The organism is Lachnobacterium bovis DSM 14045 (genome assembly GCF_900107245.1).
Lineage (GTDB): Bacteria > Bacillota > Clostridia > Lachnospirales > Lachnospiraceae > Roseburia > Roseburia bovis.
The window spans coordinates 1-57,158 of sequence record NZ_FNPG01000018.1 but is presented as its reverse complement, the minus strand read 5'-3'; the positions used below and the strand labels follow the sequence as shown (position 1 = coordinate 57,158).

General features: G+C 36.8%; 66 protein-coding genes and 1 pseudogene (1 of these 67 running past the window's edge). 65 read left to right on the top strand and 2 right to left on the bottom strand.

Annotated elements, in window-relative coordinates; all coding sequences use genetic code 11:
- The 55 genes and pseudogenes from BLV79_RS07980 to BLV79_RS07720 all read left to right on the top strand — a co-directional run.
- Positions 1-1,119, top strand: the 3' portion of a protein-coding gene (locus BLV79_RS07980; protein WP_074717900.1) for a cell wall hydrolase. 150 nt of this gene lie to the left of the window's left edge; the window shows 1,119 of its 1,269 coding nt (coding positions 151-1,269); its start codon lies off the left edge, out of view; it ends in the stop codon at positions 1,117-1,119.
- Positions 1,120-1,310: 191 nt separating this feature from the next.
- The gene (gene argF / locus BLV79_RS07975) at positions 1,311-2,300 is read left to right on the top strand and encodes an ornithine carbamoyltransferase (RefSeq protein WP_074717898.1); all 990 of its coding nucleotides are present in this window, start codon (positions 1,311-1,313) and stop codon (positions 2,298-2,300) included.
- A 5-nt stretch (positions 2,301-2,305) separates the two neighbouring features.
- Positions 2,306-3,286, top strand: a complete 981-nt coding sequence (locus tag BLV79_RS07970; RefSeq protein WP_074717896.1) for a biotin--[acetyl-CoA-carboxylase] ligase — start codon at positions 2,306-2,308, stop codon at positions 3,284-3,286.
- On the top strand, positions 3,273-3,641 hold the full coding sequence (locus BLV79_RS07965) for a DUF6145 family protein (protein ID WP_242871451.1): 369 nt from the start codon (positions 3,273-3,275) through the stop codon (positions 3,639-3,641). The genes BLV79_RS07970 and BLV79_RS07965 overlap by 14 nt, the downstream gene beginning before the upstream one ends.
- Positions 3,642-3,644: 3 nt before the next feature.
- Complete coding sequence (locus BLV79_RS07960) at positions 3,645-4,430, top strand: type III pantothenate kinase (RefSeq protein WP_074717894.1); 786 nt, start codon at positions 3,645-3,647, stop codon at positions 4,428-4,430.
- 88 nt (positions 4,431-4,518) lie between these two features.
- The gene (dusB, locus tag BLV79_RS07955) at positions 4,519-5,511 is read left to right on the top strand and encodes a tRNA dihydrouridine synthase DusB (protein WP_074717892.1); all 993 of its coding nucleotides are present in this window, start codon (positions 4,519-4,521) and stop codon (positions 5,509-5,511) included.
- Positions 5,512-5,627: 116 nt separating this feature from the next.
- Entirely contained in the window at positions 5,628-6,107 is a 480-nt protein-coding gene (greA, locus tag BLV79_RS07950) for a transcription elongation factor GreA (RefSeq protein WP_074717890.1), read from the top strand.
- A 40-nt stretch (positions 6,108-6,147) separates the two neighbouring features.
- The gene (gene lysS, locus BLV79_RS07945; protein WP_074717888.1) at positions 6,148-7,731 is read left to right on the top strand and encodes a lysine--tRNA ligase; all 1,584 of its coding nucleotides are present in this window, start codon (positions 6,148-6,150) and stop codon (positions 7,729-7,731) included.
- Between the two features lie 289 nt (positions 7,732-8,020).
- Positions 8,021-8,467 (top strand): DUF6462 family protein, encoded by a 447-nt coding sequence (locus tag BLV79_RS12445; protein ID WP_083354507.1) that lies wholly within the window; start codon positions 8,021-8,023, stop codon positions 8,465-8,467.
- Between the two features lie 4 nt (positions 8,468-8,471).
- Positions 8,472-8,687 (top strand): DUF6462 family protein, encoded by a 216-nt coding sequence (locus tag BLV79_RS07935; RefSeq protein WP_031558055.1) that lies wholly within the window; start codon positions 8,472-8,474, stop codon positions 8,685-8,687.
- 10 nt (positions 8,688-8,697) lie between these two features.
- Positions 8,698-8,916, top strand: coding sequence for a DUF6462 family protein (locus tag BLV79_RS07930; RefSeq protein ID WP_031558054.1), 219 nt, complete (start codon positions 8,698-8,700; stop codon positions 8,914-8,916).
- Between the two features lie 10 nt (positions 8,917-8,926).
- Positions 8,927-9,175, top strand: a complete 249-nt coding sequence (locus BLV79_RS07925; RefSeq protein ID WP_330389968.1) for a hypothetical protein — start codon at positions 8,927-8,929, stop codon at positions 9,173-9,175.
- 15 nt (positions 9,176-9,190) lie between these two features.
- Complete coding sequence (locus BLV79_RS07920) at positions 9,191-9,967, top strand: ParA family protein (protein WP_074717886.1); 777 nt, start codon at positions 9,191-9,193, stop codon at positions 9,965-9,967.
- The gene (locus BLV79_RS07915; protein ID WP_074717883.1) at positions 9,967-10,878 is read left to right on the top strand and encodes a ParB/RepB/Spo0J family partition protein; all 912 of its coding nucleotides are present in this window, start codon (positions 9,967-9,969) and stop codon (positions 10,876-10,878) included. The genes BLV79_RS07920 and BLV79_RS07915 overlap by 1 nt, the downstream gene beginning before the upstream one ends.
- Positions 10,878-11,933, top strand: coding sequence for a DUF6017 domain-containing protein (locus tag BLV79_RS07910; protein ID WP_074717880.1), 1,056 nt, complete (start codon positions 10,878-10,880; stop codon positions 11,931-11,933). Before BLV79_RS07915 ends, BLV79_RS07910 begins: the two co-directional genes overlap by 1 nt.
- A gap of 54 nt (positions 11,934-11,987) precedes the next feature.
- Entirely contained in the window at positions 11,988-12,338 is a 351-nt protein-coding gene (locus tag BLV79_RS07905; RefSeq protein ID WP_074717877.1) for a hypothetical protein, read from the top strand.
- 217 nt (positions 12,339-12,555) lie between these two features.
- Positions 12,556-12,984 carry a methionyl-tRNA formyltransferase gene (locus BLV79_RS07900; RefSeq protein WP_074717874.1) on the top strand — a complete coding sequence of 143 codons (429 nt, stop codon included), beginning with the start codon at positions 12,556-12,558 and terminating at the stop codon, positions 12,982-12,984.
- A gap of 156 nt (positions 12,985-13,140) precedes the next feature.
- Entirely contained in the window at positions 13,141-13,845 is a 705-nt protein-coding gene (locus tag BLV79_RS07895; protein ID WP_074717871.1) for an EAL domain-containing protein, read from the top strand.
- 543 nt (positions 13,846-14,388) lie between these two features.
- On the top strand, positions 14,389-15,663 hold the full coding sequence (locus BLV79_RS07890) for a hypothetical protein (RefSeq protein ID WP_074717868.1): 1,275 nt from the start codon (positions 14,389-14,391) through the stop codon (positions 15,661-15,663).
- The gene (locus BLV79_RS12770; protein WP_159429341.1) at positions 15,663-15,833 is read left to right on the top strand and encodes a hypothetical protein; all 171 of its coding nucleotides are present in this window, start codon (positions 15,663-15,665) and stop codon (positions 15,831-15,833) included. The genes BLV79_RS07890 and BLV79_RS12770 overlap by 1 nt, the downstream gene beginning before the upstream one ends.
- A 161-nt stretch (positions 15,834-15,994) precedes the next feature.
- Complete coding sequence (locus BLV79_RS07885) at positions 15,995-16,486, top strand: hypothetical protein (RefSeq protein WP_031558030.1); 492 nt, start codon at positions 15,995-15,997, stop codon at positions 16,484-16,486.
- 11 nt (positions 16,487-16,497) lie between these two features.
- A complete protein-coding gene (locus tag BLV79_RS07880; protein ID WP_051637233.1) occupies positions 16,498-16,689 on the top strand; it encodes a hypothetical protein in 192 nt (63 codons plus the stop codon).
- A gap of 57 nt (positions 16,690-16,746) precedes the next feature.
- Complete coding sequence (locus BLV79_RS07875) at positions 16,747-18,051, top strand: YodL domain-containing protein (RefSeq protein WP_159429340.1); 1,305 nt, start codon at positions 16,747-16,749, stop codon at positions 18,049-18,051.
- Positions 18,052-18,142: 91 nt separating this feature from the next.
- Positions 18,143-18,277, top strand: a complete 135-nt coding sequence (locus BLV79_RS13185; RefSeq protein WP_278244483.1) for a hypothetical protein — start codon at positions 18,143-18,145, stop codon at positions 18,275-18,277.
- The gene (locus tag BLV79_RS07870; RefSeq protein WP_031558029.1) at positions 18,270-19,286 is read left to right on the top strand and encodes a DUF5688 family protein; all 1,017 of its coding nucleotides are present in this window, start codon (positions 18,270-18,272) and stop codon (positions 19,284-19,286) included. The genes BLV79_RS13185 and BLV79_RS07870 overlap by 8 nt, the downstream gene beginning before the upstream one ends.
- Positions 19,287-19,300: 14 nt before the next feature.
- Positions 19,301-19,648 (top strand): SpoVG family protein, encoded by a 348-nt coding sequence (locus BLV79_RS07865; protein ID WP_051637231.1) that lies wholly within the window; start codon positions 19,301-19,303, stop codon positions 19,646-19,648.
- A gap of 49 nt (positions 19,649-19,697) precedes the next feature.
- Complete coding sequence (locus BLV79_RS07860) at positions 19,698-19,952, top strand: SpoVG family protein (RefSeq protein ID WP_074717863.1); 255 nt, start codon at positions 19,698-19,700, stop codon at positions 19,950-19,952.
- 87 nt (positions 19,953-20,039) lie between these two features.
- Positions 20,040-21,872 (top strand): relaxase/mobilization nuclease domain-containing protein, encoded by a 1,833-nt coding sequence (locus tag BLV79_RS07855; protein WP_074717860.1) that lies wholly within the window; start codon positions 20,040-20,042, stop codon positions 21,870-21,872.
- Positions 21,873-21,925: 53 nt separating this feature from the next.
- Positions 21,926-23,170: an ATPase, T2SS/T4P/T4SS family gene (locus BLV79_RS07850; protein ID WP_074717858.1), complete on the top strand. Its 1,245-nt coding sequence runs from the start codon at positions 21,926-21,928 to the stop codon at positions 23,168-23,170.
- Entirely contained in the window at positions 23,170-23,658 is a 489-nt protein-coding gene (locus tag BLV79_RS07845; RefSeq protein ID WP_074717855.1) for a hypothetical protein, read from the top strand. The genes BLV79_RS07850 and BLV79_RS07845 overlap by 1 nt, the downstream gene beginning before the upstream one ends.
- Complete coding sequence (locus tag BLV79_RS07840; protein ID WP_074717853.1) at positions 23,658-25,283, top strand: hypothetical protein; 1,626 nt, start codon at positions 23,658-23,660, stop codon at positions 25,281-25,283. The genes BLV79_RS07845 and BLV79_RS07840 overlap by 1 nt, the downstream gene beginning before the upstream one ends.
- Complete coding sequence (locus tag BLV79_RS07835) at positions 25,283-25,984, top strand: hypothetical protein (protein WP_074717850.1); 702 nt, start codon at positions 25,283-25,285, stop codon at positions 25,982-25,984. The genes BLV79_RS07840 and BLV79_RS07835 overlap by 1 nt, the downstream gene beginning before the upstream one ends.
- 1 nt (position 25,985) lies before the next feature.
- On the top strand, positions 25,986-26,819 hold the full coding sequence (locus BLV79_RS07830) for an InlB B-repeat-containing protein (protein ID WP_074717847.1): 834 nt from the start codon (positions 25,986-25,988) through the stop codon (positions 26,817-26,819).
- A 90-nt stretch (positions 26,820-26,909) separates the two neighbouring features.
- Entirely contained in the window at positions 26,910-27,674 is a 765-nt protein-coding gene (locus tag BLV79_RS07825; protein WP_074717845.1) for a hypothetical protein, read from the top strand.
- Positions 27,675-27,756: 82 nt separating this feature from the next.
- Positions 27,757-28,272 carry a hypothetical protein gene (locus tag BLV79_RS07820; RefSeq protein ID WP_143470234.1) on the top strand — a complete coding sequence of 172 codons (516 nt, stop codon included), beginning with the start codon at positions 27,757-27,759 and terminating at the stop codon, positions 28,270-28,272.
- Between the two features lie 112 nt (positions 28,273-28,384).
- Positions 28,385-28,696 (top strand): hypothetical protein, encoded by a 312-nt coding sequence (locus tag BLV79_RS07815; protein ID WP_074717840.1) that lies wholly within the window; start codon positions 28,385-28,387, stop codon positions 28,694-28,696.
- Between the two features lie 306 nt (positions 28,697-29,002).
- A complete protein-coding gene (locus tag BLV79_RS07810; protein WP_031558000.1) occupies positions 29,003-29,224 on the top strand; it encodes a hypothetical protein in 222 nt (73 codons plus the stop codon).
- A 15-nt stretch (positions 29,225-29,239) separates the two neighbouring features.
- Positions 29,240-30,226 carry a hypothetical protein gene (locus BLV79_RS07805; RefSeq protein WP_074717837.1) on the top strand — a complete coding sequence of 329 codons (987 nt, stop codon included), beginning with the start codon at positions 29,240-29,242 and terminating at the stop codon, positions 30,224-30,226.
- A 49-nt stretch (positions 30,227-30,275) separates the two neighbouring features.
- Positions 30,276-32,705: a VirB4-like conjugal transfer ATPase, CD1110 family gene (locus BLV79_RS07800; protein ID WP_159429339.1), complete on the top strand. Its 2,430-nt coding sequence runs from the start codon at positions 30,276-30,278 to the stop codon at positions 32,703-32,705.
- Complete coding sequence (locus BLV79_RS07795; protein WP_074717831.1) at positions 32,695-33,696, top strand: hypothetical protein; 1,002 nt, start codon at positions 32,695-32,697, stop codon at positions 33,694-33,696. The genes BLV79_RS07800 and BLV79_RS07795 overlap by 11 nt, the downstream gene beginning before the upstream one ends.
- Before the next feature lie 105 nt (positions 33,697-33,801).
- Positions 33,802-33,996 carry an NlpC/P60 family protein gene (locus tag BLV79_RS07790; RefSeq protein ID WP_031557992.1) on the top strand — a complete coding sequence of 65 codons (195 nt, stop codon included), beginning with the start codon at positions 33,802-33,804 and terminating at the stop codon, positions 33,994-33,996.
- A 12-nt stretch (positions 33,997-34,008) separates the two neighbouring features.
- Positions 34,009-35,457, top strand: a complete 1,449-nt coding sequence (locus BLV79_RS07785; RefSeq protein WP_074717828.1) for a hypothetical protein — start codon at positions 34,009-34,011, stop codon at positions 35,455-35,457.
- Positions 35,458-35,463: 6 nt separating this feature from the next.
- Positions 35,464-37,827, top strand: coding sequence for a VirD4-like conjugal transfer protein, CD1115 family (locus tag BLV79_RS07780; RefSeq protein ID WP_074717825.1), 2,364 nt, complete (start codon positions 35,464-35,466; stop codon positions 37,825-37,827).
- Positions 37,828-37,927: 100 nt separating this feature from the next.
- On the top strand, positions 37,928-38,164 hold the full coding sequence (locus BLV79_RS07775) for a hypothetical protein (protein ID WP_074717822.1): 237 nt from the start codon (positions 37,928-37,930) through the stop codon (positions 38,162-38,164).
- Positions 38,165-38,236: 72 nt separating this feature from the next.
- On the top strand, positions 38,237-39,112 hold the full coding sequence (locus BLV79_RS07770; protein ID WP_074717819.1) for a hypothetical protein: 876 nt from the start codon (positions 38,237-38,239) through the stop codon (positions 39,110-39,112).
- A 13-nt stretch (positions 39,113-39,125) separates the two neighbouring features.
- Positions 39,126-39,662: a hypothetical protein gene (locus tag BLV79_RS07765; protein WP_074717816.1), complete on the top strand. Its 537-nt coding sequence runs from the start codon at positions 39,126-39,128 to the stop codon at positions 39,660-39,662.
- Positions 39,663-39,665: 3 nt separating this feature from the next.
- The gene (locus tag BLV79_RS07760) at positions 39,666-40,934 is read left to right on the top strand and encodes an ATPase, T2SS/T4P/T4SS family (RefSeq protein ID WP_031557978.1); all 1,269 of its coding nucleotides are present in this window, start codon (positions 39,666-39,668) and stop codon (positions 40,932-40,934) included.
- Positions 40,924-41,979, top strand: a complete 1,056-nt coding sequence (locus BLV79_RS07755) for a hypothetical protein (protein ID WP_074717813.1) — start codon at positions 40,924-40,926, stop codon at positions 41,977-41,979. Before BLV79_RS07760 ends, BLV79_RS07755 begins: the two co-directional genes overlap by 11 nt.
- A 55-nt stretch (positions 41,980-42,034) precedes the next feature.
- On the top strand, positions 42,035-42,226 hold the full coding sequence (locus BLV79_RS07750) for a hypothetical protein (protein ID WP_143470233.1): 192 nt from the start codon (positions 42,035-42,037) through the stop codon (positions 42,224-42,226).
- Positions 42,227-42,268: 42 nt separating this feature from the next.
- Positions 42,269-42,919: a hypothetical protein gene (locus BLV79_RS07745; RefSeq protein WP_143470232.1), complete on the top strand. Its 651-nt coding sequence runs from the start codon at positions 42,269-42,271 to the stop codon at positions 42,917-42,919.
- A gap of 9 nt (positions 42,920-42,928) precedes the next feature.
- A complete protein-coding gene (locus BLV79_RS07740; RefSeq protein ID WP_074717806.1) occupies positions 42,929-43,771 on the top strand; it encodes a type II secretion system F family protein in 843 nt (280 codons plus the stop codon).
- A gap of 12 nt (positions 43,772-43,783) precedes the next feature.
- On the top strand, positions 43,784-44,194 hold the full coding sequence (locus BLV79_RS07735; protein WP_031557973.1) for a hypothetical protein: 411 nt from the start codon (positions 43,784-43,786) through the stop codon (positions 44,192-44,194).
- A gap of 9 nt (positions 44,195-44,203) precedes the next feature.
- Positions 44,204-44,773 (top strand): hypothetical protein, encoded by a 570-nt coding sequence (locus BLV79_RS07730; RefSeq protein ID WP_074717803.1) that lies wholly within the window; start codon positions 44,204-44,206, stop codon positions 44,771-44,773.
- Positions 44,774-44,787: 14 nt separating this feature from the next.
- Complete coding sequence (locus BLV79_RS07725; RefSeq protein ID WP_074717801.1) at positions 44,788-45,516, top strand: CpaB family protein; 729 nt, start codon at positions 44,788-44,790, stop codon at positions 45,514-45,516.
- 7 nt (positions 45,517-45,523) lie between these two features.
- Positions 45,524-45,931: pseudogene (locus BLV79_RS07720) on the top strand (single-stranded DNA-binding protein).
- Here BLV79_RS07720 and BLV79_RS12765 read toward each other — a convergent pair.
- Complete coding sequence (locus BLV79_RS12765) at positions 45,924-46,247, bottom strand: hypothetical protein (protein WP_074717798.1); 324 nt, start codon at positions 46,245-46,247, stop codon at positions 45,924-45,926. The pseudogene BLV79_RS07720 and the gene BLV79_RS12765 sit on opposite strands and share 8 nt — an antisense overlap.
- A gap of 307 nt (positions 46,248-46,554) precedes the next feature.
- Here BLV79_RS12765 and BLV79_RS07710 point away from each other — a divergent pair, with 307 nt between their 5' ends.
- From BLV79_RS07710 to BLV79_RS07690, 5 genes are read left to right on the top strand one after another with little or no spacing between them, the layout of a single operon-like run.
- Positions 46,555-46,734: an antitoxin gene (locus BLV79_RS07710; protein ID WP_074717795.1), complete on the top strand. Its 180-nt coding sequence runs from the start codon at positions 46,555-46,557 to the stop codon at positions 46,732-46,734.
- 5 nt (positions 46,735-46,739) lie between these two features.
- Complete coding sequence (locus BLV79_RS07705) at positions 46,740-47,984, top strand: DNA cytosine methyltransferase (RefSeq protein ID WP_074717792.1); 1,245 nt, start codon at positions 46,740-46,742, stop codon at positions 47,982-47,984.
- Positions 47,984-48,730: a hypothetical protein gene (locus tag BLV79_RS07700; RefSeq protein ID WP_074717790.1), complete on the top strand. Its 747-nt coding sequence runs from the start codon at positions 47,984-47,986 to the stop codon at positions 48,728-48,730. Before BLV79_RS07705 ends, BLV79_RS07700 begins: the two co-directional genes overlap by 1 nt.
- The gene (locus tag BLV79_RS07695) at positions 48,730-50,178 is read left to right on the top strand and encodes an McrB family protein (protein WP_074717787.1); all 1,449 of its coding nucleotides are present in this window, start codon (positions 48,730-48,732) and stop codon (positions 50,176-50,178) included. Before BLV79_RS07700 ends, BLV79_RS07695 begins: the two co-directional genes overlap by 1 nt.
- A gap of 12 nt (positions 50,179-50,190) precedes the next feature.
- Positions 50,191-51,486, top strand: coding sequence for an LlaJI family restriction endonuclease (locus BLV79_RS07690; protein WP_074717784.1), 1,296 nt, complete (start codon positions 50,191-50,193; stop codon positions 51,484-51,486).
- Positions 51,487-51,502: 16 nt separating this feature from the next.
- Here BLV79_RS07690 and BLV79_RS07685 read toward each other — a convergent pair whose 3' ends face one another.
- Positions 51,503-52,693, bottom strand: a complete 1,191-nt coding sequence (locus tag BLV79_RS07685; protein WP_074717781.1) for a CGNR zinc finger domain-containing protein — start codon at positions 52,691-52,693, stop codon at positions 51,503-51,505.
- A gap of 383 nt (positions 52,694-53,076) precedes the next feature.
- Between BLV79_RS07685 and BLV79_RS13180 the strand changes: the two genes are divergently transcribed.
- The 5 genes from BLV79_RS13180 (at position 53,077) to crcB (ending at position 57,146) form a co-directional block, all read left to right on the top strand.
- The gene (locus BLV79_RS13180) at positions 53,077-53,211 is read left to right on the top strand and encodes a hypothetical protein (protein ID WP_278286148.1); all 135 of its coding nucleotides are present in this window, start codon (positions 53,077-53,079) and stop codon (positions 53,209-53,211) included.
- A 505-nt stretch (positions 53,212-53,716) separates the two neighbouring features.
- Complete coding sequence (locus tag BLV79_RS07680; protein WP_074717779.1) at positions 53,717-54,808, top strand: hypothetical protein; 1,092 nt, start codon at positions 53,717-53,719, stop codon at positions 54,806-54,808.
- Positions 54,809-54,822: 14 nt separating this feature from the next.
- Positions 54,823-55,041 (top strand): DUF6462 family protein, encoded by a 219-nt coding sequence (locus BLV79_RS07675; protein ID WP_031557962.1) that lies wholly within the window; start codon positions 54,823-54,825, stop codon positions 55,039-55,041.
- Between the two features lie 127 nt (positions 55,042-55,168).
- Positions 55,169-56,401, top strand: a complete 1,233-nt coding sequence (locus BLV79_RS07670; RefSeq protein WP_074717776.1) for a tyrosine-type recombinase/integrase — start codon at positions 55,169-55,171, stop codon at positions 56,399-56,401.
- Positions 56,402-56,783: 382 nt separating this feature from the next.
- Positions 56,784-57,146, top strand: coding sequence for a fluoride efflux transporter CrcB (gene crcB / locus BLV79_RS07665; protein WP_074717773.1), 363 nt, complete (start codon positions 56,784-56,786; stop codon positions 57,144-57,146).
- The last annotated feature ends 12 nt before the right edge of the window (positions 57,147-57,158 follow it).

Here is a 57,158-nt window from a genome sequence, read left to right as displayed (position 1 = left end):
AACAGAGGACGTGCAGGTAAAGGCTTAAATGTGTCAAGAACATCATTAGAAAACAAGAAAGATACAAACGCAACAATAAAAGTGCAAGGATATGAAGCGGTTGGCGAGAAAATTAAAGGCGTATTACAAGAGCTTAAATTGTCAGACGAAGAAAAAGAATGGACTGACGCATTGATGCCAAAAGTTGAAGATTTTTTATTGGTTAGAGCAGATGCTAACCAGGATGCACAAGTAGTTGGAAAGTTATATAAAGGTAGCAAAGCAACTGTCGTAGAAAAAGGAGAGCAATGGACAAAGATTTCTTCTGGTAATGTACAAGGATACGTTAGAAACGATATGTGTTACTTTGGTTTAGATGCATTAAACTATGCTTCACAAAATTGCGAAACAGTAGCAATATCAAAAACAGAAGGACTTAGAGTTCGTTCTACACAAGATACTAACGCAGAAGTTACAAAAGTACTTGCAACAGGCGAAAGCATTCAAGTAGATAGAGGCACTCAAACAAATGATGAGTGGGTTGCTGTAAAAGTAAACGATGCTACAAATTTCGTAAGTAAACAATTTGTTGATGTAAAAATCAAAACAAATGTGGGTATAACTCTTGAAGAAGAAGCTGCAGCAGCAAGAGCAGCTGAAGAAGCAAAGAAAAAAGAGGAAGAAGCAGCAGCAAAAAAAGCAAAAGCTGATAATTCCGTAAGACAAGAGTCATCTAGCCCAAAAGCAACTAGCCAAAAGGCAGCTCCAGCAAGAACACAAGGATCATCACTTGCAGCAAGTTCTAACGATGTAACATTACTTGCAGCACTTATTCAGTGTGAAGCCGGTGGAGAATCATATGAGTGTCAATTAGCTGTAGGTGCAGTTGTAGTCAACAGAGTACAAAGTGGATATGCTGATGGTACACTTTATGGTGTAATTTATCAGAGAGGTCAGTTTGGACCAGCTATGACAGGTAAATTAGAAAGAACATTAGCAAAAGGACCTAGCGCTACATCAATTAGAGCAGCACAAGAAGCATTAAGTGGTGTAGATAACGTAGGTGGAGTGAAGAATTTCCGTGATGTTTCATCAAGTTCATACAGTGGACATGTAATTGGTGGAATGGTATTCTTCTAAAAAATAGGTATTTAGTTTTTTAACTTTAAGCATAATTTCTTAAAAGGCGCTGAGCACTTTAAATAGTGTGAGGTGCCTTTTTTATGCGATAATTCTTGAAGGGTTGCCAATATTTTGTACATGGGTTAAAATACTATTATTACAAAAAAGGGATTAAATAAATTTTATAAATATATTACGGAGGATTTGTTATGAATTTAAAAGGTAAAAATTTTTTGAAGATGATGGATTTAAGTGCCGAAGAGATATTATATTTGATAGATTTGGCAAAAGAGCTAAAGGATAAAAAGAAACAAGGTATTAGACATAATGATCTTGAAGGAAAGAATATAGCATTAATTTTTGAAAAAACATCAACAAGAACACGATGTTCGTTTGAAGTTGCAGCATATGATTTAGGTATGAATGTTACATACTTAGATCCATCAGGTTCTCAAATTGGAAAAAAAGAAAGTATAGCTGACACAGCTCAGGTTCTTGGCAGAATGTTTGATGGTATAGAATACAGAGGTTTTGAACAAGAAATAGTAGAGACTTTAGCAACTTATGCAGGTGTTCCAGTATGGAACGGTTTGACTAATGAATCTCATCCAACACAAATGATTGCAGATATGTTGACAATAAAAGAAAAATTTGGCAAATTAAAAGGAATTCGTTTTGTTTATATGGGAGATGCCAGATACAACATGGGAAATTCTTTGATGATTACATGTGCAAAATTAGGAATGGATTTTGTTGCATGTACTAATCCAAAATATTACCCAGAAGAAAAGCTAGTTGAGTACGCGAGAAAAGTAGCACAAACAACAGGTGCCGAGATAACATTGACAGATTCTGTAGAAGAGGCAACAAAAGATGCAGATGTAATCTATACAGACGTATGGGTTTCTATGGGTGAACCAGATGAAGTTTGGGAAGAAAGAATAAAAGATTTATTACCTTATCAAGTAAATAAAAAAGCATTTGAAAATGCAAAAGATACAGCAATATTTATGCACTGTTTACCAGCTTTCCATGATCTTAATACTAAAATTGGACAACAGGTTTATGAGAAGTTTGGCTTAAAAGAAATGGAAGTTACTGATGAGATTTTCACAGGAGAAAAATCAGTAGTCTTTGATGAAGCTGAGAACAGAATGCACACAATAAAAGCAATAATGAAAGCAACATTAGGAGATTAATAGAAGTGAAAACTGCAATATTACGAATGTTAAGAAACGCAAATGATGAATATATTTCTGGTCAGAAATTAAGTGAATTATTAAACGTGTCAAGAACAACCGTATGCAATGAAATAAATACGTTAAGAGAGTACGGATATAAGATTGATGCAGTAAGTAGAAGAGGGTATATGTTAAAGAGTACACCGGATATAGTTACAGATTTTGCGGTAGGAAGTCTTATAAAAAGTAAGACATTTGGAAAAACTATAGTATATAAGGACGAAATATCATCGACGAATATATTGGCAAAAGAATTAGCAGAAAAAGGCTATGAACATGGTACAGTCGTAATTGCAGATACACAATCATCAGGACGTGGAAGAAGAGGCAGAAATTTTGAGTCTCCAAAAGGTGTTGGGATTTTCATGACACTTATTTTGAAACCGGATTTTAGTCCATATTGTGCACCTATGTTGACACTTTTAGCAGCACTTGCAGTATCAGATGCAATTGAAGAAATAGTAGATGTACCAGCTAATATTAAATGGCCTAACGATATTGTTATAGGAGATAAAAAAATATGTGGAATACTAACAGAGATGAGTATTCAGGCAGATTATATCAACAATATAGTAGTAGGAATTGGAATTAACGTTAATAATGAGTCATTCCCAGATGAAATAAAAGATGTGGCAGGCTCTATTTTTACCCAAACGGATAGAAAAATAAATAGAGATGTTATCATTGAACGAGTTTTGTTTTATTTTGAAAAATACTATAATGCTTTTTTAGAGACAAATGATTTGAGCAATGTGCAAGACGTTTATAATAAAAAACTGATTAACTTAGATAAAGAAGTAAAAGTTTTAGATCCTAAGGAACCATACGAAGGTATTTCAAGAGGGATTACTAATACGGGCGAGCTCATTGTTGAAATAAATAATAAAATACGTCACGTAGCAAGTGGCGAAGTATCAGTGAGAGGAATGTATGGATATGTCTAAAAACAACATAGAAGATACTAAAGACGAAGTTGTACTTTGCGGTGCAAGTGCATACAACAAAAAATATTATTTAAATGAGAATTTTATGGGGCTACCAGATTCTATAAAAGAAGAACTAAGAATCATGTGTGTTTTATACACCGAAGAAATAGGTGGGATTTTACAATTAGTTTTTGATGAAAAAGGAAATCTGGAATTCAAAACATCATCAAAAGAGGGAGATTTATTATATGATGATATTGGAAGCATCCTTAAAATAAAACAATTACAAAAAACGAAAGTGGAATTGTTGGAGTCCGTTGAACTCTATCATAGAATTTTATTCTTAGGAGAGGGCTTCGACCAGGAGGAATAAGAAATGGTTTTAGCAATAGATGTCGGTAATACTAACATTACAGTAGGGGTTTTTGACTGTAGAAGAGACAAAATGGAGGCAAGCTTTAGAATAACAACTAAAATGCCACGAACATCCGACGAGTATGCAATGGTTTTAGCAACATTATTAGAAAAGAACAGAATATCAGTTAAGGAAATAAAAGACGCTATAATTTGTTCAGTAGTGCCTAAAGTTATGCATTCATTAGAGGGGGCATTTATAAAGTATTTTGATATTAAGCCGATAGTAGTGGAAGCAGGAATTAAAACAGGAATTAGAATTGTAACAGCTAATCCACAGCAAATAGGTGCAGATAGAATTGTAGATGCGGTTGCAGCGTATGAAATATACGGTGGTCCTGTTTTAGTGCTTGATTTTGGTACGGCAACAACATATGATCTTGTTGATGAAGACGGAGCATTTTTGTGTGCTGTAACAGCGCCTGGTATTAGAATATCGGCACAAGCTTTGTGGGAGGAAGCTGCAAAGTTACCTGAAATTGAGATAAAAAAACCAAACTCAATTATGGCAAAAGAGACAATTTCAAGTATGCAAGCTGGTCTTGTATTCGGACAAATAGGTCAGACAGAATACATCGTTAAAAAGATGAAAGAAGAAGCCAAAATGGATAATATAAAAGTTGTTGCAACAGGTGGACTTGGCAGAATAATAGCCGAAGAAACTGATAGCATAGATATATATAATCCAAATTTGACGCTTGAAGGAATCTATAGAGTTTATAAAAAACAAAATAGAAAAAACAAATAAAAAAGTATTTTTAGAATATACAAAAGAAAATATATGAACAAAAATCATATAAAAAGATATATAAAATATAAGAAAGATAGAAACACACATGAATAATAATCAAATTACAAAATTAAAAATAGGTGATGTTACATTACCTAACAATTTGATTTTAGCACCAATGGCAGGAGTAACAGACCTGCCATTTCGTTTGTTATGCAAAGAACAGGGCGCAGGTCTATTGTGCATGGAAATGATTAGTGCTAAAGCAATATTATATAAAAATAAAAATACACAATCATTGTTGGCGATTGATGAAAGAGAAAAGCCAGTTTCATTACAATTGTTTGGGTCAGATCCTGATATCATGGCTCAAATAGCAAAGGAAATTGAAGATAGACCTTATGATATTTTGGATATAAATATGGGTTGTCCGGTGCCTAAAATTGTAAATAATGGTGAGGGTTCAGCTTTGATGAAAAATCCAAAATTAGTTGGAGAGATAATTGAAAAAGTTGTAAAAGCAACTAAAAAACCAGTTACTGTCAAGTTTAGAAAAGGATTTGATAATGATCATATTAATGCAGTCGAAATTGCAAAAATCGCAGAATCATCAGGTGCAGCAGCAGTGGCAGTTCATGGAAGGACAAGAGAACAGTATTATTCTGGAAAAGCTGATTGGGATATAATACGTCAGGTTAAAGAAGCAGTATCTATTCCTGTAATAGGAAATGGAGATTTGTTGACAGCAGAAGATGTAATAGCAATGAAAGAGCAAACCAATTGTGATGGTTTTATGATTGCAAGAGGTGCTCAGGGAAATCCATGGATTTTCAAACAGATTTTACACTATTTTGAAACAGGTGAGCATTTAGCAAAGCCATCGCTTGAAGAAGTGGCCGATATGATTTTGCGACATGGAAAAATGATGATTGATTTCAAAGGTGAGTATACAGGTGTAAGAGAAATGCGTAAACATGCAGCATGGTATACTGCAGGATATCATAATTCATCAAAACTTAGAGTTAAATTTAATGAAGTAGAGTCATATGAAGATATGCAAGAATTATTAGACCACGAAATCTATAATAAAAATGTTTAAAATGTTGAAATTATTAGGAAAAACAAAGCCCTAGTTTGCTTGACATTGACATAATAATAATATACAATAATCTAGTTAAAATAGGTACATTATATAATAAAAGAAGGGTAAAACGTATGGATAAGAAAAATATTTTGACCTACCAGGGTCTCAAAAAACTTGAAGATGAACTCCAAGATTTAAAAGTTGTAAAACGTAAAGAAGTAGCACAGAAAATTAAGGAAGCTCGTGAACAAGGCGACTTATCCGAGAATGCTGAATATGATGCTGCTAAAGATGAGCAGCGTGATATCGAGGCTCGTATTGAGGAAATCGAGAAAATCCTTAAGAATGCAGAAGTAGTTGTTGAAGAAGAAGCTGATACAGATAAAGTAAATATCGGGTGTAAAGTTAGAATCTTAGATTGTGAATTTGATGAAGAACTTGAATATAAAATTGTTGGTTCAACAGAAACAAACAGCTTAAAAGGAAAAATCTCTAACGAGTCACCTGTAGGAAAAGCACTACTTGGACATAAAGTTGGCGATACAGTAACAGTAGAAACACAGGCTGGAGAGTTAAAGTACAAAGTACTAGAAATTCAGCGTTCAATGTAAATAACGCAGATTAAATTCTGCTAAGAAAGCGGAGGAAAATATGGCCCAGCAGAATAATGGACAAGGCGGACAGGATATTAATCAATTATTACAGGTTCGTCGCGATAAGTTAAAAGATTTACAGGAAAGAGGATTAAACCCTTTCGAAATAACAAAATACGATGTAACACATCATTCAGTAGATGTTAAAGAAAACTATGAAGAATTACATTTTGAAGCACCAGTAGATGAAAATGGTAAGAGCATTGTTGTACCTGTAGAAGATTTTCCAGAAGGAAAACTTGTATCAATCGCAGGACGTATGATGTTCAAACGTGTAATGGGTAAAGCATCTTTTGCAAATGTTCGTGATTTAAAAGGTGATATCCAGATTTACGTTACAAGAAACGACATCGGAGAAGATACATATAAAGATTTCAAGAAATATGATGTTGGTGATATCATCGGTGTTAGAGGTTTTGTATTCAAAACTAAAACAGGTGAAGTCTCAATTCATGCTAAAGAAGTTACTCTTTTATCAAAGAGTTTACAGATTTTACCAGAGAAATTCCATGGTTTAACAGATACAGATATCAGATATCGTCAGAGATATGTTGATTTAGTAATGAATCCAGAAGTAAAAGAGACTTTTATTAAGAGATCTAAAATCATCAAAGAGATTCGTAATTTCTTAGATGGTAGAGACTTCATGGAAGTAGAGACACCAATGCTTGTTCACAATGCAGGTGGTGCAGCTGCTAGACCTTTCGAAACACACTACAATTCATTAGATGAAGATGTTAAATTACGTATTTCATTAGAGTTGTACTTAAAGAGATTAATCGTTGGTGGTTTAGAAAGAGTTTATGAGATTGGTAGAGTATTCCGTAACGAAGGTGTTGATACACGTCATAACCCAGAGTTTACATTAATGGAATTATACCAAGCATATACAGATTACTACGGAATGATGGAACTTACAGAGTCTATGTTCCGCTACTTAGCAGAAAAAGTTTGTGGTTCTACTAAGATTTCATATAACGGAATCGAAATTGATTTTGGTAAACCATTTGAAAGAATTACAATGATTGATTGTATCAAAAAATATACAGGAGTTGATTTTGATGCAGTTGAAACAGATGAAGAAGCAAAAGAACTTGCAAAAGAACACAATGTAGAATTTGAAGAGCGTCATACTAAAGGTGATATTGTAAACTTATTCTTCGAAGAATTCTGTGAAAAACAATTAATTCAGCCTACATTTGTAATGGATCACCCACTTGCAATTTCGCCATTGACAAAGAAGAAACCAGAAGATCCTACAAAAGTAGAACGTTTCGAATTATTTATTAACACATGGGAAATGTGTAATGCATATTCAGAGTTAAATGATCCAATTGATCAAAGAGAACGTTTTGAGGCTCAAGAAGAAGCTTTTGCAGCAGGTGATGAAGAAGCTAATCATACAGATGAAGATTTCTTAAATGCATTATCAATTGGTATGCCTCCAACAGGCGGTATCGGATATGGTATTGATAGATTAGTTATGTTGTTAACAGATTCTCAGGCAATTAGAGATGTATTATTGTTCCCTACTTTAAAGAGTCAGAACACTAGTTCTACTCCGAACGGTTCCCAGAAGTAGTTCAATCGCGTCAGCTTGAGTACGAAGTATTACATATAGACCTTAAACAGTCCATATTAGTACGACACGCATCGTTACAAATATGCAAAACATAAGGGATGCATGTGAAGCAATATGCAAAACAATTTGTTGTCCTTTGTGTCAAATAATTTCAATTAAATAACTATCTCAAACAAGGAACAACTTGTATGAGAATCATTAAAGACATTTCAATTAGTAGAAATACTAATCGGGATGTCTTTTTTGTTTTCTCGAACCTTACAAAAATCAAAAGAAAGGAAGTGAGGATGTGGGAAGAAAAAAGGTTAAGCCACCACAGATTGATTATCTCAAAGAGTATGCAGTGCCGAGATTTGTTACTGAAGAATCGATTTGCGAGAAATACGATTTGTCTGGTGTACAGTGCCGAAAAATGGCAAGAGCTGCGAATGCGTTTTTTGAAATAAGAAAAGCTCAGCTAATTGATAGAACAATCTTTGAGAAGGTTTACAAGGTTCAGTTAAGAGAAAGAAAACGTCAGATGCAGACAGAACTTGTACTTGAGAAAGCTAAGAGTTATGAGCCAGTAAAGAAAGAGTACATGCGCTACCAGGAGGCGGCCGAGTATTTTTCAATGAGTATGACATGCTTTAAAGCACTTGCTAAGGAAGCAAATTCAATTAGAAGAATTGGAAACATCGTACTTATTAATATTGATGTGGTTATAGACTACATCGAAGAAAACTTTGGAGGTTGATGAAATGGAGGAAAGAACAAAACCGGATGCCTTATATGCTGAGCCGGTTAAGCGAAGAAAAATATATGTCAGGATTCCTGAAGGGGCAGAAATATATTCGATGTGTGAGCATTCATTCCGGGATTTGGCGGGTGAAGCGCATGCGGTAAGAAAAGTTCATGGGACATGCTTGGTTAACACAGTTGTGCTGAGCAAATATATTGAGCAGATTTACGGATAGGAGGGTCTATATGTCTTATAAGAGAACGAAGGTAGAGTCATTAGATATCAAAGTAAACTCCGGTCAGAAGAAGTATGTCCGCTATAAGGAAGGTGCTGACCTATACTCCATTGGGATTCATGGATTTCAGCAATTAGCGAAAGAAGCTGGGGCTGTAAGGAAGATTAATGGAGTATGTCTAGTGAACGTAGAAGTTTTGAATGAATACATAGAGACAATGTATGGATAAGGAGGAAAAAATGAGAAATACAGCGTTAGATGCAGCTCATATGGTTGCAAATACAGAAAATGAGGATAAAGGAGGAAGAATGATAAAGATTCGAGTACAGGGTACAAAAGAAGATATTAACTGGCTTGAAAAGCAGATTCGCACATTGAGAAAAGTGCAGGTCACAGAGTCATCAGAGATTTTTAAAAATCAGGGAACCAAGAAATATTTTAGAAAATACATGGAAGTAGAAAAAGAAGCAACTACAGAGAGCAATTAAAAGGAGAGCAATCGTATGAGTAAGATTTTAGTATGTGCCAATGAAAAAGGTGGCGTAGCAAAGACAACAACAACAGTTAACTTAGGAATAGGACTAGCAAAGAAGGGGAAGCGTGTTCTTGTAATAGACAACGATCCTCAGGGCAGTCTTACAGTAGCATTAGGATTTCATAATCCAGGGCAGATGGAATATACAATGACCACTGTTTATAACAATGTCATTGATGAAGTGGAGTTCGATCCACGAGAGGCTATTTTGCACCATAAAGAAGGTGTAGATCTTGTACCGGCAAATAATTCACTGAATAGCATTGAAACTGCTCTTATCACTGTTATGGGGCGAGAAACGATACTTAGTGAATATCTTGGAATGGTCAAGGATGATTACGACTACATTATTATCGACTGTTCACCAAATTTGGGAATGCTTACACTTAACGCTTTAGCAGCTGGTGATGAGATTATCATTCCAGTTCAGCCTACGTTTTTAGCAATCAAGGGTTTGGAAGAACTACTGAGAGTAATCAATCAGATTCATAAGAAGATTAATCAGTCTTTAGAGATTAAAGGAATTCTTCTTACAATGGTGGATTCAAGAACAAATTATGCCAAGGATATTGCTGAGATGCTTGATGAGGCATACGGTTCGAAGATTAATATCTTTAAGAATAAGATTCCACATTCAGTAAGAGCTGCAGAGTCTACAACTGTAGGAAAGAGCATCTATGAATATGATCCAAAAGGAACAGTAGCAACAGCGTATGAAGCATTAACAACGGAGGTGATTGCGTAATGAGTAGAAGAAATGCAGTAGCGGGAGCAAGTTTATCAGCATATGATTCAATCTTTGGAGGAACCGATGAAGAGGTTATGTCTTCAGAAGTTGCAAAGGAAAAGGTTGAAGGACAGATTGTGGAAGTGCCATTAAATGAACTGCATGAGTTTAAGAATCATCCATTTAGAGTTATAGATGATGAAAAAATGGCGGAGACTGTTGATAGTATAAAAGAATATGGAGTATTAGTGCCAGGTATCGCAAGACCAAGACCGGAAGGTGGTTATGAGATTCTGGCTGGACATAGAAGAAGACACGCATCAGAGCTTGCGGGCAAAGAGACAATGCCAATGATTATTAAGGATGTATCAGATGATGAAGCAGTCCTTATTATGGTTGATTCCAATATTCAGCGAGAGGAATTATTACCAAGTGAGAAAGCAAAGGCGTATTCGATGAAATACGAGGCTTTAAAGCATCAGGGAGTAAATGGTGGTAGAAGTCTCGATAAGATGGCTAAAGAGGCTGGAGAGGGCGCTAAAACGGTGCAGAGGTATATTTCCTTATCCAAGCTCGTTGAAGAGCTTATGAAGCTTGTGGATGATGGCAAGTTAGGGATTGTTCAGGGAGTGGACTTTTCACAGCTAACAGAAGAAGAACAGAAGATTCTGTATGTTGTGTTAAGAGATATGAAGTGTAGCGTATCTACCGAACAGTCAGGAAAGATTAAGGAGATTGCTAAAGCAGGGAAGTTTACAAGAGAATCGGTTTTGGGAGTCCTCGTTGTGGTTAAACCTAAGGTAAGAAAAGTAACTTTTAATGCAAAGAAGTTAGATTCTTATTTTGATCCTACAATGACGAATGAAGATATTGAGGAGTTAATAATCAGATTACTTGACGAATGGAAAGAGAGAGGAGGTGTAGACTAATGGGGAAACTGGATTTGGATTATTACTATGGTAAAGAGTCAGAACAGTTTACATTTTATCGTTTACCTAAAGCATTAATCACAGATTCGAGATTTAAGGATGTTACTAATAATGCAAAGCTATTATATGGTCTTATGCTTGATAGAATGTCTTTATCAAGAAAGAGAGGTTGGCTTGATGATGAGAACAGGGTGTATATTAAATATGCTATTACTAGTATTGCAGAAGATTTAAACATTGCGAAGAATACTGGGGCTTCTTTACTAAAGGAGCTCCAGGATGTTGGCTTGATTGAAATGATTCAGCAGAATGGAAAAGCTAATATCATTTATGTAAAGAATTTCATTTCGGAAAATAAGGCAGTCGATGAACCTATTATTCCGAATGATGGCCAGAGCAGTACCAAATTAGAACCGGATAAAATAGAGGACCAGTTCAATATTTGTACCGGCTCAAATCTTGAACCGGTTGAAAATACGAACCAGTCCATATTAAGTGCTGGTAATCCATATGAACCGGATAATTTTTCGCGCCGGATAAGACTTAGTAGGGGTACCATCTCAAATATTGAACCGGTACCAGCGCAGAAATTGAGCCCGAATAATATACTAGATAATAATAAACTTAGTGAGACTAATCCTATCTATCGATCAGGCGAAGAAAATGTCACTAGACAGATTGATGCGATGGATGAAGCATCAGCATACATGGAAATTATCAAAGACAACATTGATTATGATATTATGATGAGTGATAAGTCATGGTCAGATAGAAATCTGTATGACGAACTGTTTAATATCATCTGTGATGTTGTTTGTGTTCCAAGAAAGACAATACGTATTGGTGGTGAAGATTATCCATATCAGTTGGTTAAGAGTAAGTTCTTAAAGCTGACATCAAGCCATTTACAGTATGTTATTGGATGCATAAGCAATAACACAACTAAAGTAAATAACATCAAGGCATATCTGATTACATCGCTTTATAATGCGCCAAATACAATGGATCATTATTATACTGCAGAAGTAAATCATGATTTATATGGTGTTGGTTAAAGAATAATAGCTTGTGGTCACGATGACCACAAGTGAACTAATGGAGGTATCGACATGAAGAGTGCATGTGCAAGTGAAGCCAGTATGAAGATGGCTTTTATTAATCTAATTCCAGCAATTATCTATGCTGCAGTTATTACCGGACAGTTTATGAAAAATTTTTCAGGAGGTTTTAGAATTGGAGCTGGAATCGTATTTGTTATTGTTTACATGGCATTAACACTGATTCCGTATGTATCATTTGTAGTTGGAATCGCAAGTACAATTATGTATGTGGGACTGCTTTGGGCGCTTTGTGATAAGGTGGGAGCTACGGTTGTTCGAATTATTCTGAAAGTGATCACTGCAGGATTTATTGGTTTATTAGAACTTAGCATAGCAGTTAACATGACGATGAAAAACTAATATTAGAAGGGCTCAAATGCAATAAGAGACACTTCATTTATGAAGTGCCTTGATTACTAACTTACAGCTCCTTCTAGTGATGTCAAGGTAGAAGCAAAGCGAGCCTTTACATTACTAGAAGGGGCTGTTTCTATATGCGGAATTCATAGTAAAATCGAGGTTTCTTTGGTATAATACAATACGTATTTCAAAATAAGAAAAGGAGTGTGCTTATCCTATGGATAATTTAGAATTAAACGTAGAAGATCAGGTAACAGAAGAAGTAGTTGAAGAGACATCTCCTATTTCACTTTTACCTTTTGAAGAAGAAAACGTAGACTTTGATACTTTCTGTAAGTCAGATTTCAGAGTCGTGAAGGTTAAGGACTGTGTTGCAGTACCTAAGAGCAAAAAGTTGCTTCAGTTCACTTTAGATGACGGAACAGGAACAGATAGAACAATTCTTTCTGGTGTTCATGCATTCTATGAGCCTGAGGATCTTGTTGGAAAGACATTACTTGCTATCGTAAATCTTCCACCTAGAAGTATGATGGGAATTGATTCTTGTGGAATGCTTATGTCAGCAATTCATGAGGAGAATGGCGAGGAGAGATTAAACCTTGTTATGCTTAATGATGCAATTCCAGCTGGTGCAAAGCTTGAATAAAATTATATGAAACACTTTTTGAGGCGCGTTGGAGAAATTTGATGTGCCTTATTTTTGCCTTATTTATCTTATAGACTAAGAATAAAGTTTTGATATAATATAAGAGTAGAACTTTGCGTTATTTTCATACGCAATTTTATCTAGGAAGTTAGTAATATGATATATTTTGACAATTTGCCATTATCAGAAGACATTTTGGCAGCATTATCAGAATTGAAAATTGAATATGTATTCCAGCCAATATTTTATCCAGATGGAAAGACAATATATGCGCGAGAAGCATTGATGCGTCCACACGATAAGGATGTTATGGAGCTGATTACCGAGTATCAGGAACAGGATAAGCTTCATATACTTGAGGTGGCAACTTTATTTGGAGCAACTCAGGCATATTTTATGAGAGGCTATAAGGAAATTCTTTCGATAAATACATTTCCGTGTGAGATATTTACAGAGGAAGAAGTAAATGCATATATTGAATACTTTGGTGAAGATAAGAAAGCAATGATTTTGGAAACGTTAGAGTATCCATATTTGTCGATTGATATTGCTGAAGCAAAAAGAAAAATAGCGGATATTAATGATAACCAGATTGCTATTGATGATTTTGGAACTGGACTTAATACTATGGATGTAGTTAACGCTGCTAATCCAGATATTGTAAAGATTGATAGAACATTACTTACTGATATCGATAAGGATAAGTTCAGACAGATTCGTATTAAAGAAATGATTGATACATTCCATGCTAAGAAAATGAAAGTAGTAGCAGAAGGAATAGAAACTGAGGCTGAGTTTAACACTATGAAAGAGCTTGGTGCAGATTTTTTCCAGGGTTATTACTTAGGAATGCCAGAATAGGGAGTCTCTAGTAGTGCTAGAGGCTCTTTTTTGGTTAAAGTACATATTACGGGACATATAAGGGGATAGAATCATATGTAAAAGGAAGATCAGAATCAGAATATCACACAAGTTAATAAACGTTAGTGTTAATACAATGGGGTTATAGGGTTCTCCCTTATGCAGATGCCCTGGGCAGATGGTATGCCGATGCAAAGTCACTTGTGGTCACGATGACCACAGGTGGCTTTCTTTGTTTTCGAAGAAAATAAAGTGTGCATGAAGGCGAATCCTGCTAATACCAAAATCGTTGTAGTGTAAAAATATAAAAAATGGTACGAAGTGGTCATGTATATAGTGAAGAATGGCATAAACCCCAGTAAAATCAATGGTTTGGGGTGTGTACGATGCATTCGTACTTAATGTTTAAGTCAGGTGAAAGCCTGGCTTATTTTTTTGAATAAATTTCTGCAGATTTGAGACTAAGTTTCTCTATATGACTTTTGAAAGCAATCAATAAAGTTCTTGTGGTCACTGTGACCACAAGTCTAGAAAGGAGGAAAAATGGATAGCAAGTTACTAAAGCATATTGGTGATTATGAAGAAATCTATCGGTTTGTGGTGAAGGAAAGTCATACGCCAGAAGAGATAAGAAATCATCTAGCATCACTAGGCGTTAAAAAGCAAACGATTACATCACAGATTGGAGCTGTAACAAACACCAATCCGGGCATGTTTCGAATGAATGGAGAATTCTTAACTGTGGATTCTGCAAAGGCTAGAGAAATAGTATCAGAGATGAATGACCTTTTTTCACCGCTAACACATATCAAAGCTGAAGAATACACAGAGCTTGAAAAACTTAGAAGTGAAAACGAAGAGCTTAAAAAGGCGTTAGTGGATGCTAAGAAAAAGGCGGCAGCTAAAAACAAATCTAGTAAGAAAGTAAAGCCTCAGGTTTTATTAATAGACACTGTTCAGGCAGAAAAGGTAGAAGAAATCAGAGATGGTATTTTTATGAAATCTGTTCCTGCAAAGGTGGATCAGGATTCCTACCTGAATAAGTATGGTGTTTTAAGAGAAGCTTTTTATAAGGAACTCCCAGATGAAAAGGAGTTAAATCAAAGAAACTATCAGCGTAAGACTTTAAAAACAGTGTTTTCACCCAAATGGTTTGTTAGGCGGTTTCAGGAGCTGAAGAATCTGAAAAATGTAAATCCAAAGAAAGAGCTTTCCGTGAAAGACAAGATTAGTTCAAGTCTTCATGTTTCAGAGGAAGAAGCAAGTAAGCAGATAAGTTATTTAGAGGGCAGAGCAATTTCGGTACAGGAAATTTTGAATGATAATAGCTTAACTAATCAGGAAAAGCTTGCTTTATATGCATTCAATTCACCATATAGAAATACAGATTTGGAACGATTGCTTAATTATGTAGGCGATGAGTGTCCAGATGCTAATTGGCTGATTGCATTGTTAGAATCCCCAGACATTGGAAATAATTATGAGAATGTAAAGAACCTCATAAGACAGTGCGCAAAGGCAAGTGAATGGAAAATGAAACAGCGTTTAGCAGAGGAGTTGATATCTGGGGATTGGTATATCACAGCTGTATATAATGGGGAACCCACAAAGTTCCAGTTAGTTCCTATTGATGATATTCGTTTAATTCAGTCAGATCTCGGTATTGAGAGAAGTAATACGAGTTTCGTGATAACGGGTAAACAGAAAAAAGAGTGTGGCGCCAAAGCTGACAAGAAGGAATTGGAACCTCTTAAAAAAGGAAGTTTTGTACCTACATATGAAATGAACCTAGATGGTAATGAAGAAGAGGAGTCGTAATGGGAAATAGTAAAAGGTTAACGCTGTCATTATCCCCAGAAGACTACGAGGCTTTTGAATCTACAAGAGGAAAGTTAGGGCTGGAACGTGCGCAGTATATCAAGCATTTAATGGCAGTGAACAAAGAATTCAAACCACCGGCAATACGAGACAGAGAAATCATAAAGTGAATGGCTGATGTTGAAAGAGATATCAAAATCATTGCAATGAAGCCGAGTGTCACAGATGAAGAAAAGTTGATTTTGTTGGCAAAGCTAGATGATTTGAAAAAGAAAATAGTAAGTTAGGTCACTTGTGGTCATCGTGACCACAAGTTGAAAAGGAGAAGTAAATGAACGAATTAGTAGCAGTTTATAGTAACCAGATTACATGTAAGCAGTGTTTGAAGGAATTAATCGAATTTGCGATTGAAGACGAGGAAACAGCTTGTGATGAAAAAGGAAAGCTGGTTGCTTTTATAGAAAACAATAAGGTAAAGAGATTACCAATGGCTCAGTTAGTTAAGGAAATGATGCCGGCTGATGGAATGGTTAAGGATGCAGATTATCTATATACCATTACAGCATATGAATGGGAGGATACTTGTCCAATTGCTGAATTTAACTTTGGAGTGCTAGATGCAATGCATCTGTATAAAGGGCATAAAGTGGTTTTATCTGTGCATAAAACAGAAGAAGCGATTTATGTTCATACATTTGTTAAAAGAGAGCAGGGGGCAGAGTGGAACATACCAGATGGTATGCCACGATTTAGAGCAGTATATCAGGCGGTTCCAAATGCTGTAATCGAATACTGTGAGGCTATGGATTATCTCATGTATTAGGAGGTTAACAAATGGATAGAAGCGAGAAGATGAAGGATATACAGGAAAAGCTTGAGAATGGAGTTAGAGATATTTTCTCTTCTGACAAGTATAAGGAGTATATCCAGACGATGTCGAAGTTTAAGTCCTATAGCATTAACAATTGCATCTTAATTGCAAGTCAGAGACCAGATGCGACTTATGTTTGCGGGTTTAAAAAATGAAATGAATTTGGGCGTGCAGTAAAAAAGGGTAGTCATGGGATCATGATTATTGCGCCAATGAGATTTAAGACAAATGTGAAGGAGCAGGTGTTTGATGAGCAGAATCATCCAGTAAAGGGCGAAGATGGAAAGCCACTTACAGAGGAGGTTGTTCGTGAATACCAGACATTCAGACCGGCATATGTATTTGATTATTCAGACACAGATGGAAAGCCACTTCCAACACTGGCAACAATGCTAGATGAGAATGTGGATTCATTTGAGACATTAAAAGAGGTGCTGATTAAAGTAAGTCCTGTTCCGATTACATTTGAAGAAATTCAGTCTGCAGCAAATGGATACTTTAGCCCAAGTGAAATGAGAATTGTTGTGAAGGAAGGCTTGCCGGAGCTCCAGACAATTAAAACTATGATCCATGAGATTGGACATGCATCTCTTGGACATGGTGGCAAAGAAGACAAATGGGATAGAGAAACAAAAGAGGTACAGGCTGAGTCAGTTGCATATTGGGTATCTCAGATGATTGGGTTGGATACTTCGGATTATTCCTTTGGTTATATCAGTGGATGGAGTAAGGACAAGAAGGTGTCAGAGCTGAAGGATAACTTGGAAATCATTAAGAAGACAGCTGATGAGATTTCAAGTGCGATAGAGGCAGAGTTAGCAAAACGCCAGGAGAAGAAGCAGGAGCCAACTTTTGAGATTTATCAGCTGAATGAGAAGGCAAACAGAGAGTTATCCTTCAGTTCATATTCTGTGTTGGAAAAGCTTGGTGTGAGAGTCGATCCATCTAATTATGACTTAATTTATTCAGCCCCACTCAAAGAATCAGATACATTGGATTCCATTTATGAAACATTCAATATCAATCACCCTGATGATTTTAAGGGTCACTCATTAAGTGTAAGTGACATTGTAGTGCTTCATAAGGATGAGAAGGATGAAGCGTGGTATGTGGATTCATTTGGATTCCATGAGGCACCAGACTTTTTAAGTGAGGAACCTATCGTGACGAAGCTCAATCCGGAGGCAAAGATTTCATATTACTACGCAGAGAATATGGAGTTTGAAACATTGGGTTACAGCAAAGATGGTTTGACCTTGGAGGAAGCTTTCAAATTATTTGATAGCTATCAGCATGGTGGAATTGGGTTTGAACTACAGGATGGTTCTGACTATGAGGGTAAATATGAATTAATGTCCGGTGGTCATATGCATGAAGACATGATCAATATGATTGAGTATTATCGACAGAATCCGCTAGTGCAGAAAGCAATTAAAGACTGTAGAACAGAATTGAATAAACGCGTAGAAATAGATCAGCAGATAGCTGACAGACCGCACAGAGGAAAAAGTAGATAAAAAGTGAAATATTTCTGCAGATTACTTTTGGGATATGTCTATAGGAAAGATGTAGCAAGTAGTCCAGCACAAAACAAGGAGGAAAAGAATTATGGATTACATTTTAGAAAATGCTCTTGTTGTTACAGAGAAGAGCAAAGACAGTACAAACATTCTTAAGGTGTATGCGGATCGCATCGTCTTAGCAAAGAATGAAAACGAGAAGGAGGAAAAGAAAAATGCTTAGTTTTACTGAATTTCAGGAACAGGTTACTGAGGAAATTAAGAATCATTTGCCAGAGCAGTACGCAAACGCAGACGTAGTAATTAACACAGTAACAAAGAACAATGGTATGAAGCTTCAGGCTTTATCAGTAAGACCGGAAGGTAAGGTGGTAACACCAAACATTTATCTTGAAGGCTTCTATGAGAAGTACCAGGGAGGCGCTGACCTTGATGAAGTGGTTGGCAACATCGCAAAGGTAACTAGCGATCATATGGAAGGACCGGAGTTTGCTGAGAATATTGCAGCTGACTTTATGAACTTTGAGTTCATTAAAGATCGTGTAATTATGACTGTAGTTAATACAGAGAAGAACCGTGAGATGCTTGAGCATACTCCACATACTGAAAAGGAAGACCTTTCCTTTATTTATAAGGTACTTGTTGGAGATCCTGAGGAAGACGGAATGGCTACCATCACAATTAAAGATGAGCATATGAAGTATTGGGATGCTACGGTGGAAGATCTTCACCAGTATGCAGTAAAGAACAGTCAGGAAAAGCTTCCTGCCAAGCTTCAGACAATGAACGAAATCATGAGAGATATGCTTGGTAGAGACGGTGTTCCAGAGGAGGTAATTGATTCTATGATGGATAGTATGCCGCCGGAAAATCAGATGTACGTCATTTCAAATTCTAATAGTGTAAATGGCGCAACAGCTATTTTCTATAGTGATGTATTAGATGAATTATCAAAGAAGCTTGGTGGAAAGGATTTATATATCTTACCATCGTCAGTGCATGAGGTAATCGCTATAAGTCAGGATATGGGAACTCCTGAGATGCTTGCCAATATGGTACAGGAAGTAAACGGAAATGAAGTGTCACCTGAAGAGCAGCTTTCAGATCATGTGTATAAGTATGATGCGAAGTCTAAGGACATCACATTAGCTGATACAACAATCGAGGAGCTTAAGAAGAATCAGAAGGACACTGAAGTTCAGGAAGCAAGTAGACCTAGACGTCATCGCTAAGGAGGGATTTAGTTATGGAAGTAACAGACATTAGACTCAGCTTATCTAATCGAGAAGGGGGAACCAAGGCATTTGGTAGTTTCTCGTTAGATGGAGCGTTTGCAGTCAGAGGAATTCGAGTGATGGAGGATAAAAACGGAAAGAACTTCGTTGCATTCCCATCTAGAATGAAGAGTGATGGTTCCTATGAGGACATTGCTTTTCCTCTTAGTAAGGAGCTTTACCACAAGATTGATGATGCCATTGTTGCGGAATATCAGAAGGTAAAGGAAGAAAAGCAGGAGCAGTCAGAAGACCAGGCAGTTGAGCAGGAACAGGCTGCAGCACAGGAGGCTTCTAAGAAGAGAGGCAGAAGCAAGTAGGAAGGAGGTTGAGTAGCTGGCTAGGCGAAAGCCTAGCCGGTGAATAAATATGGAGATTACAGATGTTAGGCTGACAAAGAAGGCTGGAGAAGATAGATTAGAAGCCTACGGAAGCATCACACTTGATGGAGATTTTGTTATTAATGGAATCAAAGTGATGAGATCAAAAGAGGGCAATCTATATGTTAGCTATCCTTCTAGAAGAAATCAGCAGGGAGATTATAAGGATATTTGTTATCCTATGACACAGACTCTTCGAGAAGATATTCACATGAAAGTGATTTCTAAATTTGAGGAGTTATAGAAACTAGTAAATAGAGTTACGGATTGTTACAAATTGTTACCCATGTAAAGGCTGCCTGAGGGCAGCTTTTCTTGGTATGGAGGGAATATGGGAAGTGGAATTATCGCAAAGATTAAACATATAAAAGATGGAAGTATGAATCGTAGTGGTGTGAAGAACATGTCTACATCCCTTGCATACATTATGAATAAAGAAAAATGTGATATGAAACTGAGTAATATTACTGAGGGACAGGTGGTTAGAGAGGTCAATTACGTTTTGAATGATATAAAAACTGTCGAAGGCTTATACATAGGTTGTCGGCAGATCTCTGATATCAAGTTTGCTGTTGAAGAAATGATGCAGGTGAAGGAATTTTATGGAAAGACCGGAGGGCGTGTGGCGCTTCATTTAATTATTTCTCTAAATGAAGAAGAATCTGGTATAGAGAATGCAGGCAATTTAATGAACTTAGCAGATGATCTTATGAATGAATTGCTTCCAGAAAATCAGGCTGTATATGCAGTTCACACGAATACAGATAATCTGCATATTCATGTGTTGATTAATACAGTTGGATTAGATGGAAGAAAAATACATATGGATAATGACTACCTTACATTGAAATTACATCCCGCAGTTAACAAGCTGGCAAGGCGGTATGGATTTACTCCTAATATAGAGTGGGAAAGGGAGTTAGAAGCTGAAAAGCTATCAATCGTAGAGAGGAAAATTAAGCTCAGGAACTTAATTGATCATGCAATAGAAAATAGTACAGATTTGGATATGTGTGTTCAGTATTTAAGGGAAAGCGGATGTGTTGTAAATATAGGTCAGTATATGTCGCTTAGAACTGCTGAAATGTCAAAGGCAATGAGGTCATATAATTTGGGAAATAATTATACCCTAGATGCAATAAAAGAACGTATTTCTAACAGACTTGAGCCATTTGAATTGGCTGAAGTAAAAAATCATGTATCAACAATTACTGGAAGAGATGTAGTGAGCTATACTCCGAATGTCATAAAAAAATATAAAGATATGACTGAAAAGGAGAAGAGAGAAGCTATACATATGTTGAAGCTAGGGAGAAATCCTTGGTTAACTAAGATTCATGGAAATTTTGCAATGAGGCAGGCTTCAGAGGAAATGGCAAGACTGTCTTTGGTGCATGAGATTGTAACTACCTATTCAACAACTAATAACCCTGAAGCTGCAAAAAGAGAAATCGTAGAACGAAAGAAGGAACTTGGAACAGAGATTAAATCCGTAAAGAAATTACTTTCGAAGTATAAGCCACAGATTGCAATTTATAAAGAAATGCAGTTGATTACAAAAAAAGCGTATCTATATGAATTTGCAGATTTGAAGGAATATCAGTTGGAATATGAGCGTTATCAGGAATTAGAAAAACGCTTAGAGGACGGATATGGTAAAACGATAGCGGAAGTTGCCGAGTATGCAGAAGACTTAAATAACCAGCTTATTTACGCTCAGGCTCAGGTAAAGGAACTATCAAATCAGTATAAAGCGATTCTTTCATTTCAGGGTAGAGGAAATGAAGAAGAGCGAAATGATGAAATAAATTTATTTACAGCAATCGGACATTCAGAAGCAAAGAATGAAGCTTTTTTATATAACCTTCTTAAGACACGACAGGTATATCTTACATCAAAAGATAATAAGGAGTGTTATATCAGGGTTTTAACCTTGCCGGCAGTAATCAATGGACGAAATTCTGTATCAACAACAGTAACCGTGATGAGTAAAGCAGGAGTTGAACTTGAGGAATTTTCGTCAGAAGAGATGACTGCAAAGGAATTTAACCAGAGAATAAAAGACATTCGTAGAGACTACGGAGTGAGAAGCTGTATTGTGAATGATAATGAAAATGCAGCTAAAAATGAATTGAATAAAGAAAGTAAGAAGAAAGTTAGATAATTTCTGCAGATATGCCCATAGCGATTCCTATATGCATTGTAAAGGAGGTCGTTATGGGCAATTTATTTTATACAAAAGAATCCAAAGCCCCATTGAAACTTGAGTCAGATATTTATCATACAGAGTCTTTGTATCAGGATGAAAAGCTAAATAAAAGATTCTTGCAGTTAAAAGCGAATGTATGTGATCTGAATCAGGCACTCGTTAAAAAGTGTATCACTGGAACAGAACAGGATTTCATCATGCTTATGGATAGAGCGAAAGACTATGTTGTTTGTAACTTTGGAGATATCACTGATGAGGATGTTCAAAAGCTGTTAGAGATGTTCAGACAGTGTGTCTTTGGATATTACATTCTTACTCCGTTGATAGAGGCTAAGGATGTATCAGATATTAAGGTGCTGAATTATAACCACATAGTTGTAAAGGCAAATGGAGAACGATATCTAACAGATATAAGTTTCTTTGATGAGAATGACTATAAGAATTGGTTTGAAAGAATCCTTAGAATCCATCGATTAGGCAGGGCTGAAGAATTTGCACTTGGTCATTGTACTGATCGAAAAGGCGTAGAGAAGTTCTATCTGAGAATTGATGTGCAGCTTTCTTATGTGACATCAACAGAAAAGAACAATATCCATATTCGAAAGATGCCTAAGACAAAGCTGTCTTGGGATTACTTAAAGGAAAACAACATGCTTGATGACGAGATGATTGAGTACTTAAAGGACAGGATATCTGCTGGATATGGATTCTTAATTTCGGGTCGTGGTGGTTCAGGTAAATCTACATTGCTTAATAACATGATAGATCTAATCCCATTCAATCAGTCTGTCTTAGTCTCACAGGAGTCAGATGAGCTGTATTCCAATGTTCATCCTCAGATCCAGTTTGAGCACACAATGACAGTAAGAAAGCATGATGTGGTAACGGATTTTTCATTGGAAGATGAGCTTAGACTTGGTCTTCTGCAGGATATTGATAATTTCATCATCGGTGAAATCAAGGGTGGTGAGGCATTATATGTATTCACCACAGCGATGAGTACCGGAGCGAGATTCTTTGGGACGATTCATTCAAACGATGCAGCTAGTTCGGTAACAAGACTAGCTCAGTGCGCAAGATATGTATCTGATTATTCAATGGAGACATTGGAAGAGATGCTTACATGTATGCCCTTTGTATTAATCCATATGAGCCACTTTTCAATCGATGAGATTTTAGAAGTAGATGGCTGGGATGAGAAGAGATCTAGACTGAACTTTCGGTCTGTATTTAAGAAGGAGGACGAAGCGTAATGAATAGGTTAATACTTGTTATGGCAGTTGTTACAGCAATATTTTTGATAGTTTCCTTTGTCCAGGATATCAAGGAAAGAACAGTCTTTTCCTTTCCCTGTTTAGTCCTAATTGATGCTTGGGCAATAGTTTTGTGGAATGTTGTTAGTTACAGGAAAGCAGAGGTTATCTGCTTTCTTGTAGTACATTCCGTTTTATTCATTTTAATGAAGGTATTTAAGGTATGGGGAGATGGAGATAGTGATATGTTCCTTCTTTTTGCAAATATATGTCTAGTATGTGTTCCAGCCTCAAATATCATAGCACTTGCTATTACAGAGTGCTTATTACTGACAGCTTCAATAGCAATATCAATCGGTATCGGTGCTATTGAGTATCGATGTAGGAAAAGGAAGTTTGCATTGTCAGGAGATATGGCAGTGATACCAGGATTTTCAATAGTTTTGATAGTTATCATGGCAATTTATGTCATTGGGAGGTTTATGTAATGAACGATGAATTAGTTTTGATTAGAAGAATGATGAACTCGATGGAGGACATCATAAATGCAACACCAGGAGAGAGATTCACTATCACAGATGGGGATACCCTAGTTATTTTACAGAGACGCATGGAGGCTTCGGATCTGAAGAATGCGCTTGGTGAATACAATCAGGTCTTTATGAAAAATGAAGGTGCTGAGATTGATGATATTGCAAAGAGTGCAGTTGCGATGGTTAAGGTAAGAACGCTCGTAGAGGCTGAGACAGAGAACTTTAATGCTAGATTAACCAGACAGTTAATAAAAGAGTATAAAGCTCAGATTTCTAGGGTTATTAATATCATTAAGCTTTCAAAAATCAACGCAATGAGCGCAGCTGATTATGAGAAAGAGGCAATCGAGATCACAGCAGCTAAGAATGAAGCATTTCTTGATCGCTTTGAAAAGGAAATTGTTGACTTGGAAAAGCAGATCGAGAGAATGCCACAGGTTGAGGAAGAAGAAAAGCCAGAGAAAAAAGAAGTAAAGAACGTAGCAAAACCGGAAGTGAAAAGAACATCTCTTGTAGATCGCATGAAGTCGGTGGTGGAGAAGAAAAAGAATCAGAAGGATATTGGCGAAGAGCTTCGAATGGTTGAGGCAAAGAGCTCAAAGACAAAGTGCGTTGAGATTCCGTTCTATGATAAGACTTTGTATTTTAATGAGTGTCATCCATGCAAGGATATGCCGGAATACTCTTTGATGAAGAGAAAGAATGATATCTTTTTTGGCTTAACGAGAAATATATCAGCCAAATCATATAACAACAGTGATCACAGTCTTTTAGAGCTTACAAAAGCTACAGAAGATTTTTGCCAGTATATGATAGAAGACCTCTTGTCAGGAGAGTATTGTCTCTTACCATATAGAGAAATTGATAAGGCTTCATTGGCTATGTACTTTGATTTTGTGTCAGTTTGCTTTGGTGAATACATTGGGAAAACACTTAGCATTCAGGAGTATTTGAAGTTTAAGGAGTATTACAATCGAATTTTAATGGAGATGTTTCACCTTGAAGCTGGATTTAAAGCAAAGTACTATCAGGCATTAATGTTGGCGGATCGCTATATGGATTACATGTCTGGATATGATTTGGAAATTCCGGATGATAGAGAACAGATTGTAGAGAATCTTATTGATAAGAATGGTCATAGGTATATTAGAGATTTGGATCTAATTCGTGAGAATCATGTGATATCAATGGATTCGCTTGATGATATTCATAACCTAATTATTGAGATTAATGGATTCATTAAGGAAGAAGAGCCTCAGGTTAATACAGAAGATGCTTGGAATGAAACGATTGATGTTCCTATTAAGATTCAGATTGTAGGTGAGGATGGAGCCATTGAAGATGAGGCAACTTTCGCTGGTACGAATCTGTTATCAGCGGTGTCAGGATATATGAAACAGTCGGCATATATTAAGAAGTTAGGGGTAATCATTGATGGTAAAGAAGAATACTTATTCATAGCAAGGAATGGTTTGGTGCCTGTAGCATTGCTTAATCCTGAGGATGAAGGAGAAGTGTTACGAGGTTATGAGAAGAGTATTTTGAGAACGATGATTCATTTAACAGGGGAGGATAAGTAATGAGGAGAAAATGTTTAATTGTAGCATTGGCAGCAATCACGCTTCTTGGGACCATTTCTGGTTGCGGAAAGAAGGAGAGTAAAGAAGCAATCAAAGTCAGTGAAGACAATCCAATCACTACAGAGTGTGAAAACTACTTTGCAAAAGCTAATCATATCTCAGTGAGCGTTGTGAAAAGAACCGAGACAAATGATTTAGATGGTAATAGCAGTATGACCTACGAGAAGTATGTTACTTCGGATATCAACCTAAAAGATGAGACAGATTCTACCTTTGATTTAACAGAAGCGTTAGCGAGTGGTGAATTAATAGAAGATAAGATTAAGGAGTTAAGCTTTAAGGAAGTCTTTGGATTTGATTATAAGGGGAAGTCTGCAGATGGGATATTCAATGGACTAATGGAATCTAATGGGATGGATACAAACCTTAAGGATGTAACTTTTGATGATGAAACGTATGATGCAAATGGAAGAAAACTATATGTATTAAATGGTGAATCGAGTGTTCTTAAGTCGTTGCTTAAAGACACGAAGTACGATGAACTTAAGTCATCTAAAGTCTACTATCAGACTATGAAGACAGAAGCTGGCGTGGAGATCCCAGAGAATGTAACCGCAGAAGTAGAGTATCGAATAGGGGACGTTACTTACAAAAAGACGGTGTATATTGAGATAACAATTTATAGTGGAGAGGAGGAGTAGTATGAATATTAAGCAGAAGCTAGTTGGCGTCGTGATGTTGATGTTTTGTCTTTTTATTGCAAGTCCTATTACAACATATGCAGATAATATCGGAGATACAGGAGGTACTGGACAGGGAAACATAGGTGGAAGCAATACCTACACATTTTATTATTATTACAATGCATCAGACAATGCAATTGAATTGACTGTTGTAACAAAGAATCCGATTAAGAGTTTTGGAAATACAACTAGTCATACATATACTAGCCCTAATGATGGAATAGAATTAAATACACAGAATCCAGTTTTAGGAAGATCTTTAGATGATGCATTAGCCGATTTAATTAGCCATGGAAATTATAATATGACAGTTGCAGAAGCAAAACAGCAGCTTGCAGCTTTAGGATATTATGACAAGGGAAATGGTGTTTGGAAATATAGTGGTGGCTATTTAACATATGTATCAGCTGTGAAGATAAGAAAAATTGAACATACTGTAGCTTATGATGCAAATGGAGGAACAGGTGCTCCGGCAAGTCAGACAAAGAAAGAGGGGCAGACATTAACACTAAGAAGTGGGAAGCCTACACGAAGGGGCTGGACCTTTAAGTATTGGGTGGCATCAATTGGTGGTCATTACTATCCTAGTGGTTCATATACGCATGACCAGGACGGCGGAACAGTTACAATGAAGGCACATTGGAAAGATGAGACAAAGCCTACAGGTTCGATTGTTGCAAGACCTAATTCGTGGAGTGCAGGGAATGGAACTGTAACTGTAACTGCACAGGATGAGGGCTCTGGTCTAAGTAGTATTGTATTAGAGCGTTATTCAAGGGTGACGGGAACATGAACTACAGTTAAGACATGGACATATAATGGAACAACTAATCTACAGACCAAGACATACACAGAAACAAGTGAAGGTGTTTTTAAATACCGAATGACGGTAACAGACAAAAAGGGGAATTCTTGGTCAGCAACATCTGCATATATATACTTGGATCATAGTAATCCCGCGATTCATGGACTTGAAACAACGAATACGGATTGGACAAATAGAGCTCCGGTCATTGGTGTAAGCGGAACAGATTATCTTACAGGGACCAGTTATACTGGTTCTGGAATGTCGTCTATGGTTATTTATGATGATGTAGGACGAGAAGTCGCAAGAGGAAGTGGTAGCGTATCCTATACGCTCACATCTAGGTATGAAGGGATTCACACCTGGAAGATTGTTGCAACGGATAATGTTGATCATTCATCGACAGCTTATGTTACAACAAAGTATGATATTACGAAGCCTGGGATTGATGGAACTGAGATTACAAAAGTAATTCAGGGAATGACGGTATCTGGATATTGTCAGGATAATGTTATAAATCAGCACACGGATGATGAAGCGCGAAGAAGCGTGAATAATCCAAATGTGACATCTGGTCTTAGAAGTGTAATGCTCTATAAGGTTGTAGACGGTCATAGATATCCTATTTATTCAAGTACAACGAATGGAAGTTGGGCAAGTTCAGACACGCACTCATACTTTAATATCTATTATGATGATAATGTAGCTAGTGATTTACCAGAGTATTATGTGATTGCGGTTTCAGACCATGCTGGAAATATAACAGAAAAGAAGTTGACAACACAGCGATACTTGCTTACTACATTCCATACAAGTATTGATAGAAGCACTTATAATAAATAGAGTTTAAAGGGCGTTGCATTAGCAATGTCCTTTTTTCTGTATTGTGATAATATTTCTATATGGGGTAATGTAACAATGGAGGGTGAATATGGAGGAGAAGAAAAAGATAGTCCCAAGGTATCGTCAGATTATTGAAGACGAAGGACTAATGAAATATATGAGCAAAGTGGGCGTGACATCTCGTCAGAAGTATGTGCTGCGTTCATATATGAAAGGCATAAGTGAAGGACAACTAGCGAAGAAATATAATGTTGCAGTTAATACGATTCATGAAGATATCAGGAGCTATGTTGGTTCTGCAAGAAAGTATGTTGGAGATTCACCAGCACTAAGAAAAATCAAGTGGTATGAGAGCGTAAAACCCGATGAGGACTTGATGAAGAATGTAATTTCGAACAAGAACACAAAACGGTATGCAACCTATGAAGCATTGATTGAGTCTACTCGTGTAGCAGCAAAGAAAGCAGATATGCTACTTGATGCAAAAAGGAGAAATCCAAAGAAAGTCAAAGAGCTTGAGGGTTATATTAGAACAGCACTTGAAACATCAGAAAAAATATTAGAAATGGTAGAAGAGGAAGATAAGGATCTCGAATGAGGTCCTTATTTTTATGCAGGGGGTTGCGCAAACGTCAGCAAGGTGTTATTATATCAGTGCAGAGGGATGAACAAACCTCTGCAAATAATGATAAATAACAGGAGGATACACTATGAGAGTACAATTTTCAGTTAATGATGAAGAGTTAAAGAGACTAGAGAGTTATGCGAAAGAAGCTGGATATCCTGATATTAGTTCATATTGTAAAGATGAGGTACTTAGACTTCGTACATATGCAGAACTTTGGAACAAGGTAACAACGAAGATTTCTGAAATGGAAAAGGGAAAGACTTTTGCGTTAAGAGATCTTATTGATACACCACCTTCAAATCTTGGAGTGAAGCTTTATAACCATCAGGTTGAGCTTGGAATCGAAGTAAATGACAAAGATCGTACCGGAGCAAATACCTTTACTAAGTTGTAATCCAAAGCTGACTTGCCCCCCTGGGAGTCGGGCAGGGGGGACGGGGGTCGGAATGGTACACAAAAACAAATATAAATAATGATGAAGGTCTGCGGATATATTCCGTAGATCTTTTTTTTGTTGTATTTTTGCAGATTGGCTGGAAGCGTTGCCTATATGAGATTTGTAACAAGCAAATAGATGAAAGATGAAAAATAAATCTTCAGAAAAACTGCAGATGTAATTCGTCTGAGGTCTATATGCATTATGTAAGGCGAGGTCCACTTACAAACTACAAATTTTTAATATCACAAGGAGGATTAGTTAATGAATAAGTTGGTAAGAAAGATGGATGGAGCAATTATCAGAGCAAAGAATTTTATGGCACAGAAGGTGGAAGGTTCTGACCAGATCATCATTATGTTCATTATTATTGCTGTTGCTGCTGGTATTGCAGGTCTTCTGTACATTTTCGGTACAAAGACATTACTTCCAAACTTCCAGAACAAGATTACAACACTCATTAATGGTTGGTTCGATCACAACTAATTAGGAGGTGTAGCCATGAGAAGAGGAGCTGGCAGTAAAGCCATTAGTCGTGAAGAGAAGCGACTAAAGAAAGAAAAAGAAAAGCGTATCCGTGAAGCAAATAGGATGCTCATTCCAGTTCCAAAGATAACAGTAGCATCGATGAAATTACTAAGCTTTGATCCGGCAGGAACCTTCAGATTTGAGAGGGACTGTTGGAAAAGAGTTTATAAGGTCAGAAATGCAAGTGGGATTGGAGCTGGATCTTTTGCCAAAGAGCTAAAGGCCAGTGTGAGGATAACTACTGTAATTGGTAGTGAAGGAGAAGAAAACACCTATATGACGCTCACTGAAAACGGAGAAACCTATGACGAGGTAAGGACCTACTTCTCAGAAGATGAAGAGAAGGTTGCCAAGCATATGGAAATCTCGCTGTGCAGTATTGATGAAACGATGAAGGCAGTAAATAGGAATAAGGAAAACTTCTCATATGCTTCTATGGTGCGTGGAAAGAAAGATTGGAAGAAGGAATGCATTGCAGAGGTGGTTGAGGATGTAAGCAGTTTCCGAATGGAAGCCGACTTTGGTGAAACACTTTTTGTGATGCAGTATCCAGAAACGCTTAAGGGCGATGTCGTTGAGAAACTAAGAAAGATGGGATGTGAAATTGAGATCGCTTATGACTTAGATAGCATCTCTACAGCAGATCAGATTGATTTTGGCAGAACCCTTGAGCAGAAGTTTAACAGGCGAGGAAAGAGTGACTTGGAATTTCTAAATAGCTCATTTCAGATTATGTTTCTTTGTGATTCAGATGATGCGAGAGCCATTGTAGAAAAAACAATCATATCAATCTTATCAGCCGAAGGCTTCGTTATCGCTCCAAGTATTGGAGCCCAGAAGATTGCTGCTGAATCGATTAGTAGCTTAGGTCTATTGCAGTTAACGTACATGAGAAATGTAACCGTTGATGTTTTAGATCAGATGAATGTATTAGGAGGTCAGGAAGATGGAAGCAATTAAAACCAAATATGAGCAGACAAAGACATGCGATGTCCCGCTTGTAAAGGAGATGACCTCTGTACAGGATATCTTATCAGTGAAGAGTATCGATGAAAGTGGAATCTTCGAGTTGAACAACAAGATGTTTTCAAAACTGTATGTCTTAAGTGACATCAACTTTGCGGGTGTAACAGATGCAGAGCAGAAAGAAATCATTATCAATTTTGGTAAAGTCCTGAAGACAATTCCATGCAGATTTTCATACACGGTCGCAAACGAATATGTAGATGAGAAGCTGTTTCATGAAAAGATACTGTATGCGTTAAGGGGCGATAAATATGATTTTTTAAGAAGAAGTTATAACCAGGTGATTCGAGATAAGGTTTCTGATGCTAGACAGGGATTGTATCAGACGATCTATCTGACACTTACTATCAAGGCAGAAGATATGCATGATGCGAAGCAGATGTTTATGTCTACAGATACAGCAATTAGAAGTGCATTTATTGGAATTGGTGCGAATGGAATGCAGGGATCGATAATGAGACCAGTCGGCATCAATGAGAGAATGCAGAAGATTTATAACGTGACACATGTTGGAATCGAGAACAATTATAAGTTCGACTTTGAGAAGGAGTATGCAGCTTGTCATGATTGGTTAAATACCTTGGCTCCGGCATCTGTAAGATTTGAAAATGAGATGTTCATGCTAAATGGCAGATTTGGAAAAGTGATGTATATCGAGGAATATCCGAAGTCATTGGAGTCAGACATCATCTCAAGTTTAAGCAAGCTGAACTGTACAAGCTATGTGACGGTTAATAGCGAACTTCTTGATATTGCAGGATTCAAACAGGAAGTTGGACGTAAGTATATGGCTGTCGGAATGAAGATTGAGAATGAAAAGCAGCGTAACAGAAATAATAATGATTATTTGGCTGATGCGAGTCAGAAACTTCTGAATGAGAAAGAGAAGTTAGACGAATTTTCCAAGGAGATTGACTCCTTGGATGAGCATTACTTTAATACCACAATTCTAGTTATGGTATTAGCAAATAGTGAGGAGGAACTGACACAGATCGAAGAGAAGTTAAAGAACATTGCTTCTTTGAAATCTATTAAGCTGCATAGTTGTTTTGGTAAGCAGAGAGAAGGCTTTAATTCTTGCCTCCCACTTGGAATACAGGAGTTTAAGAGGGTATGTAATTTAAGTTCAACATGTCTTGCAATGTTTATGCCATATAAGACACAGGAGCTTAATGATGAGGGTGGAACTTATTATGGAGTAAACCAGCTGAGTCAGAATGCAATCTTTGCAAATAAGAAGTTGTTAAAGAACCATAATGGACTGATTCTTGGTCAGTCAGGTTCCGGTAAATCGGTGTTTGCGAAGTCTGAAATCATAAGCACATTTGTAAATAACCCTACAGATCAGATTCTTATAATCGATCCACAGTCAGAGTATGGAAATCTGTCAGGGATTACAGATGGTACGATTATCAGCTTTGATTCATCGAAGGAATTCTATCTTAATCCGATGGATGTAGATTATACGGATGTGGATTACGTGAAGCTTAGAGAGATTATCTCAGACAAGGCAGACTTTATTCTGTCATTGTTATCAAGCTGTATGAAACGAGATATCTTGCCAGAGGAGCAGGGAATCATAGATAGCGTTATTGAAAAGGTTTACTCAGAGAATTATTCACTGAGAAAGAAGTTAAATGGCGAAGCTGAGAAAGCAAGTGATTATGAGGTGCCAAGCTACATGCGAACGGAATCAGTGATGTTTGACATAGAGCAGAATCTAAGTGTTGAAGAGCAGATAAGGGCTTATTCACCAACACTTCAGGATATTTATCAGGGGCTTTTAGATGAAGGAAGCAGCCTGGCAGCTCATTTGGCTGCAGCAATGGAGATCTTTGTTAACGGATCTTTGAACCTCTTTAATCACAGAACCAATGTCATGTTAGATAATAGATTCATTGTTTTTGATATCAGTGGTCTTAAGGATAATATCCGACTTACAGCAATGCTTGTAATGATGGAGACAGTCCGAAACAAGGTGAAGGATAACGCGAAAGAAGGCAGGTGGACACATCTTTACGTAGATGAATTCCACGAACTATTGGGAGTTCCCCAGGTAGCGGAATTTATCCTGAAGCTTTGGAAGGAAATCCGTAAAATGAGCGGTATCTTAAATGGCATCACTCAGAATATGACTGACCTTCTTAACAATGATAATGGAGGAAAGTTATCCGCCATTCTTTCTAATACGGAGTATTTTGCACTACTATCACAGTCAACTCTTGATAAAGAGAAACTGATGAAGTTCTTGCCACAGATTAGTCCAGCGATGTTTAACTTCGTTGATAATGCTGATTCAGGAACCGGACTTTTAAAGATGGGAAATGTTACTGTTCCGTTTGATATGAGAATGAGTAAGGAGTCAGAGATTTACAAGATTGTAAATACAGACGGAGGTGGATATGGCGTTTAAGAGTGAAGGGGCTGACTTTAGAAGTCAGTCCCATTTTACAAATGAGATGTCTCGTTTTGTGGGAGACGAAGTAGCTAGCTTTTCTAATAATGGGACAGCTGCTGGTGCTGTTGATGATATGGCAGAGAAGGCAGTCAGAATTTCTTATGAGAAGACAAAGTCAAAGCATAAGGATATCAAAGCTCAGAGAAAAGACATAGCTAGTCAGATTAAAACTCAGGAAAAGTTTCTGAAGGAGGAAAAAGCTGAGTATGTGAAAGCGAAGCAGGAGCTTCAGGATAAGAAGGATATGCTTGAAGCCAAGATGAAGAGTCAGGGCGCCTCCAAGGAATTCAAAGAGGAGAAGGCGAAGATTAAGGAACAGGAGCGATTCTTAAATGATAAAGCAAGCAATATAGAGACCAAAGAACTGAAACTAAATGAGAAAAGGGCTGAGAAGAAGGACGTCAAGAAAAAAGAGAATAAGGAACGAAAAAAGCAGTCAGCTAAATTGAATGTAGCCAATATGCTTAAGGCAAAGAAGGGGATTTCCAATGAAGTTGGTGGTATCGGTGGAGTGACCGGGGATGCTTTTGAAGATGGTAAGAGTGGGCTTGTCGGAACATTCCTTCAGTACATCAATCCTTTTTATTACTTGAAGAAGTTGTTGGCTTATCTTGGAAGCTTGTTAGCGCCATACGTGCTGATTTTTGCAACGATTGCGATTGTGCTTGTCATGATTATAGCTTTGCTGTTTGATGCATTATCACCGGCAATTGCAGTTCATGATGCTATTGAGAAGTTCGTATCTAACTTTACGGATGATAACACATTCGTTAATACATCGCTAAGTGAAGATAAGATTAATGAAATTATCGAGAAAGCAAATTGCGATGAAACGCAGGAAAAGGTGTTGCGGTTTGCACTGTCTAAGGTTGGCTATCCATATAGTCAGGATTACAGAACGAGTGGGAATTATTATGACTGTAGTTCCCTTGCGTATTATGCATGAAAAGCAGCTGGGGTAGATATCAGTTACGGAGCGAATTATCCGCCAACTGCAGCAAGTGGAGCAAAGACACTAGAATCGGATGGAAAGTCTTTAAGTGGCACTGAATTGGAGAACCTTAAACCGGGAGATCTTATCTATTATGGTGGATCAAATAATAATCGGTATTTAGGAATTCACCACGTAGCAATATATGTGGGGGATGGAAAGACTGCAGAAGCATATAGCACAAAGTATGGTGTTATTTATCAGTCAATGGACACAGATGACATAGTAATGGTTTGTAGACCAAATAAGAAGTAGGAGGAATAAACTATGGCAGATGAAGTAGCACAGGTAGTAGAGATGGAATACAAAGGTGTCTATTACCTATTAAAGGGTAGCCATGAAGCTATCACAACTATAATTCGAGCAATTCGAACATTGTCAAATTGGGCTCATGAAAAGAATTTGAAAAGCCCTGGAAGTAGTACATGGCAGAAGATTCAGGAAGTCTCAGAGGGCACTGCACCAGTAATTGAGCTTCCTAAGGAAATGTTTGAAAGGACGGTTAAGAATCCAAAGAGGTTTGGAGATGAATATATCTCACCGTTTGAATACTACTGTCAGGAGAATAACTTGAGATATTGCATCATGCCGGATCTAAATCCTAATGATGATTACATTCCAATTGGAGTACCTTCACAGGATCTTGCAATTCATCAGAAACAGATGAAGTCTTGGATGAGTATTCGTCAGGAAACTGAAGAAAATAAGGACAAGGATTATGATGCAAAGATTCAGGCAAAGCGTGAGGAGATTGCGAATGCAAAAACACCGGAAGAAAAAGAAAAGTTAGAAGGGGAACTTGCAGAACTTGTTCAGGCGAAGGAAGAGAATAAGGATAAGCTTCAGGAAACAAAGGATAAGATGAGCCGAGATAACACACTCACCTTTGAAGAGTATCTTCGTCAGGGCAAGGGAACAAACTTTGAGAAGAATCCTGAAAAGGCACTTGCGATGGAGCCTGAGGTTGGAATTGTAAGAGAGTTCTTGCCTATTGAGTGTATGGTGCCAATCCGAGATGAAGGTTTGGTTCCTGATAGTAAGGAGCTGTTCTACAGTCAGAAGACACAGGACAATGAGCTTTTTACGATTAAGAGAACCTTTGAACCTGATGAGAATGGTGTATTCTTCTCTGTTTATTCAGTAACGGATGCTAAAGATCCATCAAAGGTGAAGACATTCTCTGATAAGGGAATGACAAGAGAAGCTTGGATGAAGAAGCTTCCTGAGATGCTTAAGTATGCAGGAATGCTTGCTGATCAGCCAACAACAGCGCTTGTCACAGAAGATAGATTAAAGGCATATATCAAAGGGCTTGATTCAAATTTTTCTAAAACCCAGGATGAGGGGTCTGAAGAGAAACAGTATAGCTCAAAAGAAGCCAAGGAATTTGTTGAAGGTATTAAGCGAGATAAGGAACAGGCAGATCGATATGATGAATCTCTTTATACCACTATTACTGTACCTGCAGCGGCAGTAATGTCAGATGGAGAAGGAAAAATGTCTCTTGAACTTGCAGGAGGTCTTGTAAGTGGTGCACCAGTTACAAGCGCAAATAAAAAAATGGCAACACTAAAGATTAATTCAGATGACATCTTTGAAATGAAGAAACCAGATGGAGAAGTATCTAGCATTAAGGGAAAAGATATTATTGCTGAGCTTACAAGTACAAAGAGTAAGGATGAGTCAAAGGCTATGCATCACACAGCCAGAAAGTAGGAGAGTATGGAATTTATTAAGGAGTTTTTTAAAAGCTTTCAGTATCAGGGCTCCTCAATAAAGAAACATACCAGGACAGTAGAACAGACTGTATTAATCTACGGCATAGGCACGATTCTTTGTGTCTATGCCGGTTTTTTATGTGGAGCAGTTTGGGTGCCTGGTAATGATTTCAATGAATTTATGAATAATTTTCAGAAGTTCATTATTGAGCAGCATCATTATATTGTAGGCGTAACACCAGCAACAATTAAGTTTGTTGGAACATTTTGGGCGGCGTTTTCAATGGCGTTCATTATGATTATGACACGCTTTGAACATCCATTTGCCGGTCAGGAATATGGCGTTGCAAAGTGGGGTAATGCCAAGGAATTTACAAAGATGTTTGCAAACCATGATGAAAAGAATGAAGTCATTGTAAATACCGGAGACGAGCATATAGGTGAGTCGATTAAGGTAAATACAGCGAATTACTGGCTTGCAGAAGATGTATACCTTTCAATCAATAATGAGAAAACATCAAATCTAAATATGCTCGTGGTAGGACCACCTGGATCTGGTAAGTCATTTAGACTAGCTCGACCAATGTTGAGTCAGTTGTGTGGAAACTTTTTAGTTACTGATCCAAAGGGTGAGTTGTACAAACAGACAGGTCAGTACTTCGAGGACAATGGGTATGAGGTAATGGTCATGAATGTTGAATCGGAAGAAGGAATGCCTATGAGTATTCACTTCAATCCCTTCGAATATATTAGAAACGAATCAGACATCATGAGTATTGCAGGAATTCTAATGAAGTCTACAACACCACAGGATGATGCCGGGGGAGGAAATGACCAGTTTTTCGAGCAGTCAGCAGAGGTGCTTCTGACATCGCTTATTTATCTGATTCATTATTACTACAAGAAGGAAATGCAGAACTGGAAGACTTTTGTGAAGCTTTTAGATGCTACAACAGTATTTACAAAAGCGGATGGATCTATTGATAACAGACCGGATGGAATCATGGATATCATGAAAAAAGCCCAGAAGGAATGGCATAAAGATCATGATACAGACTTCCCTGGCTATGTCGCAGTGGAGAAGTTTTATAACGGAGCAGCGGAAACAACAAGTTCTATTGTTGCTTCTTTGGATGCACATTGCAGATATATGAAGCTGAAGTGTGTTGTGGATCTTTTGTCAGAAGATGAGATTCATATTGGAAAGAGCTTTGGATATTCAAAACCTTCACCAGAGAGTAAGTCAGGAAAGAGAATCCTTTTCATTGTAACTAGTGAAGATAAGCGCTATTACGATTGGATTCCTAGTATGGTTTATTCATTGTTCTTTGACGAGCTCTATCATTTGACTGCAATTGATCCAAGTTTGCATGAAAGTCTTCCACAGCATCTAACATTTCTAATGGATGAGTTTGCGAACGTTACACTACCTGACTCATTTGTGGAGAAGCTTTCTACCATGAGATCAAGAAATATGTCAGCGGTCATTATCATTCAGAACCTTATTCAGCTTAAGAGAAAATTCCCTAAGTATGACATGGACAAGGATTTGATTGGTAACTGTGCCATTATAGATATTCTCGGTGCACCTGATATGGATTCCTGTGAGTATCTGAGTAAGCATTTTGGTACTCAGACCATCCATAAGGCATCCGATTCGGATGCGAAGGATTATAAGGGCTCTAGTTCAAGATCTGAGGATGTTATGGAGAAGAGCTTGCTATCTGCAGAGGATATCTTCGCGATGAAGAAGGATGGGGAATGCGCCATTGTAATCAAGGGTGCAGATCCACTGTTTCAGAAGAAGTGTCAGATGGAGAATACACCATTTGTAAAGCTCTTGTGTCGAAAGCATAATCCGTATGATCCTGCAAAGCGCAATCGAGAGAGAAAGCTGGCAAGATTAGAGAATAAAGGATTCTTTTTGTCGGGTGATGATGCGAAGGAAGAGGCAAAGAAGATTCGAGAGAGTGGAGAGGTCATTGTTAGATTAACCATGGAGGATGCAGATGATTTAATAAAAGCATTTACCATTGGGGAGACAGTATCATCACTGCCAATTATGGCAAAAGATAAAGCAATGCTAGAAGAAAACTATGAGAAGTATTTGAAGGCACATAGTCAGGATAATGGTTTTGACTATAGTGTCTTTGATGAGGATGAAGTTACAGATGAATCTGTGAAACTCTATAAGGATAGGGTAATGTTGGTTCAGAAATTGAAGAATGCGGGTTATAGCGATGGGCAGATTATGAATCTGGTTCCTCTTATTAAGGATGGATATGGATTCGATGAGATAGAGGCATTCTTTAGTAATGATCACTCAGAAGATACGATTGAAAAATTTGTTGAAAAAATTTGCAAATAAAAATGCAGATTTAGGAACAGGCACTCCTATATGCCTTATGTAACAAGCAAGTAGAAGAGTTTATACAAGCTTGAATTTAAAGGATAAGGAGGAAGCGAATATGACTGGAACAGCAATTTTGGCAGCTGCTAGTTACACAAAGGCAATTACAAGCTTAAAGGGTGTACTGATTTCAATTGGTTCAGCTATTGGTGCAGTAATGCTTGTGTATGGTGGCATCAAGTTTGCGATGGCATTCCGCCAGATGGATCAGCAGGGAGAACATCAGGCTGTATATTCCGTTGTTGCTGGCGGCGTGCTTATCGGTCTCAGTGCATTGGTAAATGCATTGACATAAGTAACGTATTAACCGAAGTTCCGGCTGGCAACGGGAGCCGGTCGGAACTTATTTTTTGGAGGAGCAAAAAGAATGATTGATGTAGTAAAGGCACTTTATAATTGTTCTTTTACTATCTGGAATACGCTTATGAAAATAGCGATGACGCTTTTTACTACAAGTCCAAAGACTGCAGCTGGAGGCACACCTTATTCAACAGTACACACATTGTTTAATGCTATAAGCGATGCAACGGTTCCTATAGCGACTGTTTTCTTTTTGATAGCGCTTTATAAGACCGTTGTAAATGCACCACCAGAACAGCAGGCACAGAGATTTCTAATGGATGCACTTCGATACTGCATCATTCTATTTGTAGCTGCCAACATGTGGAAAATCATGGGCTATGTAATGGACTTTGCAGATGGAATCACAGCGAAGATGGGAACAACATCAGGATACAAGTTGACCATGAATAGTGACTTGGAATCAATTATAGATTCCACGCTAAAACTACCGGACTTTGAGCTTTCAGGAGAATGGTTCTCTGGGGTATGGACAACAATCGGATGTAGTTTGTTATTCCTGATTGCTGGAATCGTGATGGTGTTCATTATGGTGGCGTCCTGCATCTCTATTATTAGCGCAGGATTTCAGAGAATACTGAAGCCATTAGTTATCTTGCCTTTTGCAGGAATTGCTATTGCGATGGGTGCAGGGGGACACGAGATTTCAAGATCGCTTGTGCAGTATCTAAAGACGTTCTTTGGATTCTGCATATCGGGAGCGCTCATGGTTATTTGCGTAAAGACAGGTGTAACGCTGTGTACTTCGCTGGTTAACTTTGATCTCTCAGGAGCATCAAACATTTATAAGTGCGTGTTAATCACAGTGCAGTCAGCTATTACACCTATTGTAATCGCAGGACTTGTAAAGGGAACAGATAGTATGGTTCAGAGAATGATGTAGGAGGAAAAATAACATGCCTCAGATGAATCGAAATGTAAATTTAGAGGAAATTGATTCAGATGCATTGTTTGGAATCGATGCATTCAAGAATCAGACATTCATACAGAAGGTAGTGTTCTTCGGATGTGTCCTTTTAGGAGTAGCAGCCAATGTGTGTATGCCTATCTTTCTAGAGACTCCAAGACTTGCTTGTATAGCAATATTTCTTGGACTTTTGATGGTAGGAATCGCATTTGGCTGTAACTATACCGAAGACATGACGTATGGAAAATATCTATATTATTTCTTCTTTAAGCCATCGAAACATCTATTGTATGAATCTACAGAGGATGTAGCGCGAATGAAGAAGAAGGCAGAAGAAATTAAGAAGGAAGAAGAGATGAAACTAGCAAGACAGAAAGCAGCAGATCCAAAGGCACAGAGAGCGCTTCTGATTAAGGTTATTGCTTTTGTACTTGTTATGGTAATCGTAGTAGCTTCAACCTTCATTTATTCCAATCATAAAAAAGGTATGATGGTACATCACACCATAGAGGAAATGGAGGAGTAGAGATTGAAAACAAAAGAATTAGAGCTTATTGAACTATCAAGGACACTCGTAGATGAGTTTTATAAGAAACAGAATGCAGGAGTCCTAAATAGCTTAAGTAAGCGTAATTATGATGAACTGTCAGTTTCAAGAGAGAAGATTTTAAGTCAGATTCGAGATGAAATGTCTCAGTATGAGGATGTCGATGGTAATGAAATGACAGAAGAGCAGAAAGATGAAGTCTTAGAGTTAGTAAGAAAAGAGCTTTGGGGTTATGGAATTATTGATGGATTAATTCATGACAAGGAGATTTCAGATATCAAAATCTATAACGACAAGCAGATTCGAGTAAAAAGATATGGCAAGCGTATGGATTCAGGAGTGAGGTTCGCTAATCGAGCAGACTATAAGAACTTTGTAACAAGATTGCTTGAAAGAAACAAAGTCAACCTTGGAACTGCTAATGCAATTCAGACCTTCACGGATGCTACGCAGGATGACTTCATTTTGCGTATAACAGCAATCAGTGGGCTTCTCACAGATAGTGGGAACACTTGCATTGCAATTCGAAAGATCCCAAAGGAGAAATATACTCTTAGAGCTTTGGAACAGGCAGGAATGTTTAATCATCTTCAGCCGGATGAGGGAAGAACATGTATCGATGGAATTGTAGAGCTTAAGTTTTTATCAGAAGTAAATGAGCAGTTTGATGCACTATTTCAGAAGATGATTGCTTCAAAGGGTATCTTATTTACCGGTAAGGGAGCAAGCGGAAAGACAACGCTTATGAATGCAATGCTTAAAGAAATTCCATGGGATGAATCCGTGATGATTTGTCAGGAGAATGCGGAACTGTTTGATGAGGATCATCCGGATCTATTAGCAGCTCATGTAATGATTAGTGGTGGTGATTCAAAGGTGTCATATAACCTGGGAGACTTAACTAGAGCAGCACTTCTTGTGGATCTAGACCGAGTGATTGTAGGTGAGGTTAAGGAAGGTAGTGAAGCAGCTGGATTATCAAAGGCTTCTATGACTGGACATAAGTGTTGGACATCCGTGCATGGTGAAAGCTGTGAGATGGCGGTAGACAAAATGGCTGACTACATTAGCCAGGCTACAGGATACAAGACGAAGGAATCATTGAAGCAGTTATGCGGATTCGAATATGTAATTCATTTAAGAAATTTCCGTATTGACGAGATTAAGAAGATTGATGGATGGGATAAGAATACGGACTCTATTATTTTAAAGCCGGTATATCCATTCGAGGAGGTTGTGGATGAAAAGTAAGTGTGTAAAGAGAATAGCTGCAATTCTATTAGCGGGGTGTTCTGTAATTTCACTTACTGGATGCGGTATTTTTGAGACCTTAAGTGGTAACGCAAGTGGTAGGCCTACAAGCTTTTCAACAGTAGACGAATTGGAAAGCGGGAAAGCATATGTGTGGAAGGATGCAAATGAATCAGATGTGAATAAAGCATCTGGTTCTAATACCTTCCAGACTTGTATTACTGGAGATATCAACTTTACAGGGAAAGAGTTGGAGGAGGTTACAGATAATCCGAGAAGCATTTGGGTAAGTGATGAAGCAGATGAAAAAATTCCAACAGTAACAAGCAAAGATAAGTTGTTATATGTCTCGGATACAGAGGTGCCAGATTCTATTGTCTTTGAGCGCTTCGCAGATTATGGATATACCATTGGTGTATCAAATTTTATAGCAGATGGTGGTGATCATTATTACATTCCATTTGCGCAGAGTAGTGAAGATGATTACAAGTATTACATTGATTTGAAGTCAGATGCAGGTGCCTTATCAAAATTGCAGTCAATTACAAAACTGTATTTGGATAAGGTTGGTGACACAAAGCTTTCAAAGAAAACCGTATCGGATGGTGGTACTGTTTTGGGATTGCAGAAAGGTAAGTCATATGCTTGTGAATTTTATACAGGTACGTATTACCAGGATTTTAAACTTAAAGCAAACATTCACAGCTTTGGTTCATTAGAGAGGTTTGTAAGTTATGAGTTTGATTTTTTACATAGCAATTGCATTGCTATTACCATTCCTGATTATTTTAAAACAGGTTATTACTTTGTAAACGGAGTCGGATTATTCAGATATGTAGCGGATGAAGATTTAGATACATACAACGGTGAAGCATACGATGAAAACGTGGATTGGAATGATCCAATTATTATCTATGATGAAAACGGTTCTGTTATATCTGATCCAAGTGATCCTGATTTTGAAGAAAATCAGGAAGAGACAGAGATGGAACCTGAAGGCGATAGTGATGTAACAGAAGTAAAGGAGGGAGAAGCAAGTGAGTAGATATGAGATTGTTGCTTGGGCAGTATTAGGGCTCTTGCTCGTAGCGCTGTTCTACATGATTCATAAGAAGTTCAAAGAGCATAACGTTTGGGATAACTTAGTGAAACAGCATCAGGATAGTGTTGGAAAGAAACTGAGCTTGGAGGCAAGCTTTGTATCTAAGTTTGGTTCTATCGAGAATAAGTCGCTCCTTTATAAGATGGATCGATTGATTTTAACAAGTGGATTAAAGAGATTTCTTCCATGACTCAATGGAGAGAAGTATCTAATGCTATTAATACTTTCATTTATGGGTGGAATCATAGAAGGGATTGCATTTACACATAATGTATTCATTGCCTTGTTTATCGGTGCTGTGCAGTTTGTTGCATTGTATGTAATTGTTATTGCATTAGCAGGAAAGACTTATAACGAGATTGAAGATACAACATCCTTGTTTGTGTCGATTCTTTCTAACCATTCAAAGGGAAGCTCAGATATTGTAACCATTATGCAGAATACATTGCCATCAATGAAAGGTCCAATTAAAGAGCTGATATCTAAGTTTTTATTAGATTGTGAGCAGACCGGTAATGTGGATCTAGCATTTGATTATATGAAGGAATCAACGGATAACAGACAGCTTCAGACGATTCTAGTAAACCTGAAGAACTGTATGCACTTTCAGGCAAATTATGAGGAAGTACTAGAGCAGATGATGGGGCAGATTGCTGCTAGTTTGTCGGCGAGAGAAGAGCGAAAAAACATTCTCTTTTCTATGAAACTGACACTTGTTGCTATATCAATCGCATCCGTTTTCATTGTTTTATTCATTGGAAATGGTATTGGCATTGATGTAAAGCACATATTAACAAGCAACATGGTGGGACAGGCAATACTTCTTATTACAGGAATCTTGTACCTGTTTGTAGTAGTGAAACTGTTCAGCACAGATAAGTAAGGAGGAGAAATGGTAGTAGGAATTTTAATGGTAGTATTCTTTGCTGCGGTGTTTATCTTCTTTCAGACAATTGCAATGCTTGCACTTCATACTACTCCGCAGGAAGAAGCACGAAAGCAGTTAAAGAAGGTAAAGGAAGCAAAAGGACTTCAGGAATTTATATATCAGAAACAGATTTGGCTTAAGAAGATGGGGGCAGATGTGTTTCTAAGTGACGGAATTACAGTGGGCCATTGGTATTTATATAAGACTGTATTTGCAGGTTTGGGTTCAATTATTACATTTTTTGTTTCAAAAGGGGTAATGCATAGCTCAAGTTCACAGTTATTTACGATACTTGCAGCTGCTATTGGTTGGAGCTTTTTAGATGTATATCTGAGACTTATGAATAAGAGTAGCAACGAAGAAATGATGGCAGATATCTGTGAAATGAGTAGATCTGTTCTCTACGGTAAGCGAGGCGGACAGTATATTGCAGATGCTCTAAGAGATGCAGTTATGGTAGTAGAGAATAAGAGACTAAAGATGTCGCTTATTCGTCTGAAGAATAACTTAGATGGTGGGATGTCATTAGATGAGTGCTTAGATGAAATGGAGCTTAGCTTTGATAATGGTGAGATTTCCGCATTCTGTACAGTGATTAAGTCTCTGCAGTCAACAGGTCAGGTAGATGAGTCATTAAAAACGCTTGAGAATAACATCGAGCGTGAACAGATCGGTGTAAATAAGAGACGATGTGTAATTCTAGAGAATAAAATAATGATGTATGTCATGATGATAGCTTTTGATATCTTGGGCGTGATTCTTTACTGCATCATTATGAAATTATTGGAAATGCAGATAGCATTTTAGAAGGGAGGGCGTATGAAAAAGAAAAAAGAAGCAAGTGGCGTAGTTGAAAATATGTTGGTTGCGCTTATCGGTATTGTAATGGGAACAGCGTTCTTAGTAATCATCTTTGGAGCCTTCTCTGGTATTAGCGACAAGTGGGCGATGAGACAGACTGCGAGGGAATACCTTTTGATTATGGAAACAGAGGGATATTTGAAGCCGGCAGACCAGAGTGCATTGATTGCGGATTTAGAGAGCGAGGGTCTTTATAATATTTCAATTTCTGGTACGACAACACGAGAGGTTAACTATGGGGATCGAATCTATTTAAAGATTACAGGAACCTATGATGATAACATTCTTGCCTTTGCGGGTGGAATATCAAAAGTGGCATCTCATCCGACAACCATCACCATTAATAGAACAAGTACTGCAAAGCAGTAGGAGGTGGCGATGGAAAGATTTGTATGTAAAAAGAAGGATGCTACAGGAGCTGTTGGATATTGTATCTTGTTTGGATTGGCACTTATCTTAGTGATTACAACGATGTACATTGCTATGGCGAGTAAGCTTATGTCCGAGCAGCATACCATAGATGATGCCTTATCAGATTCGGTTCTAGCATCGCTTGTTGCTGATGATGTTTATTACTTTGAGACAGCTGAAAGCTATGGCTATCCAGTTGTAAGATTTAGAAACAGAGAGGAGTCATATAACAATTATATGGCTTGCATGAGGGATGCTATATCTAATACGGAAGGGTTTTATTACAACTTTGAATATACGACATTCATTGAATATGAGGTAGAAGATTCGCAGGTTCGAATTACAACATATTCAGGGAACGGTGGGGCTAGATCCACAAGCTATGGTCGAGTTGGAAGTGTAAAAACTCCAGCTGGTGAGGTTGTAAGAAAGACATCAGCATATGCAAAGGTGACATTCGATCTAAAGAGTATTTTAGATGATAGCTATATCAGAAAAACCAGGGATATCTATTGTGCCCTGAAGATTAATTATTAGGAGGATTTAAGTTTATGTATAAGAAAAAGAATACAGAAGTAGATAAGAAGGCAAAGGACAAGGCTACTGAGAAGGGTAAGCGAAACATTGGATTTACAGTGAAATCACTGATTATTCCATTTATCCTTGCTGCTATCGTAGCTTGCCTAATTTATCTTGTGATGACAAACATCACAAAGAATGAAGTGGTGAAAGCACATGTGGTATGTGCAACAAAGGATATCGAAGCAAATACCTTTATCGCTGAAGATAAGGTGGATGATTACTTTGAAATCAAGGACGTAGAAAAGGCTATCTTACCTGACTGCATTTACTCGGACATCAAGGAATTACCTGATGGTGGTTTCTATGTTGAGTCTGATCTATCTGCAAGACAGATGGTCAATAAGGACGATATTGCTGAGAAGGATTCTGTTATGGATAAGTACACTGCAGAGACTCAGGTGACTTCTATTAAGGTAAACGACTTTAATAACTCTGTAAGTGGAACTATCAGACATGGAGATATTGTAAATGTATATGCGAAAGATCCGTCCACAAATCAGCTTGTGCTTATGGTTGAGAACGTTTATGTAGAGGCTGCATATGATAATTCGGGTAATGAACTTACTAAGAGTTATGAAGCTGAAAATGGTGCTGCAACAGCAGTTGTGTTCTCTGTAAAGGTAGCACCAGATGAGGTGGATCAGATGAATACAGCAATTAGTTATGAAGGTATTCAGCTTTATTTAGCAGGAAAGTAGGTGGAACATGAATAAGGTTGAGTTGACCGGTAGACTTACGAGAGAACCGGATATCAAAATTTCATCAGGAGAGAATGGAACCAAGGTTGCGAGATATACCTTGGCGGTGGATCGCAGATGAAGAAAAGAAGGGGAGGAAAGCACAGCCGATTTCATTAGTTGTGTAGCGTTTGGAAAGAGTGCTGATTTTGTTGAGTCCCACCTACATAAGGGAATTAAAATTGCAGTCGTTGGAAGAATCCAGACTGGCAGTTATACAAACAAGGATGGTCAGAAGGTATATACAACGGATGTTGTTGTAGATGAGCATGAGTTTTGTGAGAGTAAGAATGCTAATACTTCCTACCCTCCTTCAGCACCAGATGATTTTGTGTCAATTCCAGATGATATTGATGAAGAACTTCCGTTTAAGTAAGGGATGGAGTCTGTAAAGCGCGAGCTTTATGGGCTCTTTTCTTTTGCTTGTCTCTAACGTTGATTTGGAAATCATCATGGGATTTGATGGCGGCCATTGCTGCTTTAAGATTTTTTTGGTTTCTGTGACGGTGATAGGAATCAGAGTAGTTGTGCTTGTGCTCTATTATGCAGGAAGAGAAGTGAGAATATTCTTGATGAACGATGTGCCAATAATGCTTTGTGTTTTTGGACTGTAGTGTAATAGCGTAACAGCCTTCCTGTAGAACATTGAAATACTTTCGATCAATGCTCCTAATATCTTTTTTTGTAAACAATAATAAACCTCCTTTTGAGTATAAAAATAAAACGGTTACAAATAAGTTTATATAATAAATGCTGGAATAATGGGAAGAGATTCCCTTGAATTATTAGAAAATGAAATTTATTTCGAGAAAATCTTAACATGGATAGCATGAAAAGTAAAGAAAGATAGAAACCTAATAAATTTCTTAAAGAGACATTGTAATATTTTGAGCAGTATGATATACTGGTAATGCCAGGGTTGTGCCAGGGTCAGACCCTGATAAAAACCAGGTTTAATAATGAAAAACACAATTTACAGAGGCGAGGTTTAAAACTTTTATGAATGAAAAAAATAGTGGAAGACCATCAGGCAGGGTAAAGACTGCAAAAATTGAAATATCCATTGAACCTGAAATTAAGGATGAATTTATGGAGATACTTCGGCAAGAAGGGAAAAAAGCGTCTATCGAAATAGGTGTTTGGATAAGAGAATATATAAAGAGCCGAAAGGAGCAATAGAATTTATGCCAAAATATACTTGTATTGACTTATTTGCCGGAGCAGGAGGCTTGTCAGAAGGTTTTTTACAATCGGGATGTTTTGAGTTTTTAGCTCACGTTGAATGGGAAAAACCAATGGTTGATACATTAAGAAATAACTTAGTGAAGAGATGGGGGTATTCGGAAGAAGAAGCTAAAGAGAGAGTGATTCGTTTCGATATACAAAAAACTGATGAATTAATGAAGGGTTCATGGACAGAAGAGACTATTTCAACATATGGTTCCGACAATGCAGAAAAAGTAATAAAAGAAGGTATTGATGGGTTATTAGGGAACAAAAAGGTTGACATAATTATTGGTGGACCGCCATGCCAAGCATATTCGATTGCAGGTAGGGCACAAGATCCAAATTCTATGAAGGATGATTATCGGAATTATTTATTTGAAAGTTTTGTAAAGGTTGTAGACCATTATCGTCCTAAAATGTTTGTATTTGAAAATGTGCCTGGAATATTAAGTGCGGCACCAGGAGATCGACTTGTTATTGAAAGAATATATGAGGCTTTTGAAAAGGTTGGATATGAAATAAGAAAGCCTAATGATATGAAAAAATCAATATATTCAGCAGCAGATTTTATGGTTCCTCAAGAAAGACGTAGAGTGATTATTATTGGTGTAGAGAAAAAGAGTAATCATAGCGTAGAGGAATTTTATCAAAGTTTAGATTCTATGAAATCACATGAACCTAAGCGCACGGTCAGAGATGCAATTGGTAATATGCCAAAATTTAAACCGTTAGATAAACCATATAAAGAAGGTAATAGAAATATTTCTCATGAACAAATAGGGAATGAGATTATTTCTCTTCATAAAGCTAGATATAATAATTTGAGGGACATAAACGTATTTAAGGTGTGGATTGAGAAATCTATGAATAACGCTTCCACACAAGAAAAACTTGAGTTTTATCATAAAGTTACTGGAAAGACTTCGAATCATAATAAATATAGAAGCTTAGAATGGGATAAACCTTCTCCTACAATAGTGTCACATCTTTATAAAGATGGACTTATGTTTATTCATCCCGACGTTAAACAGTTACGTTCTATTACAATACGAGAAGCAGCTTTACTCCAATCTTTTCCTATGGATTTTGAATTTATAGGGTCAGATGCTTATTGTTTTAAAATGATAGGTAATGCAGTTCCAGTATTGTTTGCTAAAAATATAGCATTATCAATAAATAAGATATTGGAGAATGATAAGTAATGAAAAAATTAAATGTACTTGTTGCATGCGAAGAAAGTCAAAGAGTGTGCACAGAGTTTAGACGTTTAGGTCATAATGCATATAGTTGCGATATACTAGAGTGTTCAGGTGGTCATCCTGAATGGCATTTTAATCAGGATGTATTAGAAGTAATAAAAAATGGAGGTGGACGACTTCAAAACGGAAAAGACTATTATATTGAAGGGTCTTGGGATTTGATGATAGCACATCCACCTTGTACATACTTAGCAGTTAGCGGAGCAAAATGGTATTATCATCCTGATGATAAGGATTTGCCTATAGATCAAAGACGTCCTCATCCGAAGTTCCCACATAGAGCTCAGGATAGAGAAGAAGGTGCAGCATTCTTTATGGCTCTTGCAAATGCAGATATTAAATATATAGCAATAGAAAACCCTGTGGGAATAATGAATACTAGATGGAGAAAGCCGGATCAAATAGTTCAACCATTTCATTTTGGTGATAGTGCATCTAAAAAAACATGCTTATGGTTAAAAAACTTACCACCATTAGAACATACAAACGTCGTTGATCCAGGAGAGTATATTGAGTTTGGAAGTGGAAAAAGACTACCTAAGTGGTATTCAGATGGATTGACTAAAACGAAGAACGCAGCAGAGAGAAGAACGTGGAGAAGTAAAACTTTTCCGGGATTTGCTAAAGCAATTGCTGAGCAATGGAGTAAATATGTTGTAGAACAGCTTGAAGAGGGGGATAAACAATAATGAATATTTATTTGAGAAAAATACTTAAGCACGACATAACTCATCAGATTAGTGTTACGAATGAAGTGCTAAATGGGTTTTTTGGAATTTATAATGACAAAGAATCTGCGATTATGAAAGGAAAAAAGTCAGGATTTTCTGGCAATGTAGTATTTTTATTAGCTACCGATCCTAGGTTTGGTGGAGATATTAAGCAGATAATAAATGCAGAGGGAGGAATGCAGGAAGATGACATCTTACTTTTTGTAAAAGGAAAAAGTAATTATACTATCGAGGTTATTTCTGCTTCGGATTCTAGACATAGTACCTTTCTTTCTATGATGGATCTTGAACGTCATTTGGTTATTAATGTTGATGATGATCTTTATGAAGCAGATGATGATTTAGAAAGCGTAAGATTAACAAATGGTAGTAATGTACTTTTATATGGAGTTCCTGGTTCAGGAAAGAGTTGGACTATAGAGCATGAGTATTGTACAAAGGAAACTAAAGTTGATAGATTGGTTTTCCATCCGGATTATACCTATTCTGATTTTATTGGACAAATTCTGCCAAATGTATCAGAGGATGGCCAGGTAAGCTATGCATTTACTGCGGGTCCTTTTACAAATATTCTAAAAGAAGCATATAACAATCCAAGGACAGAGTATGTTTTAGTAATCGAGGAAATTAATCGAGGAAACGCTCCAGCAATATTTGGCGAGGTTTTCCAATTGTTGGATAGAAAAGCGGAAATTTTAGATAAAGAAGATGATGGTTTTCCAATTGGAACTAGTGAATATGGAATAACAAATGCAAATATGGCTAAAATAATTTATGGAGACCCAGACCATAAGGTTAGAATACCATCAAATTTATCTATTATTGGAACAATGAATACTTCTGATCAAAATGTATTTACATTGGATACAGCATTTCAGCGTAGATGGGATATGCGTTTAATTGAAAATAGTTTTGATGAGATTGATGACAATTTTGCGAATGCAACAATTCTTGATACAGCGGTTAGATGGCAGGACTTCTGTGTTGAGATAAATAAAATTATTATTGGCAATAATGCAAGAATGACATCATCTGAAGATAAAAGATTGGGAGCGTATTTTATTCATCTTAGAGATTTACAGTATGACGATAGAGAAGAAGAAAAGTATGAAAGGGAATTTGAGGATTTAAAGAGAAGAGAACGTTATGAAAAACTGTCAGATGAAGATGCTGAAAGACTTAGACAAATAAGGGCAGCTAGAAAACAAAATAGAAAATTTCCAGAAAAAGTACTTAAATATTTATGGGATGATGCGTTTAAATACAATCGCGAAGTAGTGTTTGAAACAGGAAAATACTCCTCATTGGAAAGCATCATTAAGTATTTCACAAATGCCAAAGGTATTGATAGGTATAATGTATTTAAAGAAAATGTTTCAGATTCTTTTAAGACGAAGAATCAGTAAGGCGGTGTATCTATGACATTAGAAGATATACTAGGGCCAGAAAAGAAGGATGATGATATAAAAAAGCATTGTCATGTAAATTCGAATGAAGATGGGGACAGATTTGTTGGAATAAAAGCTGATTCTGATGAAGTGATGGTATATTTTCCTATAGGATATGATTTGCCGGAAAGCGATATCCAAATTAGGAAAGATATAAAGAATTTAGTACAGATACTATCAGAATTTACTACCAAAGAAGATCGTTTACTTGCTGTTAATAAATTTGCGGCGCCACAAACGGTTGATTTTCCAATAAATGCATATCGAAATGTAATAGAGTATTTTTTGGATAATAATTCAAATTATTATGTCGAAACGGATCCTGTGTTTAAAACAAGTGCTAAAGGAACGCAGGATTGGACGAAAACTGTAAAAGAGCAAACCCCATTAGTACAGACTAAAAATGGAATCAGTTCATTTATTTTTACAGATTTTACAGTGCGTAGTTCTTTGCCAAACTATAATAAACAAATAACTCAAATTAATAGGTACTGTGTATATGAGGCATTTGAAAAATTAGGATGGTTATATGTGCCTTATATGCCAGAAGTCCCAGGAGAACATCCAGATATCAAAACATCTATTAGCATTGTGAATACGAAGTTACAATCTACGAATGACGATAAAAAGAAAACTTTGTTTAAATCAATGAAGAGCATGTTAGAATATGTTGATGAAAAGACTACAGAAAGGCAATTCTATTTTGGGACGGATGATTTTGATCATGTTTGGGAAAAGTTAATTGATGCAGCATTTGGAGTAGAAAACAAGGAACAATATTTTCCTAGAACAAGATGGTTGCTTGATTATGGCGAAAATAAAATAAAGAGACCGTTAATACCGGATTCAATAATGATTTATAACAATAAATATTATGTGCTTGATGCTAAATGTTATAAATATGGCAGAACTGCAGAGGCAGACGATTTACCCAATGGTTCAGATATAAATAAGCAGATTACATATGGAGAATACTTGGAAACGAGTAAGGGTATAAATAACGATTCTTTGTTTAATGCATTTATAATGCCTTTTAATAGCGCGAAAAATCGTTTTGCAATTACTTCGCATATGGCCAATATAGGTGAAGCTGTAGGTGATTGGAAATATAAAGATCCGATGAAGAATTATGAGAGGATTCAAGGAATTGTTATAGATACTAGATATTTGATGTACCATTATTTGGGCAATAATGTAAAGGATAAAGTGAATTTATCAGAGTGTATAGAACTTGTTTTAAATAGGGACAAAGTTCCGGCACCGTAAAGAAAAAAGACATCTGTTAGATGTCTTTTTTTTGTTGTTCTTTTTTAGTACGCTTTGTTCTTCGGTAAGTATCTTGCGTTACACGGTTACAACATGCAGAACTGCAGTATTTTGTTCGAGTGGATGTTGTCTTAACCAAAAAATATTTACCGCATCGTGGGTTTGCGCATTGTCTGTATAGTTCCATATCTGGTTTTATATAAAACAGCGAGAAATATAAGGCGCTTAATAATGAATCAACTTTCCAAGAAGGGGACATTGTATCAGTATTATATACAGGATATATTCCTGACAGGTTCGCATTAATCTCGTTTCCTATAACATATTTTGCAACATCTATAATAGCGCTTTGAATCTCCGGACTAAATTGAACGGAATCATCTTGATATATAATCCCCTTATCATTGATGTCATTTATCTCTCCATAATCATATAAAAGATGATATAACAACTCAATACATTTTCTAGAATTTAAATTAGTATCATTATAATAGTTGACATATAGATATAATAAATTCGCTTTGTTGGCGTCTGATTCATATCCACCTATAGTGCTATTATAAAAACTAATATCAAAACTAACACTTTTTTCTAATATACTATCGTAAACATAATAATCAGTGTTACTAGGACGTATAATTTGTATGTCATTTCGAGTTGGGATTTCTGATGGGTCTTCAATAAGGCTTGCTTCTTTATGATTACAAGTGTTATAAGGCTTGTCTATTAAGCTGGTTTTAATAGAGGTGCCTTCTGAAAAAAGCAGAAGAATAATTAACGCTGCAAATTTATTATAATTTTTTCTTATGCTGCTTATTCCAGACATTAACTCAACAGTATACTTTAACCGGTTGATAATAGTTTCTATGTCTTTAGGGTGTATTTCTTCAAAAGTTTCATTACTTATAGGAAAAATGAAACCATATTTCTTAAAAAACGCAGCATATTCGGAGTCGTTGTTTTTTAAAGCAATGAAACTACCAAGAATATTACTGTCTGATATTGTTCCATTAGAATTTAGTTTTACTAGACCTTTTTGGGCGGCATATGCAAAATGAAGCTGATTAGTAGTATTTGACATTAGTTTATAAACGCTTTTGGGTGGTTGATTGGGATTTTCATGAATAGTGTCTGTTACACAATCTACTGAATAAGAATCAAATGTAAATATATTATTTTCATAAAAATTTTCTATTATTTTTGGCATATAAGGATTCCTTTCATGGTCATTATATAATTTCTGATATAACACTATATTAACTAACAAAACAAAATAGTAATGATAAAAGTAATGTAATGATTATATAATAACTCTAAATACATAACTTCACAAGTAAAAAGACATTACAAAATTAGAATAGTAATGCTAAAACTTGCTATCTTCTATTACTAATTCGGATGAACGATAATAAAATCAACAAATGAATATCGTTTTTCCGACTTCGAATCTTAGTAGCTTGAATTTAGTTGTGTCTTATGATATATTATATACATACGAACAAGTGTTTGTATGTTTGGTGGGTTTACCACTTTTCTGATCGATTCATCACGTTCAGAAGTAACGAGACCAATATAAAGGAGGTTATCGAGATGAGTAATAGTGATAAAGCTGTTATTGAAAAAATTTATGCCATTATTAAACGAGGTAATAACGTAGAAATAAAAGGCACAAAAGATGGCACAATTAAAGTGTTCGAAGTAAAAAAGAAAACAGTTGCAGTTTAAAAAGGTAAACTGTAAAGGCTAATTGGAGTCGGAACAAACGATGAAATTCGTTTGTCCTGGCTCCTTTTTTTTTGGGAACCGGAGAAAAACAACCATATTAGTAATATAAACAACAAAATACTGAACCCTGAAGTTAGCGCTATAAGGGGTAAGGGATATATCGAAGCAATTAGTAAGCACCGGAATTGGTGGGATTGCTTTGAGATAGCCTTGCTTCTTCATGCCAATTTTAGGGATCAGAGAAGCATAGGTCCCAGGTCATTAGCCAATCCTTTGCCCCTTTTCGTGAGTTCAGAGAGCTCAGTGGAAAGGGGCTTTTTTCATGCTCACAACTTATCGGAGTCGTTCTCCTCCCACAGACGTTTCTAGAGACACAAGTAACTAGCAGAAACGCGGAGGAGAAATATGAAAACACAATTAAAAATTTTCTCCGCAAATTTCTGCAGATTCATTTGGACCGTTGTCCACATGAATTTTGAAAGCGAAAACAAGGAGGAAATTTAATATGATTAACAGCTTTTATTACAATCCAGTAGAGGAGTGCAAGGCAGACTACCTCACAAGAATGGCAAAGGTGATTGATTCAATCCGTAATGGAGTTGAATTACCAGAATTTGGATTCAGCCTTAGGGAACTCTTATCAGAAGAAGAGAAAAGAGAAGTAGAAGATTATGTCTTCAATATTATGTTGCCTACTATTAAAGAAGAAGGATGTTATTACATTCGCAAGAATGGCATGAAGGCAATTGCAGAGGATTATCTCAATCAGCTTTATTTGGAAGTATGGAAGAACTTCCACAAATTCAACAACCCTTCTTATAAAGAGACCGAAGGCACCTGCTCATTTAGAACCTTTGTAAAGATTTATACTAAGGACCCTGCAAGAACTGTTACAAACAATGAAAATGGTGTTTCTAAGAGAGCGGGATACAAAAAAAACATCATTAAGAAGACTCAGCGTTACATCACAAGTAATTATGGCATAGATGTCGATGATATTACGGCTGAGGATATTTTCGCAAACATGAAAGAAGTGTCTGCAACACAGCTTTCGGTCAATGATATTGCAAAGACAATGTCATTAATGATGAGACGCGCTGGAATGGAAGATATCGAGAATAGCTGTGACTACGCATCAGAGATGGAAGAATTATACATTGCTTCTCAGAAAATAACAGATATATTTCATGCTTTCGTTGATAAGCTACGTCCAATGCAGAGATTTATCTTCTGCCAGAATTTTGGATTTTGCTCAGAAAAGTATGATGATATCACATTAGCACAGTTAGCGTGTGACGCTGACTTCCTTAAGATTGTGAAGGAAGATGTTATTGGGAAGAAACATTTAGTTACTAGCGATGTTCAGATTGATGCTCCACGAAAGAATGGTTCAGTGATTCAGGGCGGTCCAATCGTATTATGCAATGTAGAACATATCGATGTGAACTTTATCACTCATCAGAGAGTTCGCTGCAGGGATTTAATTGTAGAATTTGTGAAGGAAAAGGGACTTGATGAGTATGATGTAATGTCGAGTCTTACACAGATTTTGGGTGAAACTTGGGATGAACTTTCGACACAGTATGGATTGCGTTAATGGAGGATATAGATATGGCATATAAGAGAAAACCAGTAGAAAGCTTGGAATTTGATGTTCGAACTGGTCAAAAGAAATATGTTAGATATAACGAAGGTGCAGAACTTTACTCAATGGGGGTCCATGGTTTCATGGACCTTGCCAAAGAGGCTGGAGCGGTAAGAAAGATAAAAGGCGTGTGTCTCGTGAATCTAGAAGTATTAAATCAGTACATAGAAGATATGTATTCATAAAAAAGTACTAATATGGACAAATTTGGAGCAGCTACGTTTTTGCGAGATTTACATAGTCGATTTATAATGATTATGTAAGGTAAAAGCGTAGTTGTTCCTATTTTATAAGTGAATTGGAGGTAATAAAATGGCTTATAGAATGAGGAAAGATCCGCAAGGACATACGTTAAAAAACGGAGAATGTTATAGAAAGGATGGTAGATATAGCTATTCTTGGACAAATCCAAGAGGTGAGAGAAAAACAATTTATTCAACCAATCTGCAGGCTTTGCGTAAGCGTGAGAAGCAGCTTATCTATGACTTAGAAGATGGAATTGATCCTTTAGCAGCCAATGTAGTGACTGTAAATCAGTTGTGGGATAAGTATATAAAGCAGAAGTATGACTTAAAAGATACAACTAGGAATAATTACATTTACTGTTATGATCGCTGGGTTAGAAATGGTTTTGGTAAGCTGAAGTTGTCGAGAGTGAAATACTCTGACGTAAAAGACTTTTACTATGACTTGATACTTAAGAAGGGACTTAAAGCGAATACAGTAGATAGTGTTCAGTGTTTGCTTCATCCTATTTTTCAGATGGCAATTAGAGATCAGCTTATAAGAGTGAATCCGACAGAAGGTGTAATGGCTGAAATTAAGAAGAATAAATCTTGGGCTCCTAAAAAGAAGACAGCGCTAACTGTTCCGCAGCAAAAAGCTTTGTTAAACTATGTGGAGGAAAGTGATACATATAGCGGATGGTATCCAGTCATTACGGTGTTACTCGGAACAGGGATGCGTATTTCTGAATGTTTAGGGCTTAGATGGGATGATTTGAATTTTGATGAAAACTACATCAGTGTGAATCATAACCTTATTTATAGACCGAATGCAGAGGGAAAAGTAGTTCATTCTATTCAGACACCTAAAACAGAGGCTGGTATAAGAACTATACCAATGTTGCCGGAAGTAAGAGAGGCATTTTTGATGGAATATGAAATACAGAAGTGCACAGGTTTTTGCCAGTCAGTTGTAGATGATTATTCTGGATTTGTGTTTTCTTCTGCAAAAGGGAATGTCTATACACCTGAATCTGTGAATAATGCAATTAAGAGAATTTGTGAAGCATATAATAAAGAAGAAACTCAGCTGGCAAAGAAAGAAAAAAGAAGTCCTATATTACTTCCAGACTTTAGTTGCCATATATTGAGGCATACATTCTGCACAAGGCTTTGTGAGAGTGAAACTAATCTAAAAGTAATCCAGAGTATAATGGGGCACTCGGATATTTCTACAACTATGAATATCTATGCTGATTGTACTGCAGAGCAGAAGCAGGAAGTGTTGAATAATCTTGAAGGAAGAGTTATAATTAAATAGATAGATATGTCTTTAATGAGAAATTGTTTGGACATATTTGAACAGCGTTAGTGCATGGGAAAAGTACAGATTGACACATATTTGACCGTAAAGTTTTTTGATAATACGGACAGATACGGATTGATATGGAAAACCCATATATAGTAGTACGGATTGATTCGTACATTGCTTGGAACGATATGTAAGAGCAAAGAATTTTGTTCCCTACAATGAAACAGTTGGATAAATAATAATTTATATTTATAAAATCAAATTTCGTAAATAATTAGATTAAAAATAATAAAGCAATAGCAAATAATAGAAAGGCATGTATGTATCGCTAGAATGCGATCGTATGTGCCTTGTTTGCTTTAGATATTTAAGGAATAGAAAAGAGGAAAAAATGAATTTTATTTTTGTGGCACTAGGTGGTGCGTTTGGAGCAATGGCACGGTACGCTATTAGTTTGATACCAGTGAAGACACATTTTCCAATATTAACGTTAGTTACTAATATAATTGGTGCTATTTTGATTGGATTTATTGTCGGATTAGTAGATAGAAAAGGTGATATATCAAGTAAAACAGTACTTTTTTGGAAAACGGGGGTATGTGGTGGATTTACTACATTTTCAACTTTTTCACTTGAATCGTGTAATTTGTTTGAAGAAAGAATATATATAACTGGAGGAATATATGTGGCATTGAGTGTCGGATGTTGTGTTTTGGGAATATTAATAGGTAAAAAGTTGTCATACTTAATATAAGGAATATAAGAA

What these genes read in the sequence shown, in the direction of transcription:
- argF (WP_074717898.1), top strand. Translation starts at nt 1,311, where the DNA reads ATGAATTTAAAAGGTAAAAATTTTTTGAAGATGATGGATTTAAGTGCC.
- BLV79_RS07965 (WP_242871451.1), top strand. Translation starts at nt 3,273, where the DNA reads ATGGATATGTCTAAAAACAACATAGAAGATACTAAAGACGAAGTTGTA.
- BLV79_RS07960 (WP_074717894.1), top strand. Translation starts at nt 3,645, where the DNA reads ATGGTTTTAGCAATAGATGTCGGTAATACTAACATTACAGTAGGGGTT.
- dusB (WP_074717892.1), top strand. Translation starts at nt 4,519, where the DNA reads ATGAATAATAATCAAATTACAAAATTAAAAATAGGTGATGTTACATTA.
- greA (WP_074717890.1), top strand. Translation starts at nt 5,628, where the DNA reads ATGGATAAGAAAAATATTTTGACCTACCAGGGTCTCAAAAAACTTGAA.
- lysS (WP_074717888.1), top strand. Translation starts at nt 6,148, where the DNA reads ATGGCCCAGCAGAATAATGGACAAGGCGGACAGGATATTAATCAATTA.
- BLV79_RS07935 (WP_031558055.1), top strand. Translation starts at nt 8,472, where the DNA reads ATGGAGGAAAGAACAAAACCGGATGCCTTATATGCTGAGCCGGTTAAG.
- BLV79_RS07930 (WP_031558054.1), top strand. Translation starts at nt 8,698, where the DNA reads ATGTCTTATAAGAGAACGAAGGTAGAGTCATTAGATATCAAAGTAAAC.
- BLV79_RS07925 (WP_330389968.1), top strand. Translation starts at nt 8,927, where the DNA reads ATGAGAAATACAGCGTTAGATGCAGCTCATATGGTTGCAAATACAGAA.
- BLV79_RS07920 (WP_074717886.1), top strand. Translation starts at nt 9,191, where the DNA reads ATGAGTAAGATTTTAGTATGTGCCAATGAAAAAGGTGGCGTAGCAAAG.
- BLV79_RS07915 (WP_074717883.1), top strand. Translation starts at nt 9,967, where the DNA reads ATGAGTAGAAGAAATGCAGTAGCGGGAGCAAGTTTATCAGCATATGAT.
- BLV79_RS07910 (WP_074717880.1), top strand. Translation starts at nt 10,878, where the DNA reads ATGGGGAAACTGGATTTGGATTATTACTATGGTAAAGAGTCAGAACAG.
- BLV79_RS07905 (WP_074717877.1), top strand. Translation starts at nt 11,988, where the DNA reads ATGAAGAGTGCATGTGCAAGTGAAGCCAGTATGAAGATGGCTTTTATT.
- BLV79_RS07900 (WP_074717874.1), top strand. Translation starts at nt 12,556, where the DNA reads ATGGATAATTTAGAATTAAACGTAGAAGATCAGGTAACAGAAGAAGTA.
- BLV79_RS07895 (WP_074717871.1), top strand. Translation starts at nt 13,141, where the DNA reads ATGATATATTTTGACAATTTGCCATTATCAGAAGACATTTTGGCAGCA.
- BLV79_RS07890 (WP_074717868.1), top strand. Translation starts at nt 14,389, where the DNA reads ATGGATAGCAAGTTACTAAAGCATATTGGTGATTATGAAGAAATCTAT.
- BLV79_RS12770 (WP_159429341.1), top strand. Translation starts at nt 15,663, where the DNA reads ATGGGAAATAGTAAAAGGTTAACGCTGTCATTATCCCCAGAAGACTAC.
- BLV79_RS07885 (WP_031558030.1), top strand. Translation starts at nt 15,995, where the DNA reads ATGAACGAATTAGTAGCAGTTTATAGTAACCAGATTACATGTAAGCAG.
- BLV79_RS07880 (WP_051637233.1), top strand. Translation starts at nt 16,498, where the DNA reads ATGGATAGAAGCGAGAAGATGAAGGATATACAGGAAAAGCTTGAGAAT.
- BLV79_RS07875 (WP_159429340.1), top strand. Translation starts at nt 16,747, where the DNA reads ATGAGATTTAAGACAAATGTGAAGGAGCAGGTGTTTGATGAGCAGAAT.
- BLV79_RS13185 (WP_278244483.1), top strand. Translation starts at nt 18,143, where the DNA reads ATGGATTACATTTTAGAAAATGCTCTTGTTGTTACAGAGAAGAGCAAA.
- BLV79_RS07870 (WP_031558029.1), top strand. Translation starts at nt 18,270, where the DNA reads ATGCTTAGTTTTACTGAATTTCAGGAACAGGTTACTGAGGAAATTAAG.
- BLV79_RS07865 (WP_051637231.1), top strand. Translation starts at nt 19,301, where the DNA reads ATGGAAGTAACAGACATTAGACTCAGCTTATCTAATCGAGAAGGGGGA.
- BLV79_RS07860 (WP_074717863.1), top strand. Translation starts at nt 19,698, where the DNA reads ATGGAGATTACAGATGTTAGGCTGACAAAGAAGGCTGGAGAAGATAGA.
- BLV79_RS07855 (WP_074717860.1), top strand. Translation starts at nt 20,040, where the DNA reads ATGGGAAGTGGAATTATCGCAAAGATTAAACATATAAAAGATGGAAGT.
- BLV79_RS07850 (WP_074717858.1), top strand. Translation starts at nt 21,926, where the DNA reads ATGGGCAATTTATTTTATACAAAAGAATCCAAAGCCCCATTGAAACTT.
- BLV79_RS07845 (WP_074717855.1), top strand. Translation starts at nt 23,170, where the DNA reads ATGAATAGGTTAATACTTGTTATGGCAGTTGTTACAGCAATATTTTTG.
- BLV79_RS07840 (WP_074717853.1), top strand. Translation starts at nt 23,658, where the DNA reads ATGAACGATGAATTAGTTTTGATTAGAAGAATGATGAACTCGATGGAG.
- BLV79_RS07835 (WP_074717850.1), top strand. Translation starts at nt 25,283, where the DNA reads ATGAGGAGAAAATGTTTAATTGTAGCATTGGCAGCAATCACGCTTCTT.
- BLV79_RS07830 (WP_074717847.1), top strand. Translation starts at nt 25,986, where the DNA reads ATGAATATTAAGCAGAAGCTAGTTGGCGTCGTGATGTTGATGTTTTGT.
- BLV79_RS07825 (WP_074717845.1), top strand. Translation starts at nt 26,910, where the DNA reads ATGACGGTAACAGACAAAAAGGGGAATTCTTGGTCAGCAACATCTGCA.
- BLV79_RS07815 (WP_074717840.1), top strand. Translation starts at nt 28,385, where the DNA reads ATGAGAGTACAATTTTCAGTTAATGATGAAGAGTTAAAGAGACTAGAG.
- BLV79_RS07810 (WP_031558000.1), top strand. Translation starts at nt 29,003, where the DNA reads ATGAATAAGTTGGTAAGAAAGATGGATGGAGCAATTATCAGAGCAAAG.
- BLV79_RS07805 (WP_074717837.1), top strand. Translation starts at nt 29,240, where the DNA reads ATGAGAAGAGGAGCTGGCAGTAAAGCCATTAGTCGTGAAGAGAAGCGA.
- BLV79_RS07800 (WP_159429339.1), top strand. Translation starts at nt 30,276, where the DNA reads ATGACCTCTGTACAGGATATCTTATCAGTGAAGAGTATCGATGAAAGT.
- BLV79_RS07795 (WP_074717831.1), top strand. Translation starts at nt 32,695, where the DNA reads ATGGCGTTTAAGAGTGAAGGGGCTGACTTTAGAAGTCAGTCCCATTTT.
- BLV79_RS07785 (WP_074717828.1), top strand. Translation starts at nt 34,009, where the DNA reads ATGGCAGATGAAGTAGCACAGGTAGTAGAGATGGAATACAAAGGTGTC.
- BLV79_RS07780 (WP_074717825.1), top strand. Translation starts at nt 35,464, where the DNA reads ATGGAATTTATTAAGGAGTTTTTTAAAAGCTTTCAGTATCAGGGCTCC.
- BLV79_RS07775 (WP_074717822.1), top strand. Translation starts at nt 37,928, where the DNA reads ATGACTGGAACAGCAATTTTGGCAGCTGCTAGTTACACAAAGGCAATT.
- BLV79_RS07770 (WP_074717819.1), top strand. Translation starts at nt 38,237, where the DNA reads ATGATTGATGTAGTAAAGGCACTTTATAATTGTTCTTTTACTATCTGG.
- BLV79_RS07765 (WP_074717816.1), top strand. Translation starts at nt 39,126, where the DNA reads ATGCCTCAGATGAATCGAAATGTAAATTTAGAGGAAATTGATTCAGAT.
- BLV79_RS07755 (WP_074717813.1), top strand. Translation starts at nt 40,924, where the DNA reads ATGAAAAGTAAGTGTGTAAAGAGAATAGCTGCAATTCTATTAGCGGGG.
- BLV79_RS07750 (WP_143470233.1), top strand. Translation starts at nt 42,035, where the DNA reads ATGATTCATAAGAAGTTCAAAGAGCATAACGTTTGGGATAACTTAGTG.
- BLV79_RS07745 (WP_143470232.1), top strand. Translation starts at nt 42,269, where the DNA reads ATGGGTGGAATCATAGAAGGGATTGCATTTACACATAATGTATTCATT.
- BLV79_RS07740 (WP_074717806.1), top strand. Translation starts at nt 42,929, where the DNA reads ATGGTAGTAGGAATTTTAATGGTAGTATTCTTTGCTGCGGTGTTTATC.
- BLV79_RS07735 (WP_031557973.1), top strand. Translation starts at nt 43,784, where the DNA reads ATGAAAAAGAAAAAAGAAGCAAGTGGCGTAGTTGAAAATATGTTGGTT.
- BLV79_RS07730 (WP_074717803.1), top strand. Translation starts at nt 44,204, where the DNA reads ATGGAAAGATTTGTATGTAAAAAGAAGGATGCTACAGGAGCTGTTGGA.
- BLV79_RS07725 (WP_074717801.1), top strand. Translation starts at nt 44,788, where the DNA reads ATGTATAAGAAAAAGAATACAGAAGTAGATAAGAAGGCAAAGGACAAG.
- BLV79_RS07710 (WP_074717795.1), top strand. Translation starts at nt 46,555, where the DNA reads ATGAATGAAAAAAATAGTGGAAGACCATCAGGCAGGGTAAAGACTGCA.
- BLV79_RS07705 (WP_074717792.1), top strand. Translation starts at nt 46,740, where the DNA reads ATGCCAAAATATACTTGTATTGACTTATTTGCCGGAGCAGGAGGCTTG.
- BLV79_RS07700 (WP_074717790.1), top strand. Translation starts at nt 47,984, where the DNA reads ATGAAAAAATTAAATGTACTTGTTGCATGCGAAGAAAGTCAAAGAGTG.
- BLV79_RS07695 (WP_074717787.1), top strand. Translation starts at nt 48,730, where the DNA reads ATGAATATTTATTTGAGAAAAATACTTAAGCACGACATAACTCATCAG.
- BLV79_RS07690 (WP_074717784.1), top strand. Translation starts at nt 50,191, where the DNA reads ATGACATTAGAAGATATACTAGGGCCAGAAAAGAAGGATGATGATATA.
- BLV79_RS07685 (WP_074717781.1), bottom strand. Translation starts at nt 52,693, where the DNA reads ATGCCAAAAATAATAGAAAATTTTTATGAAAATAATATATTTACATTT.
- BLV79_RS13180 (WP_278286148.1), top strand. Translation starts at nt 53,077, where the DNA reads ATGAGTAATAGTGATAAAGCTGTTATTGAAAAAATTTATGCCATTATT.
- BLV79_RS07680 (WP_074717779.1), top strand. Translation starts at nt 53,717, where the DNA reads ATGATTAACAGCTTTTATTACAATCCAGTAGAGGAGTGCAAGGCAGAC.
- BLV79_RS07675 (WP_031557962.1), top strand. Translation starts at nt 54,823, where the DNA reads ATGGCATATAAGAGAAAACCAGTAGAAAGCTTGGAATTTGATGTTCGA.
- BLV79_RS07670 (WP_074717776.1), top strand. Translation starts at nt 55,169, where the DNA reads ATGGCTTATAGAATGAGGAAAGATCCGCAAGGACATACGTTAAAAAAC.
- crcB (WP_074717773.1), top strand. Translation starts at nt 56,784, where the DNA reads ATGAATTTTATTTTTGTGGCACTAGGTGGTGCGTTTGGAGCAATGGCA.